The organism is Curtobacterium sp. MCLR17_034 (assembly GCF_003234485.1).
Taxonomy (GTDB): Bacteria; Actinomycetota; Actinomycetes; order Actinomycetales; family Microbacteriaceae; genus Curtobacterium; species Curtobacterium flaccumfaciens.
On sequence record NZ_QKTH01000001.1, the window covers coordinates 453087 to 508846 of the forward strand.

58 protein-coding genes (2 of these 58 cut by a window edge) are annotated in these 55760 nt (G+C 70.8%); 30 read left to right on the forward strand and 28 right to left on the reverse strand.

Translation table 11 applies throughout. The annotated features are described in order from the left end of the window. From DEI98_RS02205 to DEI98_RS02215, 4 genes are all read right to left on the reverse strand, one after another. On the reverse strand, positions 1–3325 hold the 5' portion of the coding sequence (locus tag DEI98_RS02205; RefSeq protein ID WP_181437896.1) for an amidase domain-containing protein. It extends 248 nt beyond the left edge of the window; the window shows 3325 of its 3573 coding nt (coding positions 1–3325); the start codon lies at positions 3323–3325; its stop codon lies off the left edge, out of view. A 215-nt stretch (positions 3326–3540) separates the two neighbouring features. Then, entirely contained in the window at positions 3541–3705 is a 165-nt protein-coding gene (locus tag DEI98_RS18465) for a hypothetical protein (RefSeq protein ID WP_181437897.1), read from the reverse strand. A gap of 11 nt (positions 3706–3716) precedes the next feature. Further along, positions 3717–4904: a lipopolysaccharide biosynthesis protein gene (locus DEI98_RS02210; RefSeq protein WP_111099751.1), complete on the reverse strand. Its 1188-nt coding sequence runs from the start codon at positions 4902–4904 to the stop codon at positions 3717–3719. Positions 4905–4972: 68 nt separating this feature from the next. Next, entirely contained in the window at positions 4973–6283 is a 1311-nt protein-coding gene (locus DEI98_RS02215) for an MATE family efflux transporter (RefSeq protein ID WP_111099752.1), read from the reverse strand. Between the two features lie 160 nt (positions 6284–6443). On the opposite strand from DEI98_RS02215, the gene DEI98_RS02220 reads away from it, so the two are divergent. The 3 genes from DEI98_RS02220 (at position 6444) to DEI98_RS02230 (ending at position 8531) form a co-directional block, all read left to right on the forward strand. Further along, positions 6444–7034 (forward strand): hypothetical protein, encoded by a 591-nt coding sequence (locus tag DEI98_RS02220; protein WP_111099753.1) that lies wholly within the window; start codon positions 6444–6446, stop codon positions 7032–7034. Between the two features lie 85 nt (positions 7035–7119). Next, the gene (locus tag DEI98_RS02225; RefSeq protein ID WP_111099754.1) at positions 7120–7527 is read left to right on the forward strand and encodes a hypothetical protein; all 408 of its coding nucleotides are present in this window, start codon (positions 7120–7122) and stop codon (positions 7525–7527) included. Positions 7528–7634: 107 nt separating this feature from the next. Then, complete coding sequence (locus tag DEI98_RS02230; RefSeq protein WP_111099755.1) at positions 7635–8531, forward strand: exonuclease domain-containing protein; 897 nt, start codon at positions 7635–7637, stop codon at positions 8529–8531. Between the two features lie 186 nt (positions 8532–8717). Here the strand turns inward: DEI98_RS02230 and DEI98_RS02235 are convergent, their stop codons facing one another. Continuing rightward, positions 8718–10055 carry a uracil-xanthine permease family protein gene (locus DEI98_RS02235; protein WP_111099756.1) on the reverse strand — a complete coding sequence of 446 codons (1338 nt, stop codon included), beginning with the start codon at positions 10053–10055 and terminating at the stop codon, positions 8718–8720. A gap of 81 nt (positions 10056–10136) precedes the next feature. Between DEI98_RS02235 and DEI98_RS02240 the strand changes: the two genes are divergently transcribed. Together DEI98_RS02240 and DEI98_RS02245 are read left to right on the forward strand one after the other, a co-directional pair. Further along, entirely contained in the window at positions 10137–12101 is a 1965-nt protein-coding gene (locus tag DEI98_RS02240; protein ID WP_111099800.1) for a M13 family metallopeptidase, read from the forward strand. Continuing rightward, positions 12101–13039, forward strand: a complete 939-nt coding sequence (locus DEI98_RS02245) for a serine hydrolase (RefSeq protein WP_111099757.1) — start codon at positions 12101–12103, stop codon at positions 13037–13039. Before DEI98_RS02240 ends, DEI98_RS02245 begins: the two co-directional genes overlap by 1 nt. Before the next feature lie 41 nt (positions 13040–13080). Here DEI98_RS02245 and DEI98_RS02250 read toward each other — a convergent pair whose 3' ends face one another. The 4 genes from DEI98_RS02250 to DEI98_RS02265 form a co-directional block, all read right to left on the reverse strand. Further along, positions 13081–14418: a hypothetical protein gene (locus DEI98_RS02250; RefSeq protein WP_111099758.1), complete on the reverse strand. Its 1338-nt coding sequence runs from the start codon at positions 14416–14418 to the stop codon at positions 13081–13083. Positions 14419–14477: 59 nt separating this feature from the next. Beyond that, a complete protein-coding gene (locus DEI98_RS02255) occupies positions 14478–14897 on the reverse strand; it encodes a GNAT family N-acetyltransferase (protein WP_111099801.1) in 420 nt (139 codons plus the stop codon). Positions 14898–14963: 66 nt separating this feature from the next. Beyond that, positions 14964–15812 (reverse strand): hypothetical protein, encoded by an 849-nt coding sequence (locus tag DEI98_RS02260; RefSeq protein ID WP_111099759.1) that lies wholly within the window; start codon positions 15810–15812, stop codon positions 14964–14966. Between the two features lie 53 nt (positions 15813–15865). Continuing rightward, the gene (locus DEI98_RS02265) at positions 15866–16552 is read right to left on the reverse strand and encodes a DUF4232 domain-containing protein (RefSeq protein ID WP_111099760.1); all 687 of its coding nucleotides are present in this window, start codon (positions 16550–16552) and stop codon (positions 15866–15868) included. Positions 16553–16651: 99 nt separating this feature from the next. Between DEI98_RS02265 and DEI98_RS02270 the strand changes: the two genes are divergently transcribed. Beyond that, on the forward strand, positions 16652–16927 hold the full coding sequence (locus tag DEI98_RS02270) for a hypothetical protein (RefSeq protein WP_071404469.1): 276 nt from the start codon (positions 16652–16654) through the stop codon (positions 16925–16927). Between the two features lie 69 nt (positions 16928–16996). After that, positions 16997–18265 carry a Fic family protein gene (locus DEI98_RS02275; protein ID WP_220037049.1) on the forward strand — a complete coding sequence of 423 codons (1269 nt, stop codon included), beginning with the start codon at positions 16997–16999 and terminating at the stop codon, positions 18263–18265. A gap of 3 nt (positions 18266–18268) precedes the next feature. Here DEI98_RS02275 and DEI98_RS02280 read toward each other — a convergent pair whose 3' ends face one another. Continuing rightward, positions 18269–18667 (reverse strand): NUDIX domain-containing protein, encoded by a 399-nt coding sequence (locus tag DEI98_RS02280; RefSeq protein WP_110863604.1) that lies wholly within the window; start codon positions 18665–18667, stop codon positions 18269–18271. 35 nt (positions 18668–18702) lie between these two features. Further along, entirely contained in the window at positions 18703–20025 is a 1323-nt protein-coding gene (locus tag DEI98_RS02285; RefSeq protein ID WP_110863603.1) for a glutamyl-tRNA reductase, read from the reverse strand. A 38-nt stretch (positions 20026–20063) separates the two neighbouring features. Between DEI98_RS02285 and hemE the strand changes: the two genes are divergently transcribed. The 11 genes from hemE to hemL all read left to right on the forward strand — a co-directional run bounded on the left by hemE (position 20064) and on the right by hemL (position 29928). Continuing rightward, complete coding sequence (gene hemE, locus DEI98_RS02290) at positions 20064–21200, forward strand: uroporphyrinogen decarboxylase (RefSeq protein WP_111099761.1); 1137 nt, start codon at positions 20064–20066, stop codon at positions 21198–21200. Then, positions 21197–22513, forward strand: a complete 1317-nt coding sequence (locus tag DEI98_RS02295) for an NAD(P)/FAD-dependent oxidoreductase (protein WP_220037050.1) — start codon at positions 21197–21199, stop codon at positions 22511–22513. Before hemE ends, DEI98_RS02295 begins: the two co-directional genes overlap by 4 nt. Before the next feature lie 100 nt (positions 22514–22613). Then, positions 22614–22868, forward strand: coding sequence for a hypothetical protein (locus DEI98_RS02300; protein WP_017887727.1), 255 nt, complete (start codon positions 22614–22616; stop codon positions 22866–22868). After that, positions 22865–23323, forward strand: a complete 459-nt coding sequence (locus tag DEI98_RS02305) for a phage holin family protein (RefSeq protein ID WP_111099762.1) — start codon at positions 22865–22867, stop codon at positions 23321–23323. The genes DEI98_RS02300 and DEI98_RS02305 overlap by 4 nt, the downstream gene beginning before the upstream one ends. Before the next feature lie 40 nt (positions 23324–23363). Then, a complete protein-coding gene (locus DEI98_RS02310) occupies positions 23364–23594 on the forward strand; it encodes a DUF3618 domain-containing protein (RefSeq protein ID WP_071404475.1) in 231 nt (76 codons plus the stop codon). 68 nt (positions 23595–23662) lie between these two features. Continuing rightward, positions 23663–24430 (forward strand): hydrogen peroxide-dependent heme synthase, encoded by a 768-nt coding sequence (gene hemQ, locus DEI98_RS02315; protein ID WP_181422600.1) that lies wholly within the window; start codon positions 23663–23665, stop codon positions 24428–24430. After that, on the forward strand, positions 24427–25659 hold the full coding sequence (locus DEI98_RS02320; RefSeq protein WP_111099763.1) for a ferrochelatase: 1233 nt from the start codon (positions 24427–24429) through the stop codon (positions 25657–25659). Before hemQ ends, DEI98_RS02320 begins: the two co-directional genes overlap by 4 nt. Beyond that, positions 25656–26708, forward strand: coding sequence for a hydroxymethylbilane synthase (gene hemC, locus DEI98_RS02325; protein WP_258370712.1), 1053 nt, complete (start codon positions 25656–25658; stop codon positions 26706–26708). Before DEI98_RS02320 ends, hemC begins: the two co-directional genes overlap by 4 nt. A 258-nt stretch (positions 26709–26966) precedes the next feature. Next, positions 26967–27548, forward strand: coding sequence for a uroporphyrinogen-III synthase (locus tag DEI98_RS02330; RefSeq protein ID WP_258370713.1), 582 nt, complete (start codon positions 26967–26969; stop codon positions 27546–27548). Continuing rightward, a complete protein-coding gene (gene hemB, locus DEI98_RS02335; RefSeq protein WP_258370714.1) occupies positions 27545–28600 on the forward strand; it encodes a porphobilinogen synthase in 1056 nt (351 codons plus the stop codon). The genes DEI98_RS02330 and hemB overlap by 4 nt, the downstream gene beginning before the upstream one ends. Continuing rightward, positions 28597–29928 (forward strand): glutamate-1-semialdehyde 2,1-aminomutase, encoded by a 1332-nt coding sequence (hemL, locus tag DEI98_RS02340; RefSeq protein WP_111099766.1) that lies wholly within the window; start codon positions 28597–28599, stop codon positions 29926–29928. The genes hemB and hemL overlap by 4 nt, the downstream gene beginning before the upstream one ends. A gap of 48 nt (positions 29929–29976) precedes the next feature. Here the strand turns inward: hemL and DEI98_RS02345 are convergent, their stop codons facing one another. The 6 genes from DEI98_RS02345 to DEI98_RS02370 form a co-directional block, all read right to left on the reverse strand. Then, a complete protein-coding gene (locus tag DEI98_RS02345) occupies positions 29977–30630 on the reverse strand; it encodes a hypothetical protein (protein WP_111099767.1) in 654 nt (217 codons plus the stop codon). A gap of 99 nt (positions 30631–30729) precedes the next feature. Beyond that, on the reverse strand, positions 30730–31527 hold the full coding sequence (locus tag DEI98_RS02350) for an ABC transporter ATP-binding protein (protein WP_111099768.1): 798 nt from the start codon (positions 31525–31527) through the stop codon (positions 30730–30732). After that, a complete protein-coding gene (locus DEI98_RS02355) occupies positions 31524–32846 on the reverse strand; it encodes a hypothetical protein (RefSeq protein WP_110863594.1) in 1323 nt (440 codons plus the stop codon). Before DEI98_RS02355 ends, DEI98_RS02350 begins: the two co-directional genes overlap by 4 nt. Positions 32847–32849: 3 nt before the next feature. Then, complete coding sequence (locus DEI98_RS02360) at positions 32850–33518, reverse strand: GntR family transcriptional regulator (protein ID WP_111099769.1); 669 nt, start codon at positions 33516–33518, stop codon at positions 32850–32852. Between the two features lie 92 nt (positions 33519–33610). Next, complete coding sequence (locus tag DEI98_RS02365; protein WP_111099770.1) at positions 33611–34588, reverse strand: MDR family oxidoreductase; 978 nt, start codon at positions 34586–34588, stop codon at positions 33611–33613. A 298-nt stretch (positions 34589–34886) separates the two neighbouring features. Then, on the reverse strand, positions 34887–35915 hold the full coding sequence (locus tag DEI98_RS02370; protein WP_071404484.1) for a 6-phosphofructokinase: 1029 nt from the start codon (positions 35913–35915) through the stop codon (positions 34887–34889). A gap of 73 nt (positions 35916–35988) precedes the next feature. On the opposite strand from DEI98_RS02370, the gene DEI98_RS02375 reads away from it, so the two are divergent. Continuing rightward, the gene (locus tag DEI98_RS02375; RefSeq protein ID WP_111099771.1) at positions 35989–36954 is read left to right on the forward strand and encodes a DNA-3-methyladenine glycosylase; all 966 of its coding nucleotides are present in this window, start codon (positions 35989–35991) and stop codon (positions 36952–36954) included. A gap of 105 nt (positions 36955–37059) precedes the next feature. Here DEI98_RS02375 and DEI98_RS02380 read toward each other — a convergent pair whose 3' ends face one another. Beyond that, positions 37060–37917, reverse strand: coding sequence for an NAD-dependent epimerase/dehydratase family protein (locus DEI98_RS02380; protein WP_111055235.1), 858 nt, complete (start codon positions 37915–37917; stop codon positions 37060–37062). Between the two features lie 72 nt (positions 37918–37989). Here DEI98_RS02380 and DEI98_RS02385 point away from each other — a divergent pair, with 72 nt between their 5' ends. The 7 genes from DEI98_RS02385 (at position 37990) to DEI98_RS02415 (ending at position 43477) form a co-directional block, all read left to right on the forward strand. Further along, positions 37990–38322 (forward strand): hypothetical protein, encoded by a 333-nt coding sequence (locus tag DEI98_RS02385; RefSeq protein ID WP_111028745.1) that lies wholly within the window; start codon positions 37990–37992, stop codon positions 38320–38322. Positions 38323–38374: 52 nt separating this feature from the next. After that, complete coding sequence (locus tag DEI98_RS02390) at positions 38375–39739, forward strand: hypothetical protein (protein ID WP_111055233.1); 1365 nt, start codon at positions 38375–38377, stop codon at positions 39737–39739. 66 nt (positions 39740–39805) lie between these two features. Next, the gene (locus DEI98_RS02395) at positions 39806–40333 is read left to right on the forward strand and encodes an AAA family ATPase (RefSeq protein ID WP_111099772.1); all 528 of its coding nucleotides are present in this window, start codon (positions 39806–39808) and stop codon (positions 40331–40333) included. Positions 40334–40452: 119 nt separating this feature from the next. Continuing rightward, positions 40453–41529 (forward strand): TerC family protein, encoded by a 1077-nt coding sequence (locus DEI98_RS02400; RefSeq protein WP_111099773.1) that lies wholly within the window; start codon positions 40453–40455, stop codon positions 41527–41529. A gap of 42 nt (positions 41530–41571) precedes the next feature. Further along, the gene (locus tag DEI98_RS02405; RefSeq protein ID WP_111028741.1) at positions 41572–42261 is read left to right on the forward strand and encodes a YceI family protein; all 690 of its coding nucleotides are present in this window, start codon (positions 41572–41574) and stop codon (positions 42259–42261) included. After that, positions 42258–42773 carry a sigma-70 family RNA polymerase sigma factor gene (locus DEI98_RS02410; RefSeq protein ID WP_071404491.1) on the forward strand — a complete coding sequence of 172 codons (516 nt, stop codon included), beginning with the start codon at positions 42258–42260 and terminating at the stop codon, positions 42771–42773. Before DEI98_RS02405 ends, DEI98_RS02410 begins: the two co-directional genes overlap by 4 nt. Beyond that, on the forward strand, positions 42770–43477 hold the full coding sequence (locus DEI98_RS02415) for a zf-HC2 domain-containing protein (protein ID WP_111045605.1): 708 nt from the start codon (positions 42770–42772) through the stop codon (positions 43475–43477). The genes DEI98_RS02410 and DEI98_RS02415 overlap by 4 nt, the downstream gene beginning before the upstream one ends. On the opposite strand, the gene DEI98_RS02420 is transcribed toward DEI98_RS02415, so the two are convergent. Then, entirely contained in the window at positions 43474–43953 is a 480-nt protein-coding gene (locus DEI98_RS02420) for a MarR family winged helix-turn-helix transcriptional regulator (protein WP_071404493.1), read from the reverse strand. The genes DEI98_RS02415 and DEI98_RS02420 overlap by 4 nt on opposite strands. A gap of 128 nt (positions 43954–44081) precedes the next feature. Here DEI98_RS02420 and DEI98_RS02425 point away from each other — a divergent pair, with 128 nt between their 5' ends. Further along, positions 44082–47651 carry a bifunctional proline dehydrogenase/L-glutamate gamma-semialdehyde dehydrogenase gene (locus DEI98_RS02425; protein ID WP_111099774.1) on the forward strand — a complete coding sequence of 1190 codons (3570 nt, stop codon included), beginning with the start codon at positions 44082–44084 and terminating at the stop codon, positions 47649–47651. Between the two features lie 101 nt (positions 47652–47752). Here the strand turns inward: DEI98_RS02425 and DEI98_RS02430 are convergent, their stop codons facing one another. The 4 genes from DEI98_RS02430 to DEI98_RS02445 are packed head-to-tail and all read right to left on the reverse strand — an operon-like array spanning position 47753 to position 49870. Further along, positions 47753–47950, reverse strand: a complete 198-nt coding sequence (locus DEI98_RS02430) for a hypothetical protein (protein ID WP_071404495.1) — start codon at positions 47948–47950, stop codon at positions 47753–47755. A 10-nt stretch (positions 47951–47960) separates the two neighbouring features. Next, positions 47961–48503, reverse strand: a complete 543-nt coding sequence (locus DEI98_RS02435) for a dihydrofolate reductase family protein (protein WP_111099805.1) — start codon at positions 48501–48503, stop codon at positions 47961–47963. Positions 48504–48536: 33 nt separating this feature from the next. Then, positions 48537–48857 carry a hypothetical protein gene (locus tag DEI98_RS02440; RefSeq protein ID WP_146243388.1) on the reverse strand — a complete coding sequence of 107 codons (321 nt, stop codon included), beginning with the start codon at positions 48855–48857 and terminating at the stop codon, positions 48537–48539. A gap of 17 nt (positions 48858–48874) precedes the next feature. Further along, positions 48875–49870, reverse strand: coding sequence for an SDR family oxidoreductase (locus DEI98_RS02445; RefSeq protein ID WP_031260052.1), 996 nt, complete (start codon positions 49868–49870; stop codon positions 48875–48877). A 99-nt stretch (positions 49871–49969) separates the two neighbouring features. On the opposite strand from DEI98_RS02445, the gene DEI98_RS02450 reads away from it, so the two are divergent. Then, positions 49970–50629 carry a hypothetical protein gene (locus tag DEI98_RS02450; protein ID WP_146243389.1) on the forward strand — a complete coding sequence of 220 codons (660 nt, stop codon included), beginning with the start codon at positions 49970–49972 and terminating at the stop codon, positions 50627–50629. Here DEI98_RS02450 and DEI98_RS02455 read toward each other — a convergent pair. The 4 genes from DEI98_RS02455 to DEI98_RS02470 are packed head-to-tail and all read right to left on the reverse strand — an operon-like array spanning position 50601 to position 53024. Beyond that, entirely contained in the window at positions 50601–51362 is a 762-nt protein-coding gene (locus tag DEI98_RS02455) for a YqjF family protein (RefSeq protein ID WP_220037051.1), read from the reverse strand. The two genes, DEI98_RS02450 and DEI98_RS02455, sit on opposite strands and share 29 nt — an antisense overlap. After that, on the reverse strand, positions 51359–52192 hold the full coding sequence (locus tag DEI98_RS02460; RefSeq protein WP_071404500.1) for a nitroreductase family protein: 834 nt from the start codon (positions 52190–52192) through the stop codon (positions 51359–51361). The genes DEI98_RS02455 and DEI98_RS02460 overlap by 4 nt, the downstream gene beginning before the upstream one ends. A gap of 3 nt (positions 52193–52195) precedes the next feature. Further along, positions 52196–52576 carry a hypothetical protein gene (locus DEI98_RS02465; RefSeq protein ID WP_111099776.1) on the reverse strand — a complete coding sequence of 127 codons (381 nt, stop codon included), beginning with the start codon at positions 52574–52576 and terminating at the stop codon, positions 52196–52198. 10 nt (positions 52577–52586) lie between these two features. Continuing rightward, positions 52587–53024, reverse strand: a complete 438-nt coding sequence (locus tag DEI98_RS02470; RefSeq protein WP_017887694.1) for an Lrp/AsnC family transcriptional regulator — start codon at positions 53022–53024, stop codon at positions 52587–52589. 245 nt (positions 53025–53269) lie between these two features. Between DEI98_RS02470 and ddaH the strand changes: the two genes are divergently transcribed. After that, complete coding sequence (gene ddaH / locus DEI98_RS02475; RefSeq protein WP_071245287.1) at positions 53270–54178, forward strand: dimethylargininase; 909 nt, start codon at positions 53270–53272, stop codon at positions 54176–54178. After that, positions 54178–55407 (forward strand): ornithine--oxo-acid transaminase, encoded by a 1230-nt coding sequence (gene rocD / locus DEI98_RS02480; protein ID WP_111099777.1) that lies wholly within the window; start codon positions 54178–54180, stop codon positions 55405–55407. The genes ddaH and rocD overlap by 1 nt, the downstream gene beginning before the upstream one ends. 73 nt (positions 55408–55480) lie before the next feature. Here the strand turns inward: rocD and DEI98_RS02485 are convergent, their stop codons facing one another. Continuing rightward, positions 55481–55760, reverse strand: the final stretch of a protein-coding gene (locus DEI98_RS02485; protein ID WP_111099778.1) for an NAD-dependent epimerase/dehydratase family protein. The gene runs 713 nt beyond the window's last position; the window shows 280 of its 993 coding nt (coding positions 714–993); its start codon lies off the right edge, out of view; it ends in the stop codon at positions 55481–55483.

Consider the following 55760-nt stretch of genomic DNA (forward strand, 5'->3'; position numbering starts at 1 on the left):
GACTCATCTGGAAGTTGTAATTCTCGGGTTGGTGTCCCCAGGACATGGAGTAGAAGACATTTTTTCCGAAGGCCCGGTCGAGGAACCACCGATTCGGGTCGTGTGATATGTGCGTCGTGACTTCGTTGCCGACCATGTTGGCTAGGCCGCCCCAGTGCAGGGCCCGCGAGACGAAGTTGGTGCAGTCCGGGCTGAACCAGTTCGAGCTGTGCGGTTCTGTGGAGTAACGTAACGCCCAATTCGCCACGCCCGAGAGATTGACCTTCGGGCCGGTGACGCCCATCGCGGTGCGTGCGAACGTATGAGTGGTCGCAATTTTCGCATTGATGTTGCCTCCGGTCGGGCCTCGATACATCACGGAGCTCGCGCTGGTGGGATCTGGTCCGGCGCTTGCGGCCCACCCAGCTGCATCTTCAGCTGTGTCGGTGCTGGATGTCGTGGTCGGCTGGAGGAGCGCGTCCTGGTCTGCGTAACCCCCGAGTGATGCCTTCGTCCCGTGGGCCGTGAAGAGGTACGCTCCGGCGTCGTCAGACTCCCCGTCCACATCTACGGCGGGGCCGCCGCTCGTGTCGACGGTTGTGAACGTCCGTGTTGCGGTCGCGAAGAGGGTTACTCCCGCGGCAGTTGGTACTGCCAGGGTGTCCGTCAGTCTTGTGATGTCGTGGGCGTCTGACTGGTCGTTTTCGGATTCTGTAGCGAACTCGTCGAGGTAGCTCGTGCCGAGTAGCCCGAGCGCGGGCGTCACGATGGTTGCAGTAGATGTGGCCCCGATTGCGTCTGAAGTACTTGCCTCGCTGCCGCTTGCCAACTTGCTCTCCGCGTCGACGAGGTTCTGCAGCGCGTTCACGTAGAGGCTGGGGCTGTTGATGACGGCAGCCGGAGTCGTCGAACTTGAGATGCTCGTCGTTCCTGATCCTGCGGTGTTGTTGGCAGCGACGCTCACGGTGTATTCGGCGCCATTCGTGAGTCCTGTGAATACCGCGCGAGGTTCGCCGACTGTTTTGGTAGCTACCGTCGAGCCAGCTGCATCCGACACAGACACCGTGTACGAGGTGATTCCGTCCGTCGCTCCGGTCGTGTCGTACCACCCAGTGCGGATCGGGGAAGCCCAGGCAGCGATGAGTCCGCCGTCGCCACCGGTTGCTTTGAGGGCTCGGATTGGACCTGGGGTGTCCGCTGGGATGTAGTTGATGGTGATCGATGCGGGGCTGACCGCAGAGGTGGGCCCGTAGTAGATCTCTCCTGTTGCTCCGGTCGCCGTGTTCGTTTCCGATAGAACGGCTCCAAGATTGCCGGCTCCGTCACTGTCGTACCAGTCATTTACAAGCGAGGTGATGTCGTACGCGGTGGTGGACGGTGCTTCAGGGAACGTTAACGGCGTGTCGACTTCGATAGCGGCAAGAGCTGCGCCGGTCGCTGCCGACGATGTGTTCTCGGTTGCTTGCGCGATGGACAATGTCCCGCTCGAGCATGCTGTGCCGTAGCATCCGCTCGGCGTGATGTTCAACGACGCGGAAGCGATGGTCGCGCCAGCTGGGATGGTCGACAGGTCGGCGTGGAGTGCAGTTGCGTGATCAGCGTTTTCAGCGTCCACACCGAGTGCGATCTCGCCCGAGTTCAACGGGCAAGGTGAGCCTGAGCAATCCCCCTGCCCCTCGGGTGCACTCGTGGCACTTATGCCATCACCAGAGATGGTGAGTCGCTGCGTCTTCGAGGCGGCAGCCGTTGTGGGAGAGCCGACCACGAATGAGTGCCTAGCCGAGGTGGCTTGCGCCGCGCACGCGTCGTCCTGATAGGCGTGTACCCACCATGTGAAGGTGGCTCCAGGTGTTGCGTAGGCGGGCGGCAGATGAAATGTCATGGCCGCCCCGTTGTCCACGGTCTCCGTAGCAGTTGGTGAACCGTCGACGGCTTTGCCGGACGAGTCAACGACGTATATCTGACCGTTGATCGGGTCTGCCAATGAGTTCGTGAGGACCGCCGACAGCACCGGGACCCCTTCGGACGCACCGACAGTTGCGCTTGAGGCATCCGCAGCTTGCCCAAGGATGCTGTCAGTGTCATTGGCGCACATCGTTGAGGCTCCGCCGGCGTACCAGCCCTCGATGTCGACGACGTAGTCGACTGTGGCGCTGCTGAGGTTGTGAATCTCGATTGCGCCGTCCAGCCCGACGGGGACAGTGTTGGTGTTCGACCGGATCGAGTTCGGTGCGTACTCAACGTCGGAGATGTTCGGTTCCGCTGTGCCGTCAGCCCACGCACGCGCGAAGCCAGCAGTGTCGTTCGAAGCGTGGATCGCGGTGAGGTCCGCCACTACGGAGGACAAACCGTCCGCAGTGCTAGGGACACCATGAGTTCCACCGAGCGGCACGGTTACCGTCTTCCCCGCAGCGATCGACACGTGCGGTTTGACGCGACTGTCAAAAGCACGAGCCGCGCCTGCGGTGAATGATCCCGCCGTTGAAGACCCCGGGACGAAGTACCCCTCGATGTCGAGGTTCACCTTGATGGCTGAACCAGCGCGGTTCCACACTTCGAGCTTCCCATCCGAGCTCAGCGGGACATGGGCACTGATCGCTGTTGCGACATCAGTTGCCCCGGGGAAATGCAGGGACGTCGCAGGCGGGCTGGAGCCTGCCGGTCCGGGCGAGATGTAGCCGTGGGTGGTGCCCTGGTTCTTCACCACGAAATCTGCCACCACCGCGGTCGCGTTCGACGGAATCCCGTTGACCCCGGTCACCTGAATCGTGAAGTTGCCACTCGCCGCGACCGGCTGTTCGCCGACGTACCGCTTACCTGCGATCGCCACGTAACCACCGGTCGCGGACGGATCCGTGGAGTAGTAACCTTCCACGTCAATGACGAGCTGTGTCGATGCGTCTGCTCGCACCTGGACCGTGCCGTCACTGTTCACCGCGACATCCGCCTCGTTCGAGGTCGATCCGAGGCCGCCACCGTCGAATGTGCCGACGAGCGTTGCGGCGGTACTCGCGTTCGGGCGGGCGGTGACCTGGCCGAGGCCGCTCGGGCTCACCTCGATTACATTCAACGCCACGGCAGTCACTGAAGACGATGAGGGGATACCGAACTTCCCGGTTACCTGGACCGTGCGCCAGGCGTTCGCAGGCATCGAAGTGGTGTAGCCGCCCGTGCCGTCTCGGGTGTCGAGGATGCGGCCAGCTGTGGAGACGAACTGCGCGCCAGAAGACACCGCGGCGGCAGCAGGGCCTCCCGGCACCATCAAGACGGCGGCAACAAGCGCTGCAACCAGGGCTGCGGTCACAACAAGAAAGCGTGTTGACGTGAACATGCGGCTGAGGCGCATCAGAATCCCCTTGCTCCACCTGGGGTCTCCTCGGCGGCTCGATGTCAGCAAAGCGTAAGAGGGCGCCGGGAGTCCATGAGCGCCCCCACAGCCCACGCGGTAAGTCCCGATGCTGCTCAGAACCTCAGCCGCAGTGCTCGGAACACGTTCGTTCGCCGGCGTCATGGTCGCAGCCATGCTCACTGCTTGTCTGGCCGATCGGCTGGTGAAGCAGATCACGCGACGGAGATCGCTGCACCCGCGGCGCTTCTCTCGAAGATGACTTCGTAGCCACCTGCGGGTTCGTCACCGAGAGAATTGGAACGCTCAGCGAGACCGATCACCGTCAGGCGCCAGGAAAGGCCGTCAAGGCGACGCAGCGTTTCCGTGGGGACGAGCACGGACTCGATGGTCAGCCCCGCCGCACCCCGAGCCCCACCACCGCAACCAGGTTCACCGCACTCCCCACCAAGAACCCCGTCGTCCCACCAGCAACTCCGGCGACGGGCCCGAGCACCGCCATGAGCCCAGCCCCGACGACGAACCCGGCGACCGAGGCCAGCGCGACCTGGCGTGAACGTCCGGCGGCGAGCAGCAACGCGGCAGGCACGAGCCCGACGGTGAACACCCACACCGCGACCATCAGGTACCGCAGGTCCGCGACGGCAGCGGCGCCCTCGGCGGGGTAGACGATCGGTAGGAACCACCCGGCGAGCAGGGCGACCAGGCCGAAGACGACGGCGGACGCAGCAGCGAACCCGACGACGAGCAGCAGGGCTCCGCGTGAGCGCAGCGATCCACCGTCGGTCCGGTGCGCGAACGCCGGCACGAGCACCTGCCCCAGCGCCTGCCCGAGCATCGACGCCGGCGTCGCAAGGGTGAACGCAGCGGCGTAGACACCGGCGTCGTGCGCCGACGACGTCACCTGCGCCGAGATCATCGTCAACTGCAGCAACCCGTTCGAGGTCACCACCGCCAGCACGTTCCACGCTGCGAATCCGAGCACCCCGGCAGCGGGTTCGCGCGAAGCAGGCGCGAAGCCGTTGCCCCGCGGCCAGCACGCGATCGCGAACACCGTGTAGCCGATCGCCAGGGGGAGCAGCACGAAGGGCTCGAGCCGAGCGACGCACGCCACCACGAGCAACCCGAGCGCCAGGACGCTCGTCACCGAGTCCCACAGCGCCACCCGGGGTGCCCGGTCGTAGCCGAGCTGCGCGCCTCGGGCGTAGCAGTAGAGGCCGTAACCGACGACGACCGCGGCACCGCCGAGCACCATCCCGGGGCCGTTGCCCCAGGCCAGCGCGATCGGCACGGTGACCGCCGCGAGCACCGCGCTCGACACCAGCATGGACACCCCGAGTAGCCGGTTCACGGCGGCGTCCGAGCGCCGACCCCGCAGCGCAATCGCCAGGAACCGCGACGCGGTGTTGCCCGCGGCGTTCGGCCAGAGCAGCGCGACGAAGACCGAGAGTGACAGCAGCGCCGTGGTCTGCCCGAGGGTCTCGGTGCCGAACACCCGCCCGACGACGACGGTCACGAGCAGCTTCGCGACGCCCTGCACCCCGATGCCGACCGTGGCGAGGACGGCCGACGAAGCCACCGACGACGACGGCGCCGCAGGAGAATCAGGCCCGGCAGAAGAAGCAGGCCCAGCCGGAGACGACCCGCTCATCGCGCCAACGCCTGTTCCACCCAGCCGCGCCGGTGCGCCCGCACCCCGAGCGTCACCGCCCGGACCCCGATGTACCCGAGGGCGAAGGCCGCCCACAGCCCCGCGAGCGTCCCACCGAACCACCACAGCAGCGGCAGGTACACGACGAGGTTCACGCCTCCGGCGATGGCCAGGTACCGCGCGTCCCCGGCGCCGATCAGCACCCCGTCGAGCACGAAGACGTACCCGGCGACGGGCATCCCGACGGCGATGAGCACCAGCACGACGGGCAGGGCGTCCCGCACCGCCTGCGAGTCCGAGAACACCGGCCCGAGCACCCCGCTCACGGCCAGGGTCAGCACCCCGAGCAGGACACCACCGGCGATCCCGAGCAGCACGAGCCGTCGCGTCACCAGTCGCACCCGCTCCGGGTCACGTCCGCCGAGTCCGTGCCCGACGAGCGCCTGCCCGGCGATCGCCAGGGCGTCGAGCGCGAACGCCAGCGTCGAGAACACGGTCAGCCCGACCTGCGTCGTCGCCAGCCCGGTGGTCCCCAGTCCGGCAGCGGCCCCGACGGTCGCGAGCATCGCGATCCGCAGCGACGCGGTCCGCAGGAACAGCCAGGCGCCCGACCGCAGCGCCCGTGCGACGCCCGAGGCGCCGGGTCGCAGCGGCGCCCCCGACGACCGCGCGGCCCGCACCGCGATGCGCACGTAGACGACGGCCATCGCCCACTGCACGATGACGGTGCCGGCGGCGGATCCCTCGACGCCCCAGCCGGCGCCGTAGATCAGGACGGCGTTGAGCAGCCCGTTCGCGACGAACCCGATGGTCGCGACGACGAGCGGGGTCTTCGTGTCCTGCAGCCCACGCAGCAGTCCGGTCGAGGCGGTCACGACCAGGATGCCGGGCAGCCCGATCAGCGAGATGGTCAGGTACGCGGTGGCGGCGGCCGACACCTCGGCCGAGGCGCCGAACAGGTCGACGAGCGGCCCGGCGAGCGGCCACCCGACCAGCGCCAGCACCACCCCCAGCACGAGCGCGAGCCACATCCCGTCGATGCCCGCGTGCACGGCTCCGCGACGGTCGCCACCACCGAGCGCCCGCGCCACGGCCGGGGTCGTCGAGTACGCCAGGAACACCAGCAGCCCGGTCACCGTCGACAGCACGGCACTCGCGAGCCCGACGGCTGCCAGCGGCGTCGCCCCGAGGTGTCCGACGAGCGCGGTGTCGGTCAGCAGGAACAGCGGCTCGACCACGAGCGCTCCGAGCGCGGGCACCGCCAGCCGCACGATGTCGCGGTCGACCGCGCGCCGCTCAGCGGTCACAGCGGGTCGCGTCGGTCGGTGCACCGACCCATTCTGTCGGCGATGCCGAGCGCGCGCGTTTCGTAGCCAAGCTCGGGTCCCGAGGCTTTTAAAAAGTGAGCATCCCTAACATTCTGCCGTGCGTCGTCGATAGATCCGTCCACATCGAAGGGAAGCACTGATGGCCGACAACAAGATGACGAAGTCCGCTGGGGAACACTGGGTGTGTTCGATGCTCGCTCGGCAGGGTTGGGGTGCCGCGCTGACGCGCGATGGGCTCGCGCGGACGGACATCCTCGCCGTGCACACCGAGGACCTCTCGCGCCCCGCGATCGAGGTGCAGGTCAAAGCGGCTCGAGCAGCGTCCAACGTGAACTACCCACTCGGCTTGAACTCGCAGCAGACGGCGCGCTCGGATCGAGAGTGGTTTGTCTTCGTGAGCCTGCCGGAACAGTCCGACTACGTCTCGGCACCCCGTTCGTTCATCGTGCCTCGAGACCACGTTGCGGCTGCAGCCTTCATCGCGCACGAAGATTGGCGAACGGACCCCGACGCGGTTCCGGGAACCCGGAACGCGGGTGTCGACAGGTCCCGCGTACACATCAGCGTGTGGAGCGGGTACGAGGACCGGTGGGACCTGCTCGCCCAGCCGACCTCTGCTGTGCCGGTCATGTTGCCGGCGTGGTTCGAAGACCTCGCCTTCGGCGATCGCGTCGGACTCCCCGAGGGGCACCCTTGGCTCTTGAACCGCCCAGTTTGGGCGGATGCCTGATTCCGTCGGCGCACCTTTCGGAAGCATCGCCGCACCGATCGAGGCCAGGTCCGTCGTCGGACGATTCGCTTGATAGGTTCGCCACATGGAGAGCGTTCGACATGCTGAGCTGATCGCAGAGCTTGAGGCGTCTCGTGCCGAGGAATGGGGTCCGCGCGCTCTGCTCGCATGTCTCCGAAAACTCCGCGACGGCGGCCCGACCGAGGCGGCAAGCGTCGTCGTGCACGACGCCTGGGCCACGGCTGACGAGTTCCGGGTCGTCTACGACTCCCCGTGGCAAGGTCCTCGCGTCGGGATCATCCGCGACCGGTGGACGACGATCGACCGCACGGACGCCTACGCAACCGGCGACCAGTCGACTCCAGAGGAGTTCGGACAGGAGGTCGCCGACTTCAACATCGGCGAACCACTTGGCGCTTACCTCGACATCCTCGATTTCGATGCCGCTGGCCTGGGCTGGTGGGGCCACATCCCGTTGCGCAGCCGGCGCTGAGCACTCTGCACTCGCTCGACTGTCGGTGACACTCGAGCGATGACCGGACACTCCAGTCGAGGGGCAGATCAAACGAAGAACGAGCCGTTCTCACCTAGGCTGCCGGCATGACGCTGAGCTTCGTCGCCCTCGACTTCGAAACGGCCAACTTCGACCGCGCATCGGTTTGTGCCGTTGGCCTCACCACGGCCATCGACGGGGTTGTCCAGGCCACGACGTCCTGGTACGTCGAACCGCCCACCGGGCTGGACTTCACCAACACGTACCTCCACGGCATCGGGCCGGACGACGTCGACGGCGCCCCGACGTGGTCCGAGACCCTTGAGCGGCTGCGCACTGTGACGAACGGGCTTCCCGTGGTCGCCTACAGTCCCTTCGACAAGGGCGTATACAACGCGGCCAACGCGCTCACAGGAGCACCCGACCCGCAACTGAACTTCCTCGATGCGCTCGCCGTGGTCCGGCACCACTGCAAACTGCCCAGTCACCGTCTGCCGCTGGTCGTCGAACACTTTGCGCTACCTGACTTCCATCACCACGAAGCCGGCGCTGACTCGCTCGCCTGCGCGCTCATCATCCTGCGCATCGCCGAGGAGCAACAGATCGACAGCGTCGACGAACTCTGGGCTGCCGTTCCAACCCGGTCGAAGGGCACCAAGCGAGCTGGCCGTGTGTACCAGCGCAAGGCCGACCTTCCTCAACCGGCCGCCGAGGCTGACCCGGCTCATCCCCTGTTCGGAGAGGTCGTGTGCTTCTCTGGCGACCTCGACAGTTACACCCGCGCCGAGGTGCAGACGCTCGTCGCTTCGTTCGGAGCGGTCGTCTCGGGCAACGTGACCAAGAAGACCACGCTGGTAGTGATGGGTGGCTTCGACCCCGCAACGCTCCGCCCCGGAACGACCCTCAGTGGGAAGGTCCAACGAGCAAAGGACCTCGCCGCCACGGGGCAGATCATCGAGATCGTCACGGAGCAGACGTTCCTCGAGATCGTCGCCGTCGCGTAGGCCGAGTTCCGGCGAGCTCCGGGGGCATGGGATCGAGCGGGCTCCCGGTCCGGGCGCGCAGAACGCGATCTCCGTCCGCGGCTGACCCCGTGAGGTACTGGAGGCCCGTGGCGGCGCCGCCACGGGCCTCCAGTCCGGTGGTCCCACGTCGTCGGGCCGGACGCGCGTTCCGGCCGACCACTCGCGTCAGTCGGCGCGCGGTTCCGCGGGGACGGCGCCGGTGGCGGCGTGTGCGGGGTCGGCGACCTCGGTCGAGGGCTCGTCGGTGCCGCGGGCCCGGCCGATGATGTCCATCACGTGGTAGACGACGATCGCGGCGATGGTGCCGACGATGATGCCGCCGAAGCTCGCCTGGCCGAAGCGGAACGTGAAGTCCGCGATGCCGATGATCAGGGCGATGCCAGCGGTCAGCTGGTTCTTCGGCTTCGAGAAGTCGACGCGGTTCTCGACCCAGATCCGGATGCCGATGACGCCGATCAGGCCGTAGAGGGCGGTGGTGGCACCGCCGAGCACGCCGGCGGGCACCGAGGAGATGACGGCGCCGATCTTCGGCGACAGGCCCAGCAGGACGGCCGCGATCGCGGCGACCCAGTAGGCGGCGGTGGAGAAGACGCGGGTGGCTGCCATGACGCCGATGTTCTCGCCGTAGGTGGTGGTGGCGGAGCCGCCGCCGACGCCCGCCAGGACGGTCGAGACGCCGTCGGCGAAGAGCGCACGACCGGTGAGCGGCGTCAGGTCACGGCCGGTCAGCTGCCCGACGCCCTTCACGTGGCCGACGTTCTCGGCGACCAGTGCCAGGACGACCGGCACGAACGCCAGGTAGATCGCGAGCTGCGACGGGTCGAACGCGGGAGCGGTGAACTCCGGCAGGCCGATCCACTTCGCCTCGCCGACCTTCGAGAAGTCGACCTGGCCGCCGATGAGCGCCGCGACGTAGCCGACGAACACACCGATGACGATCGACAGGCGGCCGATCAGGCCCTTGAACAGGACGGTGACAAGGATGATCGCCGCCAGGGTGATGAGCGCGATGACCGGGGCCGCCGTGAAGTTGTCGCGGGCTGCCGGGGCCAGGTTGAAGCCGATCAGGGCGACGATCGCGCCGGAGACCACCGGGGGCATCAGCCGGTCGATCCACCCGGCGCCGGCCAGGTGCACGACGAGCCCGACGATCGCCAGTAGCACGCCGACGACGATGATGCCGGACAGGGCGAGCGGGATGCCGCCGATCTTGGTCGCCGCACCGATCGGGGCGATGAACGCGAACGACGAGCCGAGGTAGCTCGGCAGGCGGTTGCCCGTGATGAGCAGGAACAGGATCGTGCCGATGCCGCTGAACAGCAGCGTCGTGGACGGCGGGAACCCGGTCAGCAGCGGCACCAGGAACGTGGCGCCGAACATCGCGACGACGTGCTGCACCCCGAGGCCGATCGTCCGGGGCCAGGTGAGCCGTTCGTCGGGTGCCACGATCGTCGTCGCGGAGACGGTCTTGCCGTCGCCGTGCAGCTTCCACGGAAGTCCCATGCGATGACCGTACCGGCAGCCGTGTGCCGGTGACGACCCGGATCGACCTGCCCCATGGGGTCGGTGGCTATCGTGGACCGCATGACCGACGTCGCACGTGCCTCCGGCATCCACACTGACGAACTCGACCCCGCGGTGCGCCCCCAGGACGACCTGTACCGCCACGTGAACGGGACCTGGATCGAGGCGACGCCGATCCCCGACGACAAGGCCCGGTACGGCTCCTTCACGGTGCTGGCCGAAGCCGCCGAGATCGCCGTGCGCGACATCATCGAGCGCTCGCAGCAGGCCGCCCCCGGCACCGAGGAGCGCAAGGTCGGTGACCTCTTCACCTCGTTCACCGACGAAGCGCGGCTCGAGGAGCTCGGCACCGCACCGATCGAGCACCTGCTCGCCGAGATCACCGAGATCCAGTCCACGCGAGAGGTCATCGCCGCCGTCGGCCGCTTCGAGCGCCTCGGCCTGCCGAGCTTCCTGCAGCTCTTCGTCGACAACGACCCGGGCGACCCCGAGTCCTACGTCGTGTTCCTGGAGCAGTCCGGCCTCGGGCTGCCCGACGAGTCGTACTACCGCGAAGAGCGCTTCGCCGACATCCGCGAGAAGTACCGCGAGTTCGTCGCGGCGATGTTCCCGCTCGCCGGGTTCGACGACGGCGGCACCCGCACCGAGCACGTCCTCGCGCTCGAGACGGCGCTCGCCGCCCAGCACTGGGACAACGTCACCACGCGGGACAGCCAGAAGACCTACAACAAGCTGCCCTGGGCAGAGGTCGCCGCGCTCGCGAAGGGCGTCGACCTGCAGATCTGGTGGCAGGCCATCGAGGCCCCGGCCGGCGCCTTCGAGACCGTCGTGGTGCGCGAGCCCTCGTTCATCACCGGCCTGGCCGACCTGCTGAACGACCAGCCGCTCGAGGTCTGGAAGGACTGGCTCCGCTGGCAGGTCATCCGTGGCTCCGCCGCGTACCTGACGAGCGCGTTCTCGGCCACGAACTTCTCGTTCTACGGCACCGCACTGACCGGTGCGCCCAAGCAGCGCGAGCGCTGGAAGCGCGGCGTCTCGCTGGTCGAGGGCGCGATGGGCGAGGCCGTCGGCCGCATCTACGTGCAGGAGCACTTCGACGAGACCTCGAAGGCCAAGATGGACGACCTCGTCGCCAACCTGGTCGAGGCGTACCGGCAGAGCATCACGGGGCTCGAGTGGATGACCGACGAGACCCGTGCCCGTGCGCTCGACAAGCTCGACAAGTTCACGCCGAAGATCGGCTACCCGGTGAAGTGGCGCGACTACTCGGCGCTGCCCGTACTCGCCGACGACCTGGTCGCCAACGTCCGCGCCACCGCCTCGTTCCAGGTCGACCGGGAGCTCGGCAAGATCGGCAAGCCGATCGACCGCGACGAGTGGTTCATGACCCCGCAGACGATCAACGCCTACTACAACCCCGGCTTCAACGAGATCGTGTTCCCGGCCGCGATCCTGCAGTTCCCGTTCTTCGACGCAGACCGCGACGCCGCCGCGAACTACGGCGCGATCGGTGCCGTCATCGGCCACGAGATCGGCCACGGCTTCGACGACCAGGGCTCGCAGTACGACGGCGACGGCAAGCTCGAGAACTGGTGGACCGAGGCCGACCGCGCGGCGTTCGAGGAGCGCACGAAGGCCCTCATCGCCCAGTACGACGCCCTGGTGCCGACCGAGGTGCCCGACAGCCACGTGAACGGTGCCCTGACGATCGGCGAGAACATCGGTGACCTCGGTGGCCTGTCGATCGCGTGGAAGGCGTACCTGCTGTCGCTCGACGGCCAGGAGCCCCCGGTCGTCGACGGCCTCACCGGTGCCGAGCGCTTCTTCCTGAGCTGGGCCCAGGCCTGGCGCATGGCGATCCGCCCGGAAGAGGCGGCTCGACTGCTGAGCATCGACCCGCACTCGCCCAACGAGTTCCGCTGCAACCAGGTCGTGCGGAACATCGACGTCTGGTACGACACCTTCGGCGTGACCGAGCAGGACGCGATGTACCTCGACCCCGCCGAGCGCGTCGCGATCTGGTGATGACGGAGCCGGACGCGGCCCGGTCGTCGCGCCGCCGACGACCGGACGACCGCCCAGCGGGTGGCGGCCGCGGTCGTGGGCGGCACAGCGGCCGGTCCGACGACCGCTTCACCGCCACCACCGAGGCCCTCGGCGCCCTCGCGCTCGAGGGCGCCGGGGTCAGCGCCTCGGTGATCGACACCTCCAGCGGCAAGGCCCTGCTCGCGATCGACGACACCCTGGTGCAGCCGGTCGCGAGCCTGGGCCGCGTCCTGCTGCTCATCGAGGTCGCCGCCCAGCTCGAGGACGGCCGCCTGCACGGTGACCGCCTGCAGCGCATGGCCCGCGACACCGCGACCGGTGCCGGCTTGTGGCAGTTCCTGCAGGAGCCGACCATGCAGGTGCCCGACCTGGCGACCCTGGTCGGAGCAACCGCCGACGCCTGGGCCATGAACGCACTGCTGTCGACCGTCGGCATCGACGCCGTCCGGGAGCGTGCGGAGTCCCTGGGCATCGAGCGCACGGCGTTGATCGACCGCGTGCGGGACCGCCGCGGCCCGGACGACGCACCCGACGCCTCCGTCGCACCGACCGGGGAGCTGTCGTGGGTGATGCGCGGACTGGCGCTCGGCGAGGTCGTCGACGAGGCGGTGTCGAACCGGGTGCTCGGCTGGTTGTCCCTGGCGAGTGACCTGAACCTGGTCGCCGGGTCCTTCGGGCTCGACCCCCTGGCACACCGGGCGCTCGACCACGGGTTGCAGGTCGTCGCGGTCACCGGGTCGAGCACCGGTGTGCGGGCCGAAGCGGGGATCCTGCGGGGGCCCGGGTCGTCGGTCAGCTACGCCGTGACCGTCACGTTCGACGACGCTTCGTTGCAGCGGCGGTTGGCCGCGGTCGAGGCGCTGCGGACCATGGGGACCGAGGTGCTCGAGGCGGTGCACGCGCCTGCGCGGCGCTGACGGCGCTTGGTGCTGTTCGTCGCGGGTGCGGCGTCACCGTGTCAGGACCGGGGGACGCAGACCGACTCGGCGCTCAGACTCAGCCCGTCGACGGTGCCGCGGATGCTCGCCGTGGCGGGGTCCGCCCCCGTCGACGATGACCAGTAGTCCCGCCCCATCGCCCGGCCGCTGACCTCGAGGCCCTCTGACGTCCACAGCGCGGTCACGGCGTCGAACGCCCCCTGCGCGTCGTCGACGATCTGGAACACGGGCACGATGCTGAACGCCGTCGCGCGGGTGCCGGTCGCATCGGGTGACCAGGTCGATCCGGGCGGCGCGCACTGTTCGGTGCCCGTGGTCACGGTCGCCCGGACCCCGGCAGCGTCGGCGGAGCGCTCGAGGAACGCCCGGAGCGTCGCTGCGTGGTCGCTGACGTCGGCGGGCACCCACGGGGTCGGCGACGGTCCCGACGTCGGGGTGCCCGGGGCAGTGGCGTCCTGCGGCTTCTCGGCGTCGAGGGGGAGTCCCATCCAGCCACTCGTCCCGTCGAGGCCGACGGAGAACGCGGTGCGCGGAGCGCGGTGTGCATCGGCGGCTTCGTCCTTCGTCCGGACGAGGACGTCGGCGACGGCGCCGAGTCGTTCGCCGTCGATCGACAGGTACGGGCGTTCGGCCTCGGCGGCCGTGTCGGTGGCAGCCTGCGCCGCGTCGGCCGAGGCTTGCGCAGCGTCGGCGTAGGTCGTGCCCGGTGAGTAGTACAGGCCCTCGACGTCGTGGTCACCGTCGCGGTCGAACCCGTCGATCGTGCGGAGGAGTGCTCGCCCGGGGTGCGTCGCCGTGATCCCCACCGAAACGTCAGCACGGTCCAGCGAGGCCGGGTGGTCCCCGACGATCGGACGGGCCTGCGCGACGGCGTCGGTGAAGCTGACGCCCGGCACGAGCCAGATCGTGGAACGTGACGGGGTCGCCCACAGCCGGTGCACGAAGGGCTCCGCGCGCAGCCGTCCGGCCAAGTCGACGACGTCGGGGTCCATCGGGTCGACTGCGACCGGCGCCGACGCCCGGCCGCGGGGCACGTCCACGGTCACCGACAGCGTCGTGCCGGTGACACCCCGCGCTGCCGTGTTCCGGATCCGTTCGGCGACCGCGAGGTCCGTCGTGTCGGCCTGCACCTCGAGCGAGGTGATCCAGTTCTGCGGGTCGTCCTTCGCGTCGACCTGACGGATCTCGCCCTCGGCCGTGTCGACCCCGGGCAGCCGCTCGACCCGGGTGATGAGCTTCGCGAGCGCCGGTTCCGACCCGGCCGGCGGTTGTGGCGACGTGCACGCGGCGAGGGTGAGCGCGACGCCGAGCGCGGTCGCGAGGGCTGCCGCTGAACGTGTCCGTGCGCGAGCCCACATTCGTCCGAGTCTAGGAACGGCGCCGTGCAGGTGGAATCGGTCGCGGGACCCATCCGTGCTCAGCGCAGGAGCACGAAGGAGCGCAGCGGCCGCGGGTCGACGTCGTGGGCCTCCACGAAGCCACGCGACTCGTAGAACGCCCGCTGCCCCGGCTCCGCGTCAGTGAGCAGGACCGTCTGGCGAATGCCGGCGTACCGCTGCAGGACGGCGTCGAGCAGCGCACCACCGATGCCGGACCGGTGCGCGGACGGCAGGACGAGGACGTCCTGCACGTACACGATCGTCACCCCGTCGGAGACCGTGCGGAGCAGGCCGAGCAGGTGGCCGTCGTCGTCGCGGGCCGTCAGCACGGTGTGGGAGCCGGCGATCGCCGCGGTGAGGGCTGCGGGGTCCTGCGTGTACGCGGTCCACCCGACGGCGTCGTACAGCGCCACCAGTTCGTCGGTGCCCGGTCGTTCGTCGCTGATCGTGGTGGTCACCGTGCCCATCGTGCCCGAGCCGGGGCGTGATGATGCGTCGTAGCTCACAAGGCGCCTCGTTCGACGTTAGTCTTCGCGCGGCCGGACGGTGCGAGCTCCCCGCGCGACCTTGAACGCGAACCGCACGCTCGACGCACCCCATCGTCGATCCCGGGCCGGGATCATCAGCGCTCCCGTAAGGGCTGCGACCACGTCTGCCGCGCGCGCGTCCGCAAGCCGGGCGTCGGACTGAACGAGGGCACTGATCCGCTCGCTCACCAGATCCGCCGCGACGTTGTCGGCGTCCGACTGTTTTCCGTACGCGCCGATGAGCAACGCCGCGGCGATGAGCGGCGCGAGCAGTGGTTGCCAGATCGGTGTGAGAGTCACCAGCAGGAAGTCCCGCATGATGACCTCCGCGATGAAGTGGTCATTGACGTCACGTCGCTGTCTGGACTGTTTGTACGCGACGAGCAGCGCACCGGCGGCCGGCACGGCGGCAAGTAATGCAGCAACGAGGACCGGCCGGAGACTGGAATGCGCCTGGACGGCCACGAGCAACGCCAGCGTGCACGTGATCACCAGACCTGAGCTCTGCTGCATCCGGACGAGGGTGGTTGCGCTGACCGCCGCCACGATGGGAAGGATCGACACAAGCCACTGATGGTCGGGTTGGGTGAGCCAAGCAGGCGTCTGAGCGAGCCAATGGGGTGCGCCGAGGCCGACGGACCGGATCAACGTGACCAGCCAGCCGATCGGCCCCTGGGTTGCGGGTATCGCAACGCCATCCACGTAGGTGCTGCCCTTCACCCAGAACCACGTGCTCGCGTAGCCGATGACGATCCACTGGAGGATCTTGTCCCAGCGCACGCCGAACAGGTTGGACAACGTCTTGAACGCGTCGTTCTGCTCGTTGATGTCTGCCGCTGACGACATGGCGTGCCCCCGAGGTGAAGCTGGTCGAACTGGATGATCGCGTCGCGCGACGCCTACGAGGTCGCCTGCCCCTCGGGCACGAACGCCTGCACCGACAGCAGTGGCGCATCGGTCGACGCACATGCCTGGGGGTCGGTGTCCTTCACGAACAGGGACTGCTTCGACCCGGGCGGGTACACCCGGAAGCCGTCGGGGGTCTGCGGCGAGCAGTCGCCCGCCGAGTAGTTCTCGGCACGGACGATCTTGAGCGGCGCCACGGCGGTCTTCCCGGGCGCCAGCGTCACGGTGGGGTGCGGCGAGCTCTTCTCCGCGACGGCCGCCGCTCCGATCTGCTTGCCGTTCCCGCCCCCGACGAACGAGACGCCGGGCCACCCCTGCACGGTGCAGGTCGTCGACCCGGTGTTCTCGAGCACCAGGTGCACGATGACGCTGCCGGCGGCACCACCGCTGCCGGCCTCGATGCGTCCGGCGAGCGACGACACCGCGCACCGGTCGCCGGACGCCCCGCCGGTGGCACCGGATCCGGCGGACGACCCAGAACCGGAACCGGACGACGGTGCCGCCGAGGCGGACTCCTCGGACGACTGCGGCGTGGACGCCGACGCGGACGGCGACGGCGCGGGCGCGGTGACGGTCTCGGTGGCGGCGGGCTGCCCGTCCGAGGCGCACCCCGCCAGGGTCCCGACGGCGACGAGCCCGGTCACGACGAGCAGGAACTTCGATCGGCTGCTGCGTTGCATGGTGCACAGGCAACCACCGAACGCCGCATCCGGTTCGGTCGGCGTCCAGGGACCACGGGCACACTCCGAGGCAAGCAACCCGAGCAGCGGAGGTCGGACATGACGGGCAAGCACGAACAGGCACGAGGCGACGAGGGTCGCGCGGACGGGGTCGAACCCCGCGCCGGAGCCTTCACGGACAGCGAGATCCCGGGCGAGGAGCACGTCGAGTCGACGGAGCCCGTCGGCGAGTTCGTCTCGAGCGACATCCCCGGCGAGACGCGACCGACCGGAACCGGACCCGACGGCGAGTACGTCGACTCGGACATCCCCGGCGAGGCCGAGCCGGCCCAGAACGGCGAGGTCGGGGAGTACACCGACACCGACAAGGCCTGACGAACCCGAGTGGAACGCACCCCATGATCAAGGATAGGCAGTCATCCTTGATCATGGGATGATCCATGTATGGCTTCGTACGAGACGATCCGCCGCACGGGCGACCCGGCGGCCGCGACACGCGCCTTCCGGATGCCGATGGTCTTCGAGGCCTACGTGCCGGATCCGCTGCAGGGCCGAACGGTCGATCTCGGACCGACCGAACAAGCGGCCGTGCTCGAGGCCACCGCTGCGGTGACGGAAGCCGAGACGAGATCCACGCTGCTCGGCAGCGGAGACGCACTGGGCCGGATGCTCCTCCGAGCCGAAGCGGTCGGGTCGTCGATGATCGAGGGCCTCGAGGTCTCCCCGCGGAAGCTGCTCGAAGAAGAGGCGCGCGGACGGAGCCCGCTCGGGCAGTGGAGCACCGCAACCGAGGTCCTCGGCAACATCGACGCCATGACCTTCCTCACCGAGTCGGTCGGTCCGGGTTCCCCGGTGACCCTCGACCTGCTCCTCGAGGCGCACCGGCGGCTGATGGAGGCCTCGGCGACCCCCGAGGTCGGGGGCACGGTCCGAGCGGTGCAGAATTGGATCGGCGGACCGACGCCTGCCGCAGCGGCGTTCGTTCCGCCCGTGCCGGAGCGGGTGCCAGGGCTCCTCGACGACCTGCTGGAGTTCGTGAACTCGAGCACGCTGCCGACGATCGCCATCGCCGCCGTCGCACACGCGCAGTTCGAGACGATCCACCCGTTCGCCGACGGCAACGGTCGCATCGGACGCGCACTGATCCACGCTGTCCTGCGGTCACGGGGGCTGACCATCGAGTCGTCTCCACCGGTGTCCCTGGTCCTGGCGACCCGTGCTGTCGACTACGAAGCGGGGCTCCAGCGGTTCCGGTCCACCGATCCGCCGGCATCGGAGCCAGCGCAGCGGGCCGTCGGGCAGTTCGTCCGGCTCTTCGCCGAGGCGATGGCCGAGGTCGTGGACCGGATGACGCAGTTCGAGCACGAGCTCGTCCGGATCAAGGAGTCCTGGCGATCTGCGCTCGCCGGAGTCCGCTCTGACTCCGCTGCATGGTCGGCGCTCGAACTCGCGCCCCGCATGCCCGTGCTCACCGCGCAGACGTTCGCCGCCGCGACGGGCCGGAGTGAGCAGGCCGCGAACACGGCCTTGGGGGTCCTCGTTGCTCGTGGCGTCCTGACACAACGGTCGGCGGGACGGCGGAACCGTGTCTTCGAGGCAGACGCCGTGATCGGCGCGCTGGCACTGCTGGAACGCCGTCTCGCCTCTCCGGCTGGTGACACCGGCGTCGTGCCGCCGACCAGACACGTGCCGGCAGCTCCGCCCAGGGCCTGACGGTCAGTCGATCAGCTCCGCCGCCACCAGGCGGCGGAGCGTCTCCACGCCCGCAGGCGGGCAGCGATCCGCGTCGACGGAGGTGACCCACTCGACCTCGTCCACCTCGGCCGAGGCGACGGGCGTGGCGGAGTCCAGCGGGCCTCCCGGCCGGACCAGGAACAGCGTCATCGCGACCATGGTCCCCGGAGCCTGCCCGTGGGCGGGCTCGAGCACGACGCCGAACGGGTCGACGTCGTCGGCGGTGAGCCGCAGGCCGGTCTCCTCGTACGCCTCGCGCACCGCGGCTTCGACGTCGGTCTCGTGCGGCTCCGCCTTGCCGCCGGGCAGGTAGAGCACGTCGCGCGCCCGGGCGCGCACCATCAGGACACGTCGGTCACGCACCAGCAGCAGCGCACTCACGCGCAGCGTGGGTGGTTGCGAGCCTGTCTGGAGGCTCAGCTCGCGTCCGCCTGGTCGTCGCGATCCGAGGCGGTCGGGTCCAGTGCCGTGCGGTCGGCCAGCGGGACGACGGGCGACGGCAGCTCCGGCTCGGCCTCCGGCCGGACGCCGTACAGGGAGTCGATCGCCCCGACGAACTCCTCGCCGCGACCGGCGCGACCGAGCTCACGAGCGCGGACCGAGGGACGGTGCAGCAGGACGCCGACCAGGTGCCGGAGCGCCCGCTCGGTGTGCTCGACGGACTCGCCGTCGGCGTCCGCGCGGCGCTTGGCCCGCTCGATCTCGTCGTCGAGGATGTCGAACACGTGCTTGCGGAACGCCACGAGCGCCGGGGTCGTCGACTGCTCCATCGCCTGGGCGCGGAACCGGGACACAGCGTCGTCGACCATCGCACGGGCCTCGGACTCGGCGTTCAGCTCGGAGATCGGGGCATGGATGCTGATCGTCTCGAGGTCGAGCAGTTCGACGCCGTCGACGCCGGCGGCCGCGGGGTCGACGTTGCGGGGGAGCCCGAGGTCGATGACGATGCGGCGGACCCCGTCGTCGAGGTCGGCCGGTGCGACGACCGGGACCTCGCTCGAGGTGCAGGTGATCAGGACGTCGCTCTCGCCGATGGCCTGGCGCAGGTCACGGGCGGCGACGAGGTCGTGCTTGGCGGCGAACCAGGGCGCCCGGCCCGAGGGCGAGAAGACCTGGATGTTCGTCGCGCCGCGGTCACGCAGGGCGGCGATGGTGGTGGCCGCGTAGCTGCCGGTGCCGACGAGCAGCACGCGGGTGCGGGCCCAGTCGGTGACCCGTGACGAGGCGAGCTCGAGGCCGAGGCGCACGAGCGACCGGCCGGCGGCACCGATGCGGGTGCGGGTCTTGACGCCGCGCGAGGTGTGCGCGGCCTCTTGGAACAGGCGCTCGAGGTCCGAGGTGGTGGTGCCGTTCGACCGGGCGTCCTCGAGCGAGCGCCGGACCTGGCCGGAGATCTCGGTCTCGCCGACGACGACGGACTCGAGTCCGCTCGACACGGCGAACAGGTGCTGCACGACGTCCTTGCCGTCCAGCACGTTGACGGAGTCCAGGACCTCGGTGGCGTCCAGGTCGCTCGCGGCGGCCACGGCCTGCACGGTGGCGGAGACGGCGGAGTCGCTCTCGTCGCCCGCGATGTCGAGGTACGCCTCGAAGCGGTTGCAGGTCGCGAGGACCACTGCACCGTCCAGGACGCCGGCATCCGTGACGAGTCGGCTGGCTGCCGCGGGTGCACCGATGCTCAGTCGCTCCAGGAGATCGAAGCTGGCGTTGCGATGCGACGCCGTGAGACAGATGAGCACGTAGTCAATGGTAACGCGCTCGATGGGAGAATCATCCGGTGACCGAAGCGACGACCACATCCCTCCCCGACTCCCACCCCCTGGCATCAGGGCGGACGAGTGGTTCCCGCCTGGTGCGGGCCCTGCGGGGTGACCGTCCGGAGACGCTCCCGGTGTGGTTCATGCGGCAGGCCGGACGGTCCCTTCCGGAGTACCGGGAGCTTCGGATCGGCACAGCCATGCTCGACGCGTGCCTCGACCCGGAGATGGCGTCGGAGATCACCCTGCAGCCGGTCCGCAGGCACGGGGTCGACGCGGGCATCTTCTTCAGCGACATCGTCGTGCCGATCAAGCTCGCCGGTGTGGACGTCGAGATCGTCCCCGGTCGTGGCCCGGTGCTCTCGTCGCCGATCCGGACCCCCGCCGACGTCGACGCCCTCGAGCAGCTCGACCCCGTGGCCCTCGCCCCGATCGAGCAGGCCGTCCGACGCACGGTCGACCAGCTCGGCGACACCCCGCTGATCGGCTTCGCGGGGGCGCCGTTCACCCTCGCCGCCTACCTGGTCGAGGGTGGCCCGTCCAAGGACCACATCCGCGCCCGCACGCTCATGCACGCCGACCCCGAGACCTGGTCGCGGCTGCTCGCCTGGGCCGCCGAGGTGTCCGGGATGTTCCTCCGGGCACAGGTGCTCGCCGGGGCCTCGGCCGCGCAGCTCTTCGACTCGTGGGTCGGGTCGCTGTCCCGCGCCGACTACGTCCGGTCCGTCGCCCCGCACTCCGCCCAGGCGATGTCGCACGTCGCCGAGCTCGGGGTGCCGCGCATCCACTTCGGCGTCGGCAGCGGCGAGGTCCTGGCCGACATGACGACCTTCGGCACGGACACCGTGGGCGTCGACGCGGTCGGGGTCGACTGGCGCCTGCCGCTCGACCAGGCGGTCCAGCGCGTCGGCACCGGCGTCAGCGTGCAGGGCAACATCGACCCGGCGATGCTCTCGGCGCCGTGGGACGTCCTCGAAGCGCACGTCCGCGACGTCGTCCGTCGGGGTGGCGCCGCACGGGCCCACGTCGTGAACCTCGGCCACGGGGTCCCGCCCGAGACCGACCCGGACGTCCTGACCCGCGTGGTCGAGCTGGTCCACTCGCTCGGCGACGGCCGCGCGGACGACGGTGCAGCGCAGGACGGAGCCGGCGCGTGACCGACGTCGTCGTGGTCGGCGGCGGGATCGCCGGGCTCCTCACAGCCCGTGACCTCGCCAAGGGCGGCGCCCACGTGGTGCTCGTCGAGTCCTCGGGTGCGCTCGGCGGCATGATCCGTCGGCACACCGTCGGCGGGATCGACCTCGACATGGCGGCGGACTCCTTCGCCACCCGCACGGACGCCGTCGGCCGCCTGGCGATCGAGCTCGGGCTCGGCAACGACGTCGTCGCCCCCGACCCCCGCGGCGCCTGGCTGATGACCCGCGACGGCCGGACCTCCCCGATCCCGGCGACCGGACTCCTCGGCATCCCGAGCACCCCGATGGCCGCCGACGTGCTGGCCGTGGTCGGGCAGAAGGGCGGCCTGCGCGCCCAGATGGACTCGCTGCTGCCGGCACCGGTGGGCGCCAAGGCCTCCTCGCTCGGCGAACTCGTCCGCCGGCGCATGGGGGAGCGGGTGCTCGACGACCTCGTGGTGCCGATCGCCGGTGGCGTGCACTCCACCCACCCCGACCAGCTCGACCCAGACCGGGTGGCCCCGGGCCTGCGCGCCGCACTGCTCCGCGAGGGCTCGCTCGCCCGCGCCGTCCTGTCGCTGCGGGCACGCGCGGCCGCCGGCACCCCGGTGCAGGGGATCCGCGGTGGGACGGTGCGCCTGGTGGACGAGCTCGTCGCCGACATGGCGACCTACGGGGTGGACGTCCGGCTGCACGCCCGGGCGACCCGCATCGAGGCGCACGCGGTCGAGATCGTCGGCGCCGACGGCACGACCGAACGGCTGCCGGCCCAGCACACCCTGTCCTCCGTCGCCGACCCGGAGCGCACCGCCGCTCCCGACCGGACGGGCATCCAGCTCGTCACGCTCGTCGTCGACCAGCCGGAGCTCGACGCCGCCCCCCGTGGCACGGGGATGCTCGTGCACCCGGACGCGCAGGCCGTGTCGGCGAAGGCCCTCACGCACGCGACGGTGAAGTGGCCGTGGCTGGCCGACGTGGCGGACGGACGCCACGTCCTGCGGCTCAGCTACGCGACCACGGCGACGGACCCTGCGGGCGTCGCCACGAGCCTCCCGGTCGACCCGACCGACCCCGTCGGCAGCCGTGCCCTGCAGGACGCGTCCACGCTGCTCGGTGTGCCGATCACGGCCGACCGCGTCAGCGGAGCCGCACGCGTCGGTTGGTACGGACCAGACCTCACCGCGGCCGGGCTGGCCGAGGGCGTCGTCGGGATCGGCGAGGCCTCGACCGGACGCGGCCTGGCGGGGATCATCGCCGCCGCTCGGAAGGCAGCCGACGAGATCCTCGGTTCCTGAGCGGACCGCGCAGCCCCTGAGGGCTACTGTTGGTGAGACCGCCGGACGTATTCCGTTCGGTGCATGACCACCGCACAACCAATGCACGGAGGAATCGCACATGCGCGGAAAGCTCCTGTTCGTCGCCGGCGCCGCACTCGGGTACGTCCTGGGATCGCGAGCCGGACGGGCGCGGTACGAGCAGATCAAGACCGTCAGCGGCAAGGTCTGGAACAGCAACGGCGTCCAGAAGGGCGTGCACGTCGCCGAGGACTTCATCGCCGACAAGACCCCGGACGTCGCCGAGTTCATCGGTGAGACGACCAAGAAGGCCGTCCGCAAGGTCGGCCAGAAGAAGGACACCACCACCTCATGACCGACACTCGCGATCGCAAGTCGCGTTCGCTGTTCGGCCTGGTCGGTGACGTCCCGAAGCTCGTCAAGGGCCTGGTCAAGGGCGAGATCGACCTGCTCAAGGCCGAGATGCTCACGAAGGCGAAGATCTTCGGCCTCGCAGCCGGTCTGCTGGTCGGTGCGCTCGTCGTCGTGCTCTACGCGATCGGCGTCCTGCTGACCGCAGCCGTGATGGGCCTCGCGACCGTGATGCCGGCGTGGCTGGCCGCACTGGTGGTGGCCGTGGTGATGCTGATCATCGCCGCGATCCTCGGCCTGATCGGCTGGAAGCGCCTGAAGAAGGGCCTGCCGATCACGCCGAAGCGCACGATCGCCAGCGTCAAGGACGACATCAACGCGGTCAAGGGCCTCGGCAAGAAGCCGACCCCGCCGACGCAGTACGGCAGCCGCAAGCCGGACGTCGACGGCCGCTCCTGAGCGCCGACAGCCCGACAGCCGCACCACCGACGGAGGAACCGTGACCGACCCGCACGACGATCTCGCTGCTCGCGTCGCCGCGACCCGCGCCCAGCTGTTCGACACCCTCGACGCGATCGAGGACAAGCTCAACGTCCCGAAGCAGATCGGGATCGCGGCGTCGAAGTTCAAGCGCGGTCTCGACGAGAAGCCGGTGCCCTACCTGGCCGGTCTCGCAGCCGGCGTGGCGGTGGTCGGGGGTATCGTCGTGCTGGTGCTCCGACGGCGGTAGACCGCCCGAGCGCGGTCCACCGGATGCGGGGCGGCCAACACCCTGGCAACCGATAGGACAATGGATCCATGAGCTCCGACGCGCCCACGAACACCGGGCCCGTGCCCGCGCACGACCACCCCCACACGGAACCCGCCGAGACCGGTCAGCCGGACTCCGGGATCGACCCGAACCTGCTGACGGCCTACGCCCTCTGGGCAGTGTTCCGCCGGCCCCTCGGCCCGGTGCACCGCGTCGGCGACGACGCCGTGGCCGAACTCGACACCGTGATCGCCAGCGCCGCCGAGCGCGGGGTCACGATCCGTGGCTTCTACGACGTCTCGGCCTTCCGTGCCGACGCCGACGTCATGGTCTGGCTGCACGGCGACGACGCACAGGCGATCCAGGCCGTGCTGCGCGAGATCCGTCGCACCGGCCTGTTCCAGGACGCCGAGCCGGTCTGGCACGTCATGGCCATGCACCGCGAGGCCGAGTTCAACAAGCGGCACACCCCCGCGTTCCTGCGCGGCAAGGACCCCGAGGCGTGGATCACGGTGTACCCGTTCGTCCGCTCCTACGAGTGGTACCTGCTGCCGGAAGAGGAGCGCTCCAAGATGCTCCGCGACCACGGCGTCGCCGGCGCGAAGTACCGCCGCGTGCTCACGAACACCATCGCGACCTTCGCCCTGAGCGACTACGAGTGGATCCTGCCGCTCGAGAGCCCGGACCTCGTCGACCTGGTCGACCTGATGCGCGATCTCCGCTACACCGAAGCGCGCATGCACGTGCGCGAAGAGGTCCCCTTCTTCACGGGTCGTCGCGTGACGACCGCCGAACTCCCGGAGGTGCTGTCATGACCGACACCAGCATGATCACGAACGGCCAGGTCCTCGCCGCCACCCCCGCGGCGGCGTCCGGTCCCGAGCACGTCGAGACCCCGACCGCGTACGACGCGATCCTGCTCGCCGGCTTCGGTGGCCCCGAGGGACAGGACGACGTCATCCCCTTCCTGCGCAACGTCACCCGCGGCCGCGGGATCCCGGACGAGCGTCTGGAAGAGGTGGCGCACCACTACCGCCACTTCGGCGGCGTGAGCCCGATCAACGCGCAGAACCGAGCGCTCAAGGCCGCGCTCGAGGCCGAGCTGGCGTCGCGCGGCATCGACATGCCGGTCCTCTGGGGCAACCGCAACTGGGAGCCCTACCTCGAAGAAGCCTTCACCGAGGCGGCGGACAAGGGCTACACGAAGCTCGTCGCCATCGCCACGAGCGCGTACTCGTCGTTCTCGAGCTGCCGGCAGTACCGCGAGGACTACGCCCGCGTGCTCAACGAGACCGGTCTGATCGACACCATCCAGATCGACAAGGTCCGCCAGTTCTTCGACCACCCGGGCTTCGTCCGCCCGTTCGTCGACGGCGTCCGCGACGGCATGGCCCGCGCGATCGCCGAGAACGAGGGCCTGGACGTCGCGACCGAGCTGCAGGTGCTCTTCTCGACGCACTCCATCCCCTCGACCGACGCCGCCCGTTCGGGTCCCGACTACCGCGGGTTCGACGAGCACGGCGCGTACGAGGCGCAGCACCTGGCCGTCGGCGAGGTCGTCCTCGACCAGGCCTGGGCCGAGCTCCTCGAGCAGCCCGAGCACGCCCACCTGCAGGGCACGTCGAAGCCCGCCTGGAAGCTCGTCTACCAGTCGCGCTCCGGCCCCCCGACGCAGCCGTGGCTCGAGCCCGACATCAACGACTACATGAACGAGGACCTCAAGGGCGGCCCGACGCGTGCCGTGCTGATCGTCCCGCTCGGCTTCGTCAGCGACCACATGGAGGTCATGTGGGACCTCGACGAGGAAGCCACCGAGACCGCCGGTGAGCTCGGCTTCTGGTCGCTCCGCACGCAGACCCCCGGCATCGACCCGGCCTACGTGTCCGGTCTCGTCGACCTGGTGCTCGAGCGGGTCAACGGCACGCCCAAGGCCGAGCGCCCGCACATGACCGACATCGGCCCCTGGTACGACGTGTGCCGTCCGGGGTGCTGCGAGAACGTGCGAGCGGGGTTCAAGCCCGCCGCCGCGGGCGTCGCTCCGTGACCGACACGACCGTGAACGACCCCAGCGCCACAGGGCCCGACGGACCGACCCCGATCCGGCTCGGCACCCGTGCCAGCCGGCTCGCGGTCGCGCAGTCGCAGGACGTCGCCGACCGCCTGGCGAAGGCGGCCGGTCGGCCCGTCGAGCTCGTCACCGTCACGAGCGAGGGCGACACGAACCGTGCCTCCCTGGCGTCACTCGGCGGCACCGGTGTCTTCGCCAGCGCCCTGCGTGAAGCCCTGGTCGCCGGTGAGGTCGACGTCCTCGTGCACTCGCTCAAGGACCTGCCGACCGCGCCGTACCCGGGCCTGACGATCGGTGCCGTGCCGAAGCGTGCGGACGCTCGTGACGTCCTCGTCGCCCGGAACGGCGCCACCGTCGACACCCTGCCCGAGGGCGCGAAGGTCGGCACCGGTTCGCCCCGCCGTGCCGCGCAGCTCCGTGCGCAGCGCCCCGACCTCGACGTGATCGACATCCGCGGCAACATCGACACCCGCCTCGGCCGGGTGGACGACGACCTCGACGCCGTGGTGCTCGCCGCCGCCGGCCTCGGGCGCATCGACCGCCTGTCGGCCGCCACGGAACTGCTCGACCTCGGCTTCTGGCCGAGTGCTCCCGGACAGGGCGCGCTCGCGGTGGAGATCCGCTCGGACGAGACCGATCGTGGGCTGCTCGCCGCACTCCGCAAGATCGAGCACGCCCCCACGCGCCTGACGGTGACGGCCGAGCGCGAGGTCCTCGCCAAGCTCGAGGCCGGCTGCTCCGCCCCGATCGGTGCGACGGCCGTCGTGGACGCCGAGCTGCTGCTCGTGTCCGCTACCGTCTACCGCCCCGATGGCACCGAGTACCGCACCGCGTCGCACGCGGCCGTGCTCGACGGTTCGGCGCAGGAGCGTCTCGACGAAGCGCTCGCGGTCGGTGGCCGTGTGGCGACCGAGCTGCTCGAGAACGGCGCCGCCGACCTTGCCGACCTGGCGACCACCGTCGCCGAGGACACCACGGACGGGCCGTACACCGCGGGCCCCGGCCTCGCGACGCCGGCCGAGTAGGCGGTCACCACGGAACCCTCCACCACCGCGACGGACGAGGCGCGACCCCCGGTCGTCCTCGTCCCGCGTGGCGGTGCGTGGGGGGACCGGGTCGCCGAAGCGGCGCGGGCCCGAGGGCTCGCCCCCGTCGTCGTCCCCCTCATCACGGACGCTCCGCCGTCCGACCCCGTCGCCCTCGATGCTGCGGTCCGCCGCCTGGTCGCCTCCGGTGCGGCCGGGAGGAACGGATCGCCGAATTCCATCGGGGACCGAACCCCTGTGGCTGGTTACGCATGGGTGGTGGTGACCAGTGCGATGGCCGTGACGGTCCTGTCGGAACGCGTGGCGGGCCTCCCGGCCGGGGTGCGCGTCGCCGCGGTCGGCGAGCCGACCGCCCGTGCCGCGCGCGCTGCGGGCTGGGTCGTCGACCTGGTGCCGGACGAGACGTCCGCAGTCGGCCTGGTGCAGGAGTTGCCGGACACCGACGGCACCGTGCTGTTCCCCCGCTCCGAGATCGCCGCACCGACGCTCGTCGACGGCCTCCGTGCCCGCGGCATCGACGTGGACGACGTGGTCGCGTACCGTACCGTGGGGACCGGCGACGAGCCGATCACCCTCGAGACGACGCCCGCTGCGGTGCTCGTGACGAGCGGCAGCGTCGCCCGCGAGATCGCCCGCCGGATGACCCCGCTCGACCCCCGCACCATCGTGGCCTGCATCGGCCCCGGGACCGCGACCGACGCCCGTGCGGCCGGACTGCCCGTGCACGCGGTCGGAGGCACCAGGTCCGCAGAAGCCCTGCTCGACGCCGTCGTCGAGGCACTGAACCCAACCACCCCCCACCAGGAAGGTCACTCGTGACTGGACGCTTCCCCCAGGTCCGCCCCCGTCGGCTCCGCGCCACCCCCGCGATGCGACGACTCGTGGCCGAGACCCGGCTCCACCCCGCCGAGCTCGTGCTGCCGATGTTCATCCGCGAAGGCGCGACCGACGCCGTGGCGATCTCGAGCATGCCGGGGGTGCAGCAGCACTCCCTCGACTCGTTCCGCCGCGCGCTGGTCGACGCCGCGTCGGTCGGTGTGGGTGGCGTGAACCTGTTCGGCGTGCCGACCACGAAGGACGCCACCGGCTCCGGCGCGACCGACCCGGACGGCATCCTCAACGTGGCCATCCGGGTGGCCAAGGAAGAGGTGGGGGATGCCCTCGTGGTGCAGTCCGACCTGTGCCTCGACGAGTTCACCGACCACGGACACTGCGGTGTGCTGGCAGCCGACGGCTCCGTCGACAACGACGCCACCCTGCTGCGCTACCGCGACATGGCGGTCGCGCAGGCCGAGGCCGGTGCCGAGCTCGTCTGCATGAGCGGCATGATGGACGGCCAGATCGCCGCCGCACGCGACGCCCTCGACGGCGCCGGGCACAGCGGGACCGCGCTGCTCGCCTACGCCGCCAAGTACGCCTCGGCGTTCTACGGGCCCTTCCGTGAGGCCGTGTCGTCGTCGCTCGTCGGCGACCGCCGGACGTACCAGATCGACGCCGCGAACGGTCGGCAGGGGCTCCGCGAGGTCGAGCTCGACGTCGACGAGGGCGCCGACATCGTGATGGTGAAGCCCGCGATGAGCTACCTCGACGTGCTCGCCGAGACCGCGGCGACCTCGCCGGTCCCGGTCTGGGCGTACCAGATCTCCGGCGAGTACGCGATGATCACCGCAGCAGCGCAGAACGGGTGGATCGACCGCGACGCCGCCGCGATGGAGTCGCTCGTCGGCATCAAGCGCGCCGGTGCCGACGCGATCCTGACCTACTTCGCCGTCGACATCGCGCGGAAGCTCAACGAGGAAGCGGGCCTCCGCACCTCGGGCAGCACCGCGGACGTCACCGGCATCGCCTCGACCGGGAAGGCCCCCGAATGACCACGAACGACCAGCTGTTCGGCCGTGCCAAGAACGCGATCCCGGGTGGTGTGAACTCCCCGGTCCGTGCCTACGGATCGGTCGGCGGCACCCCGCGGTTCCTGGTGTCCGCGAAGGGCGCCTACGTCACCGACGCCGAGGGTCGCGAGTACGTCGACCTCGTCGCGTCGTGGGGCCCCGCGATCCTCGGGCACGCCCACCCCGGCACGGTCGAGGCCGTGCAGCAGGCCGCCGCGCGCGGACTGTCGTTCGGGGCGTCGACCCCGGGGGAGACCGAGCTTGCCGAACTCGTGAAGCAGCGGGTGTCGGTGGACGGCGACGGCCCCATCGAGAAGCTCCGGATGGTGTCGACCGGCACCGAGGCCACGATGACGGCGATCCGGCTGGCCCGCGGCTACACCGGTCGCGACCTGCTCGTGAAGTTCGCCGGGCACTACCACGGGCACTCGGACTCCCTGCTGGCCGAGGCCGGCTCGGGCGTCGCGACCCTGGCCATGCCGGGCAGCGCGGGCATCACTGCCGAGACCGCCGCGCAGACCCTCGTGCTGCCGTACAACGACCTCGACGCCGTCCGCCGGGCGTTCGACGAGCACTCCGAGCGCATCGCCGCCGTCATCGTCGAGTCCGCCGCCGCGAACATGGGCGTCCTTGCACCGGAGCGCGGCTTCAACCGTGCCCTGGCGCAGATCACCCGGTCGCACGGGGCGCTGCTCATCGTCGACGAGGTCCTGACCGGGTTCCGCGTCGGTGCTGCCGGCTGGTGGGGCCTCGAGGCGTCCAAGGTCGTGCCGGACGGTGCCGGGTGGAAGCCCGACCTCATCACGTTCGGCAAGGTCATCGGTGGCGGCATGCCCCTCGCCGCACTCGGTGGACGGCGTGAGGTCATGGACTTCCTCGCCCCGCTCGGGCCGGTGTACCAGGCGGGCACCCTGTCGGGGAACCCGTTGGCCGTCGCTGCCGGCATCGCCACGCTGCGGGCCGCGACGCCGTCCGTGTACGAGTCGCTCAACCGCACGGCTGCGGTCATCTCGGCGGCCACGTCGGACGCCCTGTCGGCCGAGGGCGTCGCCCACACCGTACAGCGCGCCGGCAACCTGTTCTCGTTCGCGTTCACCGAGCAGGCACCGCGGAACTACGACGACGTGCGGGCGCAGGACGTGTTCCGCTACGCGCCGTTCTTCCACGCGATGCTCGACGCCGGGGTGACCCTGCCGCCGAGCGTCTTCGAGGCGTGGTTCGTCACGGCCGCGCACGACGACCGCGCGGTCGGACGGATCCTCGACGCCCTGCCCGCGGCCGCGGAGGCTGCTGCCGCCGCGACCGTGTGACGGGCGCGGAGGCTGCTGCCGCCGCGCCCGCGTGACGGGCGTCGGGGCTCAGGAGCAGTCGGCCTTCGTGAAGGTCGTGTCGACCGTCTTCGACGAGCCCTCGAACTTGTACGTGTACCGCATGTCGACGTCCTCGTCGAGGAGCTTCTTCGTCTCGCTGTTCGAGCAGAGGTTCGGCCCGACGGCGTCGCGGATGGCCCCCTCGGTGATCGAGGCCGGATCGACGTTCGACGACACCGTGTAGTCGTAGTGGATCGCGGCGCCCTCGGCCTCGATCCCGGTCCACGTCGTGACGGAGTCGACCTGCTTGGGCAGGTCGCTCTGCTCGCGGATCTGCTCGACGGCCTTCGAGACCTTCTCTTCGGTGGAGTCGCTGAAGGCTGCGTTGAGGCCCTGGCGGACGAGGAACGCCACCACCACGGCCACGACGACGCCGAGCACCGAGATCAGGACGCGCTTGCCGCGGGAGGACGACGACTTGGGCGGGGGTGCGTAGGGAGCGGCTCCGGCCTGGGCGTACGGCTGGCCGGCGGGCTGCTGCGGCTGCGGCTGCGCGTAGGGCTGGCCGACGGGCTGCTGCTGCGCGTACGGCTGGCCTGCGGGCTGCTGCGGGTACTGCTGGCCGTTCGGCTGGCCGGCGTTCGGCTGCCCGTCGTTCGGCTGCGGCTCGGACCCCGGGTAGGGCGGCGGCGTGTTCGTCATGGTTCCCCCTGGTGACGGTCCGCGGCGTGACACCGTGGTGCGGTGCCGGGTCCCTCCCCGACACGGGCCGCGGACACTGAACGGCCATTCAAGCACGCGTCAGGCGGATCGGCGTGCCGCCCAGCGCCCTTCCGACCGCAGGATCGCGAGCGGGAAGTCGAACGCGTGCGACACTGCCGACGACGTGATGACCTCGTCCGAGGTGCCCTGGGCCACGACGGCACCGTCGCGGAGCAGCATCGCGTGCGACGTCGAGGCCGGCAGGTCCTCCAGGTGGTGCGTCACCATGACGCTGCCCAGCTCGGGGTGCCGGTGCCGCAGCGCGTCGACGGTCTCGAGCAGGTGCTCCCGAGCGGCGACGTCCAACCCGGTCGCCGGCTCGTCGAGCAGCAGCAGCTGGGGTTCGGACATCAGGGCCCGGGCGATGAGGGCGCGTCCCCGCTCACCCTGCGACAGCACCGGCCAGCGTGCGTCCCGTCGTGCCGTGAGTCCGACGTCGGCGATGTGCTGCTCGGCCAGGGCGACCTGCTCGCCCGAGGGCTCCCACCGCATCATGAGGTCCGTCGTGCCGGTCAGCCCGGTGAGCACGGTCTCGAGCACCGTGAGCGGTGACAGCATCCGGTGCCGGGGGTCGACGTGGCCGATGTGCTCCCGGAGTTCGCGGACGTCGATGCGCCCGAGCCGGCGGCCGAGGACCTCGACGGTGCCCGCGGTGGGGTGTCCGGTCGCGCCGAGGACGGCCAGCAGTGTGGACTTGCCCGCACCGTTCGGTCCGAGCAAGGCCCAGTGCTCCCCGCGCCGGACGGTCAGGTCGACGTCGTGCAGCAGGTCGCGGCCGGAGCGCGTGACGCGGACCCCGGTGGCGTGGATCAGGACGTCGTCGTGCGCGTCGGTCATGACCCCATCGTGCCCCACCGCGCCGTGACGTCGTCCACGTGCGCCCGTGCGACGTCGACGAACCGGCGGGCTGCGGCCCGTGCGGTGCTGACGTCTGCGCTGCCCGCGGCCGTGTCCAGCGCGAGCCAGAGCGCCTCGGCGTCCCACTGCCGGAACGTGGGGGCCTCGGGCAGCGCGTAGGCGAGCCGGGCCATCACCAGGCGCAGGGCTTCACGGGTCCAGCGGTTGCCGGACTGCTCGGACAGGAACCGGGTGACGGCGAACGCGCTCTCGGTGTACCGGTGGTCGCGCACCTGGCCGTCCTCGCGGGCCCGTGCCACGAGCTGGCGGAGCTCCTCGAGCGCGGGCCCACGGAGCCCGGGCAGGACGTGGACGGCGCCGTGGGTGAAGACCCCGGTGAGCAGCTCCATCGTGTCGCGCCATGTCGTCAACGACGGCTCGACGACGCGGTGGCGTCCCCGGTCGTCCTCGAGGAGACCGAGGTCGTGCAGCCAGCGCAGCGCGCCGAGGACCTGCTCGGGCGGAGCCCCGGTCCGTGCCACCAGGTCGTCGATCGTGTGGGTGGACCCGAGCGCCAGCGCGCCGGATCGGACGTCGCGGAGCAGGGCGCGGTCGACCGGACCTGCGCGGTGTTCGGTGGTGTCGTCCGCCGGGCGGCTCGTCCGCGGGACCCCGACGTTCCGCCGGTGGACCTCGAACAGCTCGTCGATGACCTCTGCCGCCGCGGCCGCGTCGGCCGGATCGCGGGTGTCCACCGCGCGGGCGGTCGTGACGAACCAGGCGTGCACGTCGTGGACCGACCAGAGTTGGGTCGGGACGCGTGCCCACCGCATCCGCTCGAACGCGCGCAGGCCGAGGCTCCGCACCAAGGGGTTCGGGGAGTGCTCGAACCAGAACTGGCAGGCGGCGGCGAACGCCGTCGGGTACTCCGGCAACCGGAGCGCAGCGGTGGTGCGGGCTCGTGCGACTCGGCGGTCGAGTTCGGCACGCAGCTCGGGGGTGAGCGCCGGGATCGTGGCACGGAGGGCCGGACCGATGAGCGTGACCCAGAAGTCCAGCGCGTCGGACAGGTCGGCGTCGGAGAGCTCCTCGTACTGCCACGTGCCGTCCGGCTGGTGGACCAGGATGCCGAGGTCCTCGAGCCGGGCCGCCGCCGCACGGACGTCACCACGCGGGGTGCCCCACTCCCAGCTCAGTGCGTCGAGGTCGACGGACACCGGTCCGCGGGGGCCGGTCCGGACGTGCGCGAGCAGGGACGCGTAGGCGTCGTCGTGCACGGCCGCCCAGGGATCGGCGTCACCCCACTCGCCGGCGACCACGGGTCAGCCGCGGTCGGCGCGGACCGCCTCGATGTGCTGTTCGAAGTTGCGGGTGAGGGCTCGTCCGGCCTCGGCGGCGCCTTCACCGTCGCGCTCGGTGAGCGCTTCGCGCAGGATCGAGAAGAAGGCCTCGGACCCGTACTGCTCGAACGGGGGCGTGGGGTTGAGCGTGAAGCGGACCCGCTCCATGGCACCCACGGCCGCGTTCTGCACCAGGGGGTTGCCGGAGTGCTCGACGGCGAACTCGATGATCTCGGTGAGCGCGCCGCTGAACCCGTAGTCGCGCACCTTGCGCATGCGGTCGGCCTTGTCGAGCAGCACGGTGAGGGCATCGACGTCCTCGTCGCCGTACTCGGGGACGCCCCAGCGCAGGCTGAGCTCGAAGAACCCGGCGGTCGCGCGGGTCGCGATGACCCAGTCCTCGAAGGTCGGGGTGGCGACGCGGGTGTACCGGTTCGCCTCCATCTCGACCAGACCGATGTCGACGAGCTTGGCGATGGCCTCGCGGATCGGGGTGCGACTCACACCCAGCCACTGGACCAGCTCGTCGTCGTTCAGGCGCTCGCCGTGCTGCAGGGTTCCGTCACGCAGGGCCGCGAGCATCTTGTCGTAGACGACGTCGCGCAGGAGCTTCCGGGGAGAGCTCTCCACGGTGGACTTGGGGACCGGCATGTCATCTCCTCGAGGACGAAATCGACACTCGAAATCCTAGCGTGCCAATATGCAAGCGTTTGCTAAATCAACCGCTCGGAAAACGCGCCGGATCAGCCCGCCACGGCGACGACCGTTCGTCCGTGCACCCGTCCCGCGACGACCTCGGCTCCCACCGCGATGGCCTGCTCGGGCGTGACCGTGCGGGTGACGTCGGCCAGGAGCGCCGCGTCGAGATCGGTCGCGAGCCGGTCCCACGCCCGACGTCGGAGTTCGAGCGGGGCGTCGACGGAGTTGATCCCGAGCAGCGACACCGACCGCAGGATGAACGGCAGCACGGTCGTCGGCAGCGCTGAGTCCTGCGCCAGCCCGCACGCCGTCACGGCACCGCCCCACCGGGTCGATGCCAGGACGTTCGCCAGCGTGGCCCCGCCGACGCTGTCCACCGCTCCGGCCCAGGCGGCACGCTGCATCGGCTTGCCCGGCTCGGACAGGGTGCCGCGGTCGATCACGTCGGTCGCGCCTAGTCGGCGGAGCGAGTCCGTGTTGGCCGCGCGTCCGGTCGACGCCGTCACCCGGTACCCGCGGGCCGCGAGGAGCGCGATCGCCACGGTGCCGACCCCGCCGGACGCCCCGGTCACGAGCACGGGGCCGTCGTCCGGTGCGACGAAGCGCTCGAGCGCCAGCACACTGAGCATCGCCGTGAACCCCGCGGTGCCGATGGCCGCCGCGAACGAGTCGTCGATCGCCTCGGGCAGCACGACGAGCGACCCGGACGGCACCACGGCCTGCGTTGCCCAGCCCCCGTGCCGGGTCTCACCCAGGCCAGCACCGTTCAACACCACCCGGTCACCGATCGCGACCTCGTGCACACCCGGCCCGAGCCCCGACACCGTGCCGACGACGTCGATCCCCGGCACCAGTGGGTCGAGCCGGGCGACGCCGGGGTTCCGCGCGAGGGCGAGGCCGTCCTTGTAGTTGACGCTCGAGTACGTGACGTCGACCAGGGCCTCGCCCTCGGCCGGATCCGGCAGGTCGACGTCGGTGACGGTGGGCGGGGCTGCACTGGACACGAGGACGGCGCGGGTCATGTGGCGGACGCTACCCCGGGCCTCCCGGCCTTCGGTCCGTTCTTTCCCAGAACGTGTGCGATGCCTGGTGGGTTCGGGCATACCGGGGCAGAAGAACCGACCAGGTACGCCCGATTCGACGAGGTACGCCCGATCCGACCCGGCGCAGAGTCGGCGGGCGCCTCGGCATGCCCGTTCTTTCCCAGAACGTGTGCGATGCCTGGTGGGTTCGGGCATACCGGGGCAGAACAACCGACCAGGTACGCCCGATTCGACCAGGTACGCCCGAAACAGCCCAGGCCCACCCCCCCCGCCCCACTCAGCCGAACATGATGGCGGCCTCGTCGAACCGCGCCTGCGGCACCGTCTTGAGCTCGCCGAGCGCCTCCTCGAACGAGACGTGCTCGATCTCGGTGCCCCGAAGCGCCACCATCCGGCCCCAGCGCTCCTCGACGACCGAGTCGATCGCCGCCAGCCCGAGCCGGGTCGAGAGCACCCGGTCGTACGCGGTCGGCGTGCCACCGCGCTGGATGTGCCCCAGGGTCGTGGCCCGCGTCTCGATGCCCGTCATCTCCTCGATGAGCGGCGCGAGGCGCTCGCCGATGCCACCGAGCCGCGGCCGCCCGAAGGCGTCGAGCCCGCGCTCCGTGTGCGCCGTGTCCTCGTGGTCGGGGACGAAGCCCTCGGCCACCACCACGAGCGGTGCGCGACCACGGTCGTAGGCGGCCCGCACCCACTTCGCGATCTGTTCCATGCTCGTCTTCTGCTCCGGGATGAGGATCGCGTGCGCGCCCGCGGCCATGCCGGAGTGCAGCGCGATCCAGCCCACGTGTCGACCCATCACCTCGGCGACCATGCAGCGCGAGTGCGACTCGCCCGTGGTGCGCAGGCGGTCCATCGCCTCGGTCGCGATGGCGACGGCGGTGTCGAAGCCGAACGTGTAGTCGGTCGCGCCCAGGTCGTTGTCGACCGTCTTCGGCACGCCCACGATCTGCAGGCCGGCGTCGGTCAGGCGCTTCGCGGCGGCAAGGGTGCCCTCGCCGCCGATCGCGACGATCGCGTCGATCCCGTGCCGCTGCAGGGTCGCGGAGATGTTCTCGAACCCGCCGTTGGGGCCTTCGAACGGGTTCGTGCGGCTGGTGCCGAGGATCGTGCCGCCCTGCTTCGCGATGCCCTGGATGTCCTTGCGGCCGAGCGGGACGATGTCGCCGTCGACCACCCCGCGCCACCCGTCGCGGAAGCCGACGAAGTCGTGTCCGTAGATGGCGATGCCCTTCAGGACGATCGCGCGGATGACCGCGTTCAGGCCGGGGCAGTCGCCTCCGGAGGTGAGGATGCCGATGCGCATGGGAACTCCGTCGTCGGGTGGTGGGGATCAGTGCCCATCATGACTGACGGTGGTTCCGCATTACCATCCCCGTGTGTCCCTGCTCGCTTCCGCCGCCGTCGACGCCGCTGGTGCGTCCGGTGACGCGTCTCGCGTCGACACGGTGTACCGGCCTGGAGGCGCGGTGGACGTCGCGTCGACCCTGCGGCCCCTGCAGCGCGGCTCCGGCGACCCGGCCTTCCAGGTGGTCGGCGGCGTCGTGTGGCTCGCGCTGCGCACGCCCTCCGGCCCCGCTTCCGTGGCGATCCGGCGGGCCGGCGACACCATCGCGGTGTCGGCGTGGGGGAGCGGTGCGTCGTGGGCGGTCGAGCACGCCCCCGATCTGCTCGGACGCGGCGACGACTGGTCGTCGTTCGACGTCTCCGCCAACGAGTTCCTGGCCGCGGCACGACACCGGCAGCCCGGGCTCCGGCTGCTCCGCACGAACACCGTCGTCGCGATGCTCGTCCCGGCGATCATGGAGCAGAAGGTGACCTCGCGGCAGGCGTGGGGCGCGTGGCGGTACCTGCTCCGTCGGCACGGCACCCCGGCACCCGGTCCGGCACCCGCGGGCATGATGGTGCCGCCGGATGCTCGGACGTGGGCACGGATCCCGAGCTGGGAGTGGCACCGGGCAGGCATCGAACCGGGACGCTCCGCCACAGTGATGCGCGCCGTGAAGCTCGCGCCGGCACTCGAACGGACCCTGGCGCACGGCCGCGGCGGCGAGGTCGTCTCCACGAAGCTGCAGTCGATCCCCGGGGTGGGGCGGTGGACCGCCGCCGAGACCGCGCAGCGCTCCCACGGCGACCCGGACTCGCCGAGCGTGGGGGACTTCCACGTGCCGGCGCTCGTCGGGTGGGCGCTCACCGGTGCCCCGGTCGACGACGACGGGATGCTCGAGCTGCTCGAACCCTGGCGCGGGCACCGGGAGCGGGTCGTGCGGTTGATCGGTGGCTCCGGGTTCCGGAAGCCGTCGTTCGGGCCGCGGATCACGATCCAGGACCACCGCGGCCACTGAGCGCGTCTGTCGGGCGGGTGTGTGGGTCCGCAAAACACCGGTGTTCGCGCATTGCACACCGGCACGTGGGTGTTCGGAGTGCGAACACCGGTGTCTCGCGGGGCGTCAGGGGTGGCGTGTGCCCGCGCCCGCCAGCACGGCGCGGTACCCCTCGCGGAACGTCGGGTACTGGGGTGTCCATCCCGTCGACCGGAGGAGCGCGTTCGACAGGCGCTTGTCGCCGCCGGCCTGCCGCGCGTCACCGTCACCCGTCGACGGCTCGGCGACGTCGAGTTCGTCGGCCAGGAACCGCAGCACGTCGTCCAGCCGGCTCGGCTCGTCGTCCGTCCCCAGGTAGAGCGGTGCCGGGTCCGGCAGCGCCGCCAGGTGCACGAGTGCGGCGGCGGCGTCGTCGCGGTGGATGCGGTTGGTGTGCGGTGAGGTCCCCGGTGCCAGCCGTGCGGCACCGGACCGGACCTGTTCGATCAGTCGCTCGCGGCCGGGGCCGTAGACGCCCGACAGCCGGACCAGCACGGCGCCGGGAGCGCGCTCGCGCAGCAGGACCTCCGCCTCGACCAGGACCTCGGCGGTCGGGGTCGCACCGCGCGCCGGAGTCTCCTCGGTGACTTCGCTGCCGTCCGAGACGTCGTACACGGCGGTCGAGGACACGACGAGCACCCGTGGGTCGGCCTCCGAGGCGTCGATGCCGTCGAGCACGTTGCGCAGTCCGTCGACGTAGGTGGCGCGGTACTCGTCGACGTCGCGGCTGCCGGCTGCGAAGGCCACGACGACGACGCTCGTGTCGGCGGGGACATCGGGGACCTCGTGGCGCAGGTCGACGCTCCGGCCGGTGATCGGTGCGGGGACCAGCTCGGCACGGCGGCGGAGTCCGATCACGCGGTGGCCCTGGTCGGCGAAGCGCAGGCCGGCTTCGGTCCCGAGGTCGCCGCATCCGGCGATGACGACTGTCGTGGAGTTGTGCACGGCTCGACCCTGGCACGGCCGGTTGGTGGAAGGCGGGGAAGCATGCACATCACGGATCACTAGGGTCGGCGCATGGGGCGGCAGCGGCGACGGGTGGTGCGTGACGTGGCGATCGCCCTGCCCCCGGTCGTCGAGATCGTGCTCGTCGTCGCCGGCTCGATCGTCTCCGTCGGGGCCGAGGGGGAGAGCGCGGAGTCGTGGGCGCCGTTGTCGTGGCCGCTGTACGCCGTCCTCGTGACGTTCCCGTTCGCGGTCGGCGCGCTCGTCGCGGCGGTGCGGCTCCGCGGACTCGAGGCCAGGACGCCGGCGATCTGCTTCGCTGCCCTGTCGGTGGCCGTGGGTGCCATCCCCTTCGTCGGGATGCTGAGCGTCTTCGTACAGTTCTGGAGCGTCTCGTCTAGATGAGAACGGTTATCGTCTAGACGACCGTCATCCGACACTGCACCCCAGGAGCCCCATGTCCGCTCGACCTCCACGTCTCCTCCCCGCCCTCGTCCTCGCGGGGCTCGTCCCCCTCGTCGCCACCGCGATCGCCGTCCCCGCGTCGGCTGCACCCGCCGTGACGCGGACCGCCCACCACAGCTGGCTCGTCACGGCTGACCCGACGGCGAAGCGCGTGTACGTCAACGACGCCGTGACCGGTCGGCGGACCGCCACCCTGAGCGGGATCGAGTTCGGCACCCACGCGGGCTCCGTGCAGCTCGGCCACGGGCAGATCGCGTTCATGGACGAGTCGAAGCCGCAGCTCGACGTCCTCGCCATCGGCCCCCGCGGCACGGCGCACATCGCCCAGCACTACGCGATCCCCAACGCCGACAAGCGCTGGGAGCGTGCCGGCTGGCTGTCGACCGACACCGCACGCCGGCACCTGGCGGTCGGCTCCGACTTCGACGGCTCCGAGCGACAGCGGGTCACGGTCATCGACCTGCGGCGGAAGACGGAGCGCACCGCCCGGATCGACACCTCGGCGGTGCAGCTCGCCACGACGGGCAAGCGCGGCACCGAAGAGGTCGAGACGTTCCTGGTCGGCAGCCCCCTGCGCCTGGTCGTCACCGCGGGCGGACGCCTCGACGCCTACTCCGTCTCCGCGATCATGCGCGGTGCGACGCACCCGCGCCCCGTCGCGACCACGCCCCTCGGCGCGTATCCCCACGGCCCGATCGTGAACGCCACCGGGACCGTGATCGGTTCCGACCTGGCCGCCGGCGTGCAGACCGTCCGGGTGACACGGACCGGCTTCACGGGCTCCCGGTCCGTCGCGTACCCGAAGCCGAGCGTGCAGAGCTACCGCCCCCGCATGGCGCCGGACGGGACGACCGTGGTCGGCACCCAGGCCGGCAGCACGGCTGCCGGTACCCCGTGGAACGCCGTCCCCGCGTACCTGACCACCTCGTCGACGGCGTCCAGCGGGATCAGCAGCGTCGAGCTCGGCACCGGGTCCTTCACCCGGGTCGCCGTCACCGCCCGGTTCGCCGCCGTCGCGCTGACGTCGGGCACCGGGGACTCGCTCGTCCTGGTGCGGAAGCAGGCCGACGGTGTCTACTCCGGCCCGACGACCTCGGTCGCGCTCACGCCGCTCCGCAAGGGGCCCGTCGCCGGACAGCCGGCCACCGGGGCGTCGGTGCGGTTCACCGCGGCGACCGAGGACGGCCGCAGCGTGTTCGTGACACGGGGCGACGAGGGGAAGATCACCCAGATCGACACCGCCGGTGCGAAGCCCTCCGTGCTCCGCACCATCACGCTGCCCACGGCGCTCGCCGGGGGTGGGTACCTGACGACGGTCGACTCGACGGTGGCCCCGTACGACCTCAGCGGTCGCTGACCGTTCGGTCGATCGACAACCAGCCGCCGACCGCCCCTCGGGGTGGTCGGCGGCTAGGGTCCTGGTGTGATCGTCTGGTTGAACGGAACCCACGGGGCGGGCAAGACCACGACGAGCCGACTGCTCCAGCCGCTGCTGCCCGGCTCGCGGATCCTCGATGCCGAGAAGGTCGGCGAGGTGCTGATGGACGTCACTCCCGGGCTGCCGGAGAGCGACAACTTCCAGCACTGGGACCCGTGGCGGCCGCTCGTGGTCGAGACGGCTCGCCGGGTGCACGACTACGTGGACGGGCCGCTCATCATGCCGATGACGGTCCTGGTCGAGACGTACTGGCGTGAGATCGCCGCGGGGCTCGCGGACCACGGCATCCCGGTCCGGCACTTCGTGCTGCACGTCGACGAGTCGACGCTCCGCGACCGGATCCAGAACGACCCGATCGTGGGCCCGTCCACGTTCCGGTTCGCGTACGTCGACGCCTACGCCGAAGCGGCACGCGGCTGGCTGCACGCCGAGGCCGAGGTCATCGACGCGACCGAGGTCCCGGCCACCGAGGTCGCACGGGCCGTCGCGGACGCGGTGACGGCAGAGCGCTGACAGCACGGCTCTGTCCGCCGCACGCAGCCCCCGGGTTCGCCACCGCCCGGATCATGCCGGAGACTGGTGCGGGTCGCTCACGAAGCTGCCCGCCCCACCACCAGCAAGGAAGGCTCCGCATGCCCGAGCTCCCCGTCGTGTTCGAAGTCGGCTCGATGATCGCCCTGGTCGCGATCCTGCTCGCCGACCTGCTCATCGTCGCGCGTCGCCCGCACGTGCCGACGCTGCGCGAATCCGGCATCTGGGTGGGCATCTACGTCGGGCTCGCACTGGTCTTCGCGGTGCTCATGCTGGTCTTCGCCGGTGGCGACTCCGCCGGGCAGTTCCTCGCGGGCTGGCTGACCGAGTACAGCCTGAGCATCGACAACCTGTTCGTGTTCGTCATCATCATGGCGCGCTTCTCGGTGCCGAAGAAGATCCAGCAGGAGGTGCTGCTGCTGGGCATCATCATCGCGCTCGTGCTCCGCGGCATCTTCATCCTGGTCGGCGCGCAGCTCATCGAGAACTTCTCGTGGATCTTCTACATCTTCGGCGCCTGGCTGATCTGGACGGCGATCCAGCAGCTCCGCGGCGAGGACGAGGACGACCAGAACGACACCTTCATCGTCCGGCTGCTCCGCCGCCGGGTCCGTCTCACCGACACGTACGACGGCATGAAGTTCCGCACCCACCACGACGGTGTCCGGCACTTCACGCCGCTGCTCATCGTGCTCATCGCGATCGGCACCACGGACCTGTTGTTCGCGCTCGACTCGATCCCGGCGATCTTCGGCATCACCGAGAGCCCCTTCATCGTGTTCACCGCGAACGTCTTCGCGCTGATGGGTCTGCGCCAGCTCTACTTCCTGTTGGGCGGCCTGCTCGAGCGTCTGGTCTACCTGAAGTACGGCATCGCCGTGATCCTGGCCTTCATCGGCGTGAAGCTCGTGCTGCACGCGCTGCACGACAACGAGCTGCCGTTCCTGAACGGCGGCCACCACATCGAGTGGGCGCCGGAGATCAACACGTGGGTGTCCCTGCTGGTGATCGTCGCCGCGATGGCCGTGTCGACGCTGGCGAGCCTCGTGCGGATGCGCGGGGAGACCCCCGCGACCGACGACGGCGCCGTGACGGACACCGCGGACGACACAGCGGCGGACGACGACCGATCCGACCAGGACCGCGCCGACCAGGACCGCGCCCGCACCTCCGACTGAAACCCGTTTGAACGATCCGCCCGGCTGCCTCGTCGTCTGGGTATGGCACTCCGCAAACGAACCAAGGTCATCATCGGGATCTCCGCCGGCGTCGTCGTCGTGGCGGCAGCAGCCGTCATCGCCGGCCCGGTCATCTACGCGAACACCGTCAACGGCCAGGCCGCCGCAGCACCCTCGCTGTCGGCGTCCTCGTCCGGAACCCTCGACGCGAAGGACGCCGACGGCACCTGGACCAGCAAGAGCAGCTCGTACGCCGGGTACCGGGTGCACGAGGTCCTGCAGGGGAATGATGTGAACGTGGTCGGTCGCACCAAGGACGTCAAGGGCACCGCCGTCGTCGACGGCGGCTCCCTCACCAAGGCGTCCGTCACCGTGCAGGTCGGCAAGATCAGCACCCCGGAAGCCGCCCGCGACGAGTACTTCCGTTCCACCGCGCTGCAGACCGACAAGTACCCGACGGCGACGTTCGAGCTCACGAAGCCGGTCGACGTCACGAAGGCGCTCGACGGCTCCACGCAGGACGTCACCCTGGCCGGCACGATGGACCTGCACGGCGTCGAGAAGCCGGTCACGGCCGACGCCCAGGTCGCGGTCGGCAAGGGCGGGACCGTCCAGGTCGCCGGCACCGTGCCGATCACCTTCGCCGACTACGGCGTGAAGGCCCCCTCGCTCGGCTTCGTCACCGTGGACGGGAAGGGCTCCGTCGAGTTCTCCCTCGACCTCGGGAAGTGACCGTGACGAGTCGTTCCGCGGACGAGCTGCTCGCGACGCTGTACCGCGAGCACGGTGACGCGCTCACGCGGTACGTCCGGCACCTCACGCGGGACGGCTCGACGGTCGAGGACGTCGTGCAGGAGACGATGGTCCGCGCCTGGCAGCGCCCGGCCGTGCTCGAACGGGCACCCGACAGCGCACGGGCGTGGCTCTTCACGGTGGCGCGCAACCTGGTGGTCGACGACGCACGGTCGGCTCGCAACCGCCGTGAGCACGGCACCGAGCACCAGGTCGAACGGATCGAGTCGGACAGCACGGACGCCGTGCTGGACCGGATCGTGGTCGCCGACGCACTCGCGTCGCTGAGCCCGGACCACCGTCGCGTGGTGGTGGACGCGTACTGGCTCGGGCACACGGTGCCGGAGATCGCACGACGACACGACATCCCGGAGGGCACCGCCAAGTCGCGGTTGCACTACGGGCTGCGAGCCCTGCGGCTCGCACTGCAGGAACGAGGAGTGACCCGATGAGCGACGACAAGTACGCGGAGTGGGATGCGGCGTACGTCCTCGGGTCGCTCCCGGCGAGCGAGCGCCTGGAGTACGAACGGCACCTCGAGAACTGCGACCGCTGTGCGGCCGCCGTCGCGGAGCTGGTCGGTCTGCCGGGGCTGCTCGGCAAGCTGCCGGCCGACCAGGCGATCGAGATCGCAGAACCGGACGGGAGGCCCGACACCCGTTCCGAGAGCGACCTCGCCTCCGTCGCGCACCGCGTCCGACACCGTCGCCGCCGTCGCCGGGTCTGGGTCGCCGCAACCGCGGGGCTCGCGGTGGTCGCCGCCGTCCTGGGCGGGCTCGCGGTCGGCGCCGCGGGGGAGCGCACCACGGTGCAGGCCGGTGCCGCTCCGACGGCGGCCGCCACCGCCGACCGCTACGACATGACCGGCGTGCAGGGACTCGACGTCCAGCTCGCCATCAGCGGCGAGCAGTGGGGCACCCGCTTCGACTGGGGGTGCTCGTACGGCGGCAAGGAGTGGTCGCCGGACGGGTCGATCCTCTACGACCTCGTCGTCGTCCGGACCGACGGCACGACGCAGACCGTGGGCTCGTGGACGGCTGCCGGCGCGGATGCCCGAGGGCTGTCGGCGTCGACGGACATCCCGCGGGACGAGATCAAGAGCGTGCAGGTCCGGCTGCGCGGTGAGCGCGGCGCGCTCGCCGTCGTCACGCTCTAGCCGACGTCGGCCTCGTCCGAGGCGTCGTCGGGGCCGATGGCGTCCTGGACGCGCGCACTGACGGACCGCAGCGTCTCGGCGTCGGTCCCCACGGGCCTCCAGAACAGGTCCTCGAGCGCACCGGTGTGCGCGCGGATGCCGGCGAGCACCGCGCGACGACCGTCCGCGGTCATCACCACCCAGCTGCCACGGGCATCGCTCGGGCAGTCCGCCCGTTCGACCAGGCCGCGGGAGACCATCCGCGTGACCTGGTGGCTGACGCGTGACTTCTCCCAGCCGATCCCCGCGGCGATGTCCCGGACGCGCAGACGGTGGTCGGGGTCGCGGTGCAGGCCGATCAGGATCTCGAACTCGGGGACGGAGATGCCGGCGCCCGCCTGGACGGCCCGGTCGAGCGCCCGGTCGAGTCGTCGCCAGGCGTCGTGGTACGCGTCCCAGGTGGCCCAGTCGTGGCCACCGTTGCCCTCCGTCGACATGCCGACCAGCGTATCCACCGGGCGGACGATCGGACCGCGCCGCGAGCCCTTTCATCCGCTCGGATGACTCCTGGCCGACGCACGGCGTGCTCCGAGGTCGCGTCGGACGTGCGGCATACGATCGGGGGATGCCGAGCGCTCGCCTCCAGGACACCACCGATGACGCCGTCGCGCTCGTGCGCCGGTGGCTGGCGGCGTCCGCCGGGGTGAAGCCCGACCCGGGTGCGGTCCGTCTGGCCGAGGTCCTGCGCGACGAGCAGGGCCTCGACTTCACGCGGGGGTTCGTGGACAAGGTCATCCGCCCCGAAGACCCTCGGGTCGCCGCTCGCAACCTCGAGCAGCTGAGCCGTGACGTCCCCGACTTCCTCGCCTGGTACCTGCGCGGGGCGGTGACGCTCGGCGGTGGGTTCGCCACCATGGCGCCGTGGGCCGTGATCCCGACCGCACGCCGGATCCTGCGCCGGATGACCGGGCACCTCGTCATCGACGCGACCACGAGCAAGCTCGGACCGGCCCTCGCCAAGGTCCGCGGTCCGGGCACGCGACTGAACGTGAACCTGCTCGGCGAAGCCGTCCTCGGCAGCGCCGAGAGCGACCGACGCCTGCAGGGCACCATGGACCTGCTCGCCCGCGACGACGTCGACCACGTGTCGATCAAGGTGAGCGCCGTCGTGCCGCAGACCTCGCCGTGGGCCTTCGACCAGACCGTCGAGCGCGTCGTCGACCGGCTCGTCCCGCTCTACCGCCTGGCCGCGGCACCGACGGCCGCCGGACGCCCGGCCAAGTTCATCAACCTCGACATCGAGGAGTACCGCGACCTCGACGTCACCCTCGCCGTGTTCCGGGCGCTGCTCGATCGTGACGAGTTCGCCGACCTGTCGGCCGGCATCGTGCTGCAGGCCTACCTGCCCGACGCCGCGGGAGCGCTCGACGCGCTGACCGCGTGGGCGCAGGAACGCCGGGCGCGCGGCGGTGCCCCGATCACGGTGCGGCTCGTCAAGGGCGCGAACCTCGCCATGGAGCACGTCGACGCGATCCTGCACGGGTGGCCCCTCGCCACCTGGGGCAGCAAGCGCGAGACCGACACCGCCTACCTCCGGATGCTCGACGCCGCACTGACGCCCGAGCGCACCGACGCCGTGCGCATCGGGGTCGCCGGGCACAACCTGTTCGACCTCGCCACCGCGTGGGTGCTCGCCCAGCGCCGTGGGGTCACCGACGCCGTCGACGTCGAGATGCTGCTCGGCATGGCGTCCACCCACGCACAGGCCGTCCGGGCCGACGTCGGGCAGATCCTGCTCTACACGCCCGTCGTGCAGCCGGACGAGTTCGACTCGGCCATCGCGTACCTGGCCCGTCGCCTGCAGGAGAGCGCGAGCCCCGAGAACTTCATCGCCGCCGCAGCCGACATCGACCACGACGCCAGCGTCTTCGAGCGGGAGCACAGCCGGTTCCTGGCGTCCGTCGCCGCACTCGACGAGCCCGTCCCCGCCACCCACCGCACGCAGGACCGCCACCGCGCGCTCGGCGAACCCGTCCTGCGCGACGCGTTCCGCAACGCCCCCGACACCGACCCGTCCATCGCCGCGAACCGGGCCTGGGCGCTCGACGTCCTGCGCCGGGTGCCGCGCTCGCAGCTCGGCGCGCAGACGATCCGCGGTGCGAAGGTCGCCGACCGCTCCAAGCTCGAGCGGATCGTGGCGCGCACCGCCCAGGCCGGCGTGAACTGGGGGCGGCAGGACCCGTCCGACCGTGCCGAGCTCCTCGACCTCATCGGGCACGAACTCGAGACCCGCCGCGCCGACCTGATCGAGGTGATGGCCGCCGAGACGGGCACGACCTTCGCCGAGGCCGACGCCGAGGTGACCGAGGCCGTCGACGCCGCCCACTACTACGCCGAGAGCGCCCGCCGCCTCGGTGACGTCGAGGGCGCGCAGTACGTGCCGCCGCGGCTGACCGTCGTCGTGCCGCCGTGGAGCTCCCCCGTCTCCATCCCCGCCGGTGGGGTGCTGGCGGCGCTCGCCGCGGGCAGCGGTGTCGTGCTCAAGCCAGCGCCCGAGGCCAAGCGGTCCGGTGCCGTGCTCGCCGACGTGCTCTGGGACGCCGGGGTGCCGCACTCGCTGCTGCAGCTCGTCGACCTGGCCGAGGACGAACTCGGCCGCGACCTCATCGGCCACCCCACGGTCGACCGCATCATCCTGACCGGCTCGTCCGACACCGCCCGTTCGTTCCGCTGGTGGCGTGCCGGACTGCCGCTCACCGCCGGGACGAGCGGCAAGAACGCCATCGTCGTCACGCCGAGCGCCGACCTCGACCTGGCGGTGCAGGACATCGTGCAGTCCGCCTTCGGGCACGCCGGACAGCAGTGCTCGGCGGCGTCCCTCGTGATCCTGGTCGGGTCGGTGGGTGAGAGCGAGCGCTTCCAGCGGCAGCTCGTCGACGCCACCCGCACACTCCGGGTCGCGTGGCCGGACGACCCCACGGCGCAGGTCGGCCCGCTCATCGCCGAACCGCAGGGCACGCTCCGCCAGGGGCTGACCGAACTCGGGCCGGGGGAGTCCTGGCTCGTGCAGCCCGAGGCGGTCGACGACTCCGGCCGGCTCTGGTCGCCGGGGATCCGCGACGGCGTCCGACCCGGCAGCGACTTCCACCAGACCGAGTACCCCGGCCCGGTGCTAGGCATCGTGCGCGCCGAGACCCTCGAGCAGGCCATCGCCATCCAGAACGGCACCGACTTCGGGCTGACGGCGGGCATCCACTCACTCGACGTCGACGAGGTGTCCGAGTGGCTGGCTCGCGTTCGCGCCGGCAACCTCTCCGTCAACCGCGGCATCACCGGTGCCGTCGTGGGACGCCAGCCGTTCGGCGGCTGGAAGGGCTCCTCGGTCGGCACCGGCACCAAGGCCGGCGGGCCCATGTACGTCGCGACGCTCGGCCGCTGGCTGCCCACGCCCCGCACCGTGCACAAGAGCATCCAGCTGCACGGCCTGCCCCCGCGCGTCACCGCGGTGATCGAGGCCGCACGCAGCGGGCTGTCCTTCGAGGAGTTCGACCGCGTCCGCGCCGGAGCCCTGAGCGACGTGCACGCACGAGAGACCCTCTTCCGGTCGCGGGACCTGTCCGGGCTCGTGGTGCAGCGGAACGTGCTGCGCCACCGACCCCAGTCGGTCATCGTGCGCCAGGCCGAGGACGCCTCGACCGTGGACCTCGTCCGGACGCTCGTCGCCGCGACCTCGGCACGTGCGCACGTCCTGCTCAGCACGGCTCGGCCGCTGCCCGGACCGCTCACGCAGCTGCTCGCGGGGAACCGGTCGCCGCTCGACGTCGTCGACCACCTGGTGGAGTCCGATCAGGAGTTCCACGCCCGCGCGTCGTCGGGGGCCGTGTTCCAGGCGGACTGGTCCACCGACCAGGACGATCAGCCCGTCGACGCGCTCGAGGCCGTGTTGTCGCAGGGGCAGGACCGCCCGGCCCACACGGCGTTCGGTGGTCCCGGTGCCCGTATCCGGTTGCTCGGCGGTGACCCGCTCGCCCTCGAGGAAGCCCTGGGTGCGAGCATCGACGTCGCGATCCACGACGCCCCCGTGGTCGAGGCCGGCGTGATCGAGATGCTGCCCTACCTGCGCGAGCAGTCGGTGTCGATCACCGCGCACCGGTTCGGCGACGTCGACAGCGACTTCTCCGAGTTGCGCGTCTAGGCGCTTCGCGCGTTCTGCTTCGTACGTTCCGCTTGGTGAGCAGAAGAGGTCGGGTCCCGTGTGGGAACCCGACCTCTTCTGCTCACGAAGTGACCCGAGGATCAGTCCTCGGCGTCACCCGCTTCTTCGTCCTCGACGCCGGTCTCGTCCATGCGGTCGCGCAGGTGGTCGGCCATCGCGCCCGCGCCCTCACCGGCGTGGTCGTGGTCGACCTGCTCGATCAGGCCCTGCAGCTTCTCGTGGTTCGTGGCATCGGTGGCACCGTCCATGACGGGCTCGGTCTGCTCGTTGTCGCTCATGCTCCGGACGCTACGCCGCGGTTGCTGCGGAACGGTAGTGGAGCTCGACCGCCCCGCCGTCGAACTGCGTCGTGCCGACGAGCTCGAACACCGGGGTCGGTGCGGCGACCGGCAGCAGGGGCACTCCGGCGCCGAGCGCGACCGGCATCACGGTGACCCGCAGCTCGTCGAGGATACCCGCCTGCTGGTACTGCGCCGCGAGCAGTCCGCCGCCGACGACCCAGACGTCGAGGCCGTCGGCCACGCGCTCGAGGTCGGCCTGGTGGTCGCCGACCTCGCCCGAGACGAAGCGCACGTCGGCACCGTCGGGCACCGGCAGGTCTCGCGTGGTGAACACCCACGTCGCCAGGTCCGGGTGCGCCCACGTGTCGTCGTGCTCGAGCAGCCACTCGTACGTCGTCGACCCCATCGCGATCGCGCCGACGCCCGCGTAGAACCGGTCGTGGTGCTCCTGGAACGGCTCGAACCCGAACTGCAGCAGCCAGTCGAGGTCGTCGTCGGGCGCTGCGACGAAGCCGTCCAGCGAGGACGCCACGGAGTAGATCGTGCTCATGCCGGGGACGCTACCGAGCACCTCCGACAGGACTCAGCGGCGTCCTCCGCGACCGACGACCGCTGCCTCGGCGATCGCGAGGACTGCGGCGATCCAGAGCTGGTCGACCGCGAACCGGCGTCGACGTGGATCGACGGCGAGCGGCACCATCGTCGCACCGTGCAGGGCGTCCACGACGGCACTCAGGGTGTGCGCGTTGCCGGAACCCACCCGCGCGACGAGGACGGCCTGTGCGAGTTGCCGGACCCCGAGCACGCCGTGCAGCACGGCCTGGTCAGACCCTCGGGCCGCACGGCTCAGGTGCCACAGGCCGAGCCCGGCCCGGGCCAGCTCGACGACGGCTGTCCCGCTCACGGTCGACGACCGGCGGCTCATCGTCGGCGTCCCGCGACGAGTGCGACGGCCCCGGCGGCACCGAGCACGGCCCCGATGATGCCGTTGCCGACCCGGCGGTGCTCCACCCACCAGGTCTGCGGCGACCAGGCGTGGGCGGACTCGTCGAAGACCCCGTGCGCACCGTGGTCGCCCGGCACCGGCTCGTACAGGTTGTCCCGCATCTCGAGGCCGTCCTTGTCCGGTGCCTGCTGCCCGTCGACCAGGGTCTTGGCGGCGTACCAGTCGGCGAAGCGTCCGCTGATCCGGTTGCCGAGGATCGTGTAGACCGTGGACTCGCCCACCCAGGTGCGGCTGCGCGGCCGCTCGGCCACGGCGGCGATGGCCCGAGCACCGACCTCGGGCTGGTAGATCGGGGCGACCGGCTGCGGGTGGTGCGGCAGCTTCGACTTCACCCACTGGAACTGGATCGTGTTGAGCGCCGGCATGTCCACGCGGGACACCTTGACCTTGCTGCCCTGTTCGCGCAGCTCGGAGACGACGGACTCGGTGAACCCGACGATCGCGTGCTTCGCACCGCAGTACGCGGCCTGCAGGGGGATCCCGCGGAACCCGAGCGCCGAGCCGACCTGGATCACGTGCCCACGACCGCGGGGGACCATCCGCGACAGTGCCGACCGGGTGCCGTTCACGAAGCCGAGGTAGGTCACGTGCAGCGCCCGCTCGAAGTCCTCCGGCGCGGTGTCGAGGAACTTCCCGAACACCCCGACCATCACACCGTTCACCCACAGGTCGATCGGTCCGAGCTCCTGCTCGACCCGGTCGGCCGCAGCCTCGACGGCGTCGCGGTCGGAGACGTCGGCGACCAGGGCCAGCCCGCGGCGCCCGGCAGCCTCGACCTCGGCGACGGCGGCGTCGACGCCCTCCTGCCCGCGGGCCAGGACGGCCACGTCCCACCCCCGTGCGGCGAGTTCCCGGACGGTCGCCCGTCCCAGTCCTGCGGATCCACCGGTCACCACTGCCACTCGAGTCATGGCTCCCTTGTACCTGCGGTCGGCCGTGCACCACTCAGCCGCTGTCCCCCGAAGTCGCCGTACCGAACCACGCACGCACCGATCGGACATCATGGCCAGGTGGAGACCCGAGACCCCGATACCGACGACCCCGCAGAGGAGGCGCCGCCCGGTTGGGTGCTCAACACACCGACCCGGCCGCTCGAGGTCTGGACGTACCCGGTCCTCGTGCTGCTCCTCGCCGCCGCACACGTCGCCGTCGGGATCGCCTTCGGTGGTGCGTTGGCGCTCGTCGTCGGGGTGTCCGCCGCGGTGGTGACGACCGTCGGTGCCGTTGCCCTGTTCGTGACGGGTCGGCACGCGTACGACGAGCAGAGCCGCGACGCCTCGTGGCGGTGCCACGTCACGCGTGTGCTCGTCAGCGCATCGGCCGCCACCGTCGTCGCCCTGACGACCACCCTGGTCGGGTCCCGGATCGGCCTCTTGGTCGGGGTGGGTGCTGCGGTGATGCTGTACACGACCGCACGCGCGGTACCCCGGCTCGACCACATCGTGGCCGCGTGGGCTGCAGCGGTCGTCGCCGTCGCGTGCGCGGCACTCGCCGTCACCGGACTCACGGTGGAGAGCGTGCCGGAGTCCCTGCGGGCCGCCTGGATCGCCGGTGGCGTCACGGCACTGTTCTCGGCGCTGCTCGCCGTCCACCAGTTCCGGGCAGCGGCCCGGGCCCGCGAGACCAGCCGGAGTCCCGCCCTCAGCGCCCCCGACCGAACCGCGTCGTGACCCCCGGCGAGTAGAGCACCGAGTCCGGCTCGAGCTCGGTCAGCCCGAAGGGCAGCCCGGCCGCTCCGACCAGGTCGTCCCGCAGCGACACCACCGAGGCCCGGTGCAACGGCCACGACTCGTGCTCGTTCGGCCAGAACCGCGTCCGTCCGGCCCGGTGCACGTGCATGCCCCACCGCGCCGTCAGGAACGTCTCGAGGGGCCCCGGCTCGTCGAGCGCCTCGCCGATCCGGACGTCGAGCATCGACCGCAGGTGGGTGCCGTGCCGACGCATCGCGTACCCCACGCGGCCGTCACCGCTGCGCGACTCCGCGATCGCCCACCGGTACGGCAGGCCGGTCGCGACGCGCGCCCCGATGGTCGGCAGGAGCTTCCCGGCGTCGAGCGACAGGAACACGACCCCGCGCTGCCCCTGTTCGTCGACCGTGTAGACGCGGACGTTCAGCTCGACGAAGTCGCCGATGCTCCCGGTCGAGAACGGCGGGAACCGGGTGTCCTCGAACCGGAACGCGATGAGGCCCACCCAGGTGGTCACCCCGTCGTCGGTGCCGTCGAGCGCCATCGTGTCGGGCCGGGTGCCGGCCGGCAGCAGCGGGGCAACCGCCGACACGTCGACGCGCCAGTGCACGAAGACGACGTCGAGCCAGTCCTGCGAGATCCAGGGGCGGCCCGGCAGGCCGGGGGCGACGGGTTGGAGGCCCGGAGCGGTCTGGGTGGGTCGGGTGTCGGTCACGATGTGGTCGCCTCCGGTTCGATGTGGGCTGCGACGGGTGCGTCGTCCCACCCGCGCTGCGGGGTGTCGCAGGTGCCGCGGAACACGTACTGCGAGGGGCGCTTGCGCTCGCTCGACGTCCAGTCGATGGCCGGCCGTCGTCGTTCCGGGGGCAGGTACCCGATCCGGTAGACGGCCATCAGCTCGAGCGACTCGGGCACGCGGAGCAGGCCCTCGATCTCCTCCCACGCGCCGGGGGTCTCCATCGGGAAGGACACGAACTGGATCCCCAGGCCGAGCTCGGTCGTCGCGAGCCAGATGTTCTCCATCGCCGCGCCCATGCTGAACACCGAGTAGAAGCCGGACAGCTCCTCCTTCCGGTACTCGTGGCGGTCGAGCAGCACGCCGAGCAGCAGCGGCGACCCGGCGACGAGCTTCCGGTTCTCCTCACCCAGGGTCTGCGGCACCCGGAGCGTGTTCATGAGCAGCTGCCCACGCTTCGTGAACACCTGCTTCGTGAACGGCCGCAGTGGCCCGGGGAGCTTGTCGAACAGCATCCCGTCGCGTCGCTCGTCCATCTCGGCCTTCGAGAACCGGAAGTACGGCTTGTACCGCTCGAAGAACGTGCCCTCGGCCATGGTGCGGGTCATCGAGCTGCCGCTGATCTCGGCGACGCGGTCGATCGTCTGGCGCTCCTCGATCAGCACGAAGCGCCACGGCTGGCTGTTGAGCTGCGACGGTGCCCGGCCGGCGAGCTCCATGAGCAGTCGCTGGTGCTCGTCCGACACCGGATCGGGCAGGAACGGCCCGTTCGTCGTGCGTCGTCGTCGGATGGCCTCGAACAGCTCCACTGCTCACCTCTCTGATCGCCTGCGGGCGAGCACGGCCCCCAGGTAGGACGGTGCGGCGGCGACCGCGACCTTCCAGTGTGCTCCGGAGCGCGGGTTGGTGCGTGGAGCGACCGCCAGGGGCACGAGTGCCGGCAGCAGGAACAGTGCGGTCCGGTCGCGCGTCCACGCGGGGGTCGTCGCGGCGAAGCCGGTCAGGGTCGCGGTCACGACGAACAGCCCGTGGTGCACGACGCGGAGCTTCTTCGTGCGGATCAGCCGCACGGCGACCGCGGTGCCCCACAGGCAGTTCGCGACGTAGGCGAGGCCCGCAGCGGTGACCAGCTGCCGGGCCGGACGCGATCCCGTGGGTGCCGAGTCGCGCCTCCAGACCGTCTTCCGTCCCATGCGTGGGACGTTACGCGGTCTCTCGACTGACGAGCTTGGAGAGCACGATCGCGGAGCGGGTGTGGTCGACCTGGGGTGCGAGGCGGACCTTGTCGAGCGCCTCCTCGAGCGCGGACAGGTCCTTCGAGCGCATGTGCACGACGGCGTCGGCGCTGCCGGTGACCGTGCCGGCGTCGATGACCTCGGGGACGGTGTCGAGCAGGGCACGCAGCTCGTCGGGCGAGACGGTGCCGCGGCAGTAGAGCTCGACCCAGGCCTCGGTGCCGCGGTCCTCGACGGCGGGGTCGACCTTGATCGTGAAGCCCTGGATGACGCCGTCACCGACCAGCCGGTCGACACGGCGCTTGACGGCCGAGGCCGAGAGTCCGACCACCGACCCGATGTCGCCGTAGCCGGCGCGGGCGTTGTCCCGGAGCTGATCCAGGATGCGGTGGTCGAGCGTATCCATTTGTCCCCATCGTACGCGGACTTGTTGCGAGGCTGGTGGGTCTCGCGCACGAAACGTGCGTCACCCGAACGGGTGTCACGGTCCCGCAGGCGGGGGACTGCACTCCGTGGACGGTGTGTGGAAAGATCGACACGGCGTCGACCTGGTCCGCTGCGGTGAGTGAGCCTGCATCTCACCGGAGCTCTTCTCCTCGTTCCGTTTCGGTTCCTGGCAGGCTCGGGCCCCGGTCCCTTCCAGGAGGACTGATGTCGAACACCGCACCCGCCCCCGAGTCCGTCGCCACCCCGGCCCGTGTCGCCACCAAGCGCACGATCCTGATGTGCAAGCCGGACTTCTACACCGTGAGCTACCGGATCAACCCGTGGATGCACCCGGAGGAGCCGACCGACACGTCGAAGGCCGTCGAGCAGTGGGAGTCGCTCGTCGCCGTCTACGAGCAGCTCGGCTTCGACATCTCGTACATCGACCCGATCGACGGCCTGCCGGACATGGTCTACGCGGCCAACGGCGGGTTCGTCCTCGACGGCATCGCGTACGGCGCGAAGTTCCAGTACCCCGAGCGCCAGCCCGAGGGCCCCGCGTACATGGACTGGTTCCGCCAGGCCGGTCTGACCGTCGCCGAGCCGGAGCAGACCAACGAGGGCGAGGGTGACTTCCTGCTCATCGGGGACACCATCTTCGCCGGCACGGGCTTCCGGTCGGACAGCACCTCGCACGACGAGCTCGCGAAGATCTACGGCCGCGAGGTCGTCACCCTCAAGCTCATCAACCCGAGCTTCTACCACCTCGACACCGCGATCGCCGTGCTCGACCCCGAGCCCGCCGTCGACGGGACGAGCAACATCGCGTACCTGGAGAGCGCCTTCGACGAGCCGTCGCTGGCGATCCTGCGCGAGCGCTTCCCGGACGCGATCATCGCCACGGAAGAGGACGCCGCGATCCTCGGCCTGAACTCGTACTCCGACGGGTACAACGTCGTGATCGCCGCCCGGGCTGTTCGGTTCGCTGAGCAGCTGCGCGAGAAGGGCTACAACCCGATCGGCGTCGACCTGTCCGAGCTGCTGCTCGGCGGTGGCGGCGTGAAGTGCTGCACGCTCGACCTGCACCCGGTCGGCACCGGCACCTCGGTCGCGCGTTCGCTCGGGGTCAGCTGATGTCGGCGGCAGCGTCGCTCGGGGTCAACACCGCGGCGGCGCTCGCCGTCGAGGACCGCGCCCTCGCGCACAACTACAGCCCGCTGCCCGTCGTCATCGCGTCGGGTGCCGGAGCGACCGTCACCGACGTCGACGGCAAGCAGTACCTGGACGGCCTCGCCGCGTACTCGGCGGTGAACTTCGGCCACGGCAACCCGCGGCTGCTCGATGCCGCACGGGCGCAGCTCGACCGCGTGACGCTCACGAGCCGCGCGTTCGTGAACGACCAGCTCGGGCCGTTCGCCGCAGCACTGGCTGCGTTGACGGAGACCGAGATGGTCCTGCCGATGAACACCGGTGCCGAGGCCGTCGAGTCCGCGATCAAGGTGTCCCGTGCCTGGGGCTACCGGGTCAAGGGAGTGCCGGCCGAGCGGGCGACGATCATCGTCGCGTCCGGGAACTTCCACGGTCGCACCACGACGATCATCTCGTTCTCGGACGACCCCTCGGCCCACGATGACTTCGGGCCGTTCACGCCCGGCTTCCGCACGGTGCCGTACGGCGACGCTGCGGCTCTGCGCGAGGCGATGGACGAGACCGTCGTCGCCGTGCTGCTCGAGCCGATCCAGGGCGAGGGCGGCGTGGTCATCCCGCCGGAGTCCTACCTTCCTGACGTCCGGGCGGTCTGCGACGAGTTCGGCGCGCTGTTCATCGCCGATGAGATCCAGTCCGGTCTCGGTCGCACGGGGCACACGCTCGCGGTGCAGCGCGTCGGGGTGCGTCCCGACCTGATCACACTCGGCAAGGCCCTCGGTGGCGGCATCGTGCCGGTGTCCGCGGTGGTGGGCTCGCGCGATGTCCTGGGCGTCCTGCGCCCCGGCGAGCACGGATCGACCTTCGGCGGCAACCCGCTCGCCGCAGCCGTCGGTGCCGAGGTCGTGGCGATGCTCGGTGAGGGCACGTTCCAGCAGCGGGCCTTCGACGGCGAACCGCTGTTGCGCGGGCTGCTCGACGACCTGCTCGGCAAGGGTGTCGTCTCGCACCGGGTCGCCGGACTCTGGGCCGGGATCGACATCGACCCCGCGCTCGGCACCGGCAAGGCGATCTCGAAGGACCTCGCCGACCGCGGGCTCCTGGTGAAGGACACCCACGGGTCGACGATCCGCTTCGCGCCGCCCCTGGTCGTCACCGACGACGAGCTGCGTTTCGCGATCGGAACCCTGGCGGACGTGCTCGCCGCGCGCGCCTGACGCGGGCGTTTCGTGAGCAGAAATGGTCGGGTCGCCACACGGTACCCGACCATTTCTGCTCACCAAGTGCGGCTCACACCGCCCAGCGCGCCGCCAGCTCGTCCATCAGGGCATCGAGCCGCTCGTCGACGACCTGCTCCTCGGGGTGCGCCTCGTACCAGGCGATGACCTCGCGCACACCCTGCCGGTAGGTCGTGCGCGGCCGGTACCACGGCACGAGCGACCGGACCTTGCTGTTGTCGAACACCGAGCTGTTCGCCTTGTCGCCGAGCAGCGCCGCGCCCCACTCAGGGTCGACGGCGTTGATCGCGTCCGCCGGCACGTGCACGATCCGCAGGTCCTCGACCCCGGCC

Excerpts from the sequence above, each read along its gene's own strand:
- DEI98_RS02220 (WP_111099753.1), top strand. The coding sequence starts at position 6,444 with ATGGCCGACAACAAGATGACGAAGTCCGCTGGGGAACACTGGGTGTGT.
- DEI98_RS02225 (WP_111099754.1), top strand. The coding sequence starts at position 7,120 with ATGGAGAGCGTTCGACATGCTGAGCTGATCGCAGAGCTTGAGGCGTCT.
- DEI98_RS02230 (WP_111099755.1), top strand. The coding sequence starts at position 7,635 with ATGACGCTGAGCTTCGTCGCCCTCGACTTCGAAACGGCCAACTTCGAC.
- DEI98_RS02235 (WP_111099756.1), bottom strand. The coding sequence starts at position 10,055 with ATGGGACTTCCGTGGAAGCTGCACGGCGACGGCAAGACCGTCTCCGCG.
- DEI98_RS02240 (WP_111099800.1), top strand. The coding sequence starts at position 10,137 with ATGACCGACGTCGCACGTGCCTCCGGCATCCACACTGACGAACTCGAC.
- DEI98_RS02245 (WP_111099757.1), top strand. The coding sequence starts at position 12,101 with ATGACGGAGCCGGACGCGGCCCGGTCGTCGCGCCGCCGACGACCGGAC.
- DEI98_RS02250 (WP_111099758.1), bottom strand. The coding sequence starts at position 14,418 with ATGTGGGCTCGCGCACGGACACGTTCAGCGGCAGCCCTCGCGACCGCG.
- DEI98_RS02260 (WP_111099759.1), bottom strand. The coding sequence starts at position 15,812 with ATGTCGTCAGCGGCAGACATCAACGAGCAGAACGACGCGTTCAAGACG.
- DEI98_RS02265 (WP_111099760.1), bottom strand. The coding sequence starts at position 16,552 with ATGCAACGCAGCAGCCGATCGAAGTTCCTGCTCGTCGTGACCGGGCTC.
- DEI98_RS02270 (WP_071404469.1), top strand. The coding sequence starts at position 16,652 with ATGACGGGCAAGCACGAACAGGCACGAGGCGACGAGGGTCGCGCGGAC.
- DEI98_RS02275 (WP_220037049.1), top strand. The coding sequence starts at position 16,997 with ATGGCTTCGTACGAGACGATCCGCCGCACGGGCGACCCGGCGGCCGCG.
- DEI98_RS02300 (WP_017887727.1), top strand. The coding sequence starts at position 22,614 with ATGCGCGGAAAGCTCCTGTTCGTCGCCGGCGCCGCACTCGGGTACGTC.
- DEI98_RS02305 (WP_111099762.1), top strand. The coding sequence starts at position 22,865 with ATGACCGACACTCGCGATCGCAAGTCGCGTTCGCTGTTCGGCCTGGTC.
- hemQ (WP_181422600.1), top strand. The coding sequence starts at position 23,663 with ATGAGCTCCGACGCGCCCACGAACACCGGGCCCGTGCCCGCGCACGAC.
- DEI98_RS02320 (WP_111099763.1), top strand. The coding sequence starts at position 24,427 with ATGACCGACACCAGCATGATCACGAACGGCCAGGTCCTCGCCGCCACC.
- hemL (WP_111099766.1), top strand. The coding sequence starts at position 28,597 with ATGACCACGAACGACCAGCTGTTCGGCCGTGCCAAGAACGCGATCCCG.
- DEI98_RS02345 (WP_111099767.1), bottom strand. The coding sequence starts at position 30,630 with ATGACGAACACGCCGCCGCCCTACCCGGGGTCCGAGCCGCAGCCGAAC.
- DEI98_RS02350 (WP_111099768.1), bottom strand. The coding sequence starts at position 31,527 with ATGACCGACGCGCACGACGACGTCCTGATCCACGCCACCGGGGTCCGC.
- DEI98_RS02360 (WP_111099769.1), bottom strand. The coding sequence starts at position 33,518 with ATGCCGGTCCCCAAGTCCACCGTGGAGAGCTCTCCCCGGAAGCTCCTG.
- DEI98_RS02365 (WP_111099770.1), bottom strand. The coding sequence starts at position 34,588 with ATGACCCGCGCCGTCCTCGTGTCCAGTGCAGCCCCGCCCACCGTCACC.
- DEI98_RS02370 (WP_071404484.1), bottom strand. The coding sequence starts at position 35,915 with ATGCGCATCGGCATCCTCACCTCCGGAGGCGACTGCCCCGGCCTGAAC.
- DEI98_RS02385 (WP_111028745.1), top strand. The coding sequence starts at position 37,990 with ATGGGGCGGCAGCGGCGACGGGTGGTGCGTGACGTGGCGATCGCCCTG.
- DEI98_RS02390 (WP_111055233.1), top strand. The coding sequence starts at position 38,375 with ATGTCCGCTCGACCTCCACGTCTCCTCCCCGCCCTCGTCCTCGCGGGG.
- DEI98_RS02400 (WP_111099773.1), top strand. The coding sequence starts at position 40,453 with ATGCCCGAGCTCCCCGTCGTGTTCGAAGTCGGCTCGATGATCGCCCTG.
- DEI98_RS02405 (WP_111028741.1), top strand. The coding sequence starts at position 41,572 with ATGGCACTCCGCAAACGAACCAAGGTCATCATCGGGATCTCCGCCGGC.
- DEI98_RS02415 (WP_111045605.1), top strand. The coding sequence starts at position 42,770 with ATGAGCGACGACAAGTACGCGGAGTGGGATGCGGCGTACGTCCTCGGG.
- DEI98_RS02420 (WP_071404493.1), bottom strand. The coding sequence starts at position 43,953 with ATGTCGACGGAGGGCAACGGTGGCCACGACTGGGCCACCTGGGACGCG.
- DEI98_RS02425 (WP_111099774.1), top strand. The coding sequence starts at position 44,082 with ATGCCGAGCGCTCGCCTCCAGGACACCACCGATGACGCCGTCGCGCTC.
- DEI98_RS02430 (WP_071404495.1), bottom strand. The coding sequence starts at position 47,950 with ATGAGCGACAACGAGCAGACCGAGCCCGTCATGGACGGTGCCACCGAT.
- DEI98_RS02435 (WP_111099805.1), bottom strand. The coding sequence starts at position 48,503 with ATGAGCACGATCTACTCCGTGGCGTCCTCGCTGGACGGCTTCGTCGCA.
- DEI98_RS02445 (WP_031260052.1), bottom strand. The coding sequence starts at position 49,870 with ATGACTCGAGTGGCAGTGGTGACCGGTGGATCCGCAGGACTGGGACGG.
- DEI98_RS02465 (WP_111099776.1), bottom strand. The coding sequence starts at position 52,576 with ATGGGACGGAAGACGGTCTGGAGGCGCGACTCGGCACCCACGGGATCG.
- DEI98_RS02470 (WP_017887694.1), bottom strand. The coding sequence starts at position 53,024 with ATGGATACGCTCGACCACCGCATCCTGGATCAGCTCCGGGACAACGCC.
- ddaH (WP_071245287.1), top strand. The coding sequence starts at position 53,270 with ATGTCGAACACCGCACCCGCCCCCGAGTCCGTCGCCACCCCGGCCCGT.
- rocD (WP_111099777.1), top strand. The coding sequence starts at position 54,178 with ATGTCGGCGGCAGCGTCGCTCGGGGTCAACACCGCGGCGGCGCTCGCC.